The following is a 45,550-nucleotide window of genomic DNA, read 5'->3' as shown; positions in this document are numbered from 1 at the left end:
TGCAGAGCAGCGAGCAGATCATAACGGAGCGGCGCCAGCGGGCTGTCAGCCGCAGCCGTGGAGTCGATATCAACGGCGTTTAACAAAAAAGAGATACCGGCGACCGTTCACCTACCTCGACTGTGCGATGCTCTGTAGGAGGTTCTCCCGGAAATAGCACTGCAGAAACGCGCGAATGCGACTAGCCCTTGAGCGCTCCTGGTGCGGCACTAGGTCGGAGCCTTGCTCTTCAGGAAGGGCAACCTGGTCCGGCCGCCGACAGATCTGTCACCGAGCATAGGAATCTTCAATATGAGCAGAATGGGTCCGCCCAAGATTATAAAGCAGTGAAAGGCCCGAACCCGCCTTCCCAGCCAGAGACGGTGAGTCTCTGCATCCTCAGAGCGGGGCAGGAGACAGGCCCAGCCCTCTCGTTAATTTCGGTCAATGCAGTACAGTTGACGTGATCCCACGCCCACGAGCGCGTCGATAGCGCCACTGCTGAATCCCGGAAATGCAAATGGTCCGCCCAAGAACCATGTCGCCAAACACTAACTGGAGGAGAGCGTCGTGTCCGACCGTACTCGACCGCGCCACCTCTGAGGTGAAACCTCCTTCCCGTCATTTCGATGGAACCCATGCCATACCCGCACCGTTCTCCAGATTAACGGGAGAATATGCATGTCAAAAACCCTTCTCTACGGCGCGACGAAAATCGATGAGACCAACAGCGCCTACGCGCCGGTCGAGAGCTTGGCTGCCTTCCAGTGGAGGAACCGTGTCTTCGTTGTTTTTGCCGACAGGGACAATGCCCGCGCGGCGCGCCAGGAAAACCAGCTGCTTTCTGATCGCGCGGCGCTCGATGAGCGCGATATGGTGATATTGAAGGTCTCGGCCGCTAATGTCCGGCCGCTTTTCGGCGCTGCCGATGGCCTTGACGGCGAAGCGATCCGCCACGATCTCGAGGGGCCGGAGGCGGGAGAATTCGCCGCTTTTCTTCTTGGGAAGGACGGCACGGTGAAGCTCAAGGTTAGCGAGCCGATCACCAATGGCGAGCTCTTCGCCATTATTGACAGCATGCCGATGCGCGCTGCCGAGACGCTGAAGGCGGACAAATAGCCCGACGAACATCGCAAACATGAAGGGAGGCGGTCATGTCCGTGCCCAACGAACCCATTCCCGATCAGCCGCCGATGCCGGCACCCGGCTGGAAGCCGGTGCCGCCGATCACCGAACCGGAGCCGGACCGGCTCCCCGACGAAGCGCCTGTTCCCAATCCGGATGAGAACGATGAGCCGGCCAAACACGTTTCCGGGAGTTAAAGGAAAATCTGCCGTTCGGCGCTGACGAGTTCCTGCAGGAAGTCGACGACACTGCGGACGCGCACGAGGTCGCGCGCCGTTTCATGATAGGTCGTCCAATAGGCGCGGCGGATCGAGATGTCAGGCAGGATGCGTTGAAGTTCCGGATATTGCCGGGCGATATAATCGTGCAGGATGCCGATGCCGGCGCCGGATCGAACCGCCTCCGTTTGGCCGATCGCCGTCGAGATTTCGAAACTGGCGTCCCAGCTGCGCATCACCTCGCCGGAGAAGTTCAGCGAAGCGGTGAAGAGCAGGTCCTCGACATAGCCGATGCGCGGATGCGCCTTCAGCGCCTCGACATCGCCAGGCCTGCCGTGGCGGGCGAGATAATCGCGCGAGGCATAGAGGCCGAGCGTATAGTCGGTGAGCTTGGAGGAAACGAGGCGGCCCTGTTCGGGACGCTCCAGCGTGATCGCGATATCCGCCTCGCGCTGCGACAGCGAGAAGGAGCGCGGCACCGGCACCAGCTGGATTTTTAACGCCGGATGGCGCTCGATCAGCCTGCCCATGCGCGGCGCTAGAAACGATACGCCGAAGCCGTCGGGCGCGCCGACGCGCACCGTGCCGGCGATTGCCGTGTCGGTGTGGCCGAGATTGGCCTGCACTGCCAGCATTTCGGTTTCCATGCGCTCGGCGGCGTGCAGGAAGACCCCGCCTTCGGCCGTCAGCTCGCAGCCATTCGTGCGGCGGACGAAAAGCCGCGTCTTCAACGCCTCTTCGAGCGACGTCAGCCGCCGTGAAAGCGTGGCGTGATTGAGCCCCAATCGCTTCGAAGCGGCAAGGATCTGCCCGGTGCGGGCGACGGCAAGGAAAATGCGGACATCGTCCCAGTTCATGGCTTGACACGCATGACAATCGGATCGACATCGATGAGCGTCAACGATGTCACCATGCCCGCCGTCTCCCGCTTATATTTGAGGAAATGCGGTCTCCGCAGATGGGCCTCATAGGCTTCCTGGTCCGCGTAGACCTCGAGGATACGGATCAGGTTTGGATTGTTCCGGAGGGAAACGGCGCTGAGTGAGAGAACGCCGTCTTCCAGAGCAAGCGACGCCTCGATTTCTTCTGTAAGCAAGGCGCGGTAGGCTTCAAGCTTGGCCGGATCGATATTCAGCTCCGCCATTCTGACGACAGGTTCCCGGCTCATCGGCTCGACCTCTCCTTGGGTTTGACTTGTTCAAATGGGGTGCCAAGTTTGAATATCAGCACCCGATGCAACAATCGAGCTACAATATGCGCACAACGGTTGCTTATATCAGCGCATTGATTTGTGCAAATTGAAGTGCGATTGTAGGCCATCCAAACAGGAGGAACATCCATGCGTGAGATCGGACATTTCATCGGCGGCCAGCAGGTCGCCGGCACCAGCGGCCGCGTCAGCAATGTCTACAATCCGGCAACCGGCGAAGTGCAGGCGACCGTCGCACTCGCAAGCGTCGCGGAATTGCGCGCCGCCGTCGAAAACGCCAAGGCCGCGCAGCCGAAATGGGCTGCCACCAATCCCCAGCGCCGCGCCCGCGTCTTCTTCAAGTTCGTGGAGCTTCTGAACAAGCACATGGATGAACTGGCCGAAATGCTCTCCAAGGAGCATGGCAAGACGATCGAGGACGCCAAGGGCGACGTCATCCGCGGCCTGGAAGTTTGCGAATTCGTCTGCGGCATTCCGCATCTCGCCAAGGGCGAGTTCACCGAAGGTGCGGGTCCGGCGATCGACATGTATTCGATCCGCCAGCCGGTCGGCATCGGCGCCGGCATCACCCCCTTCAACTTCCCCGGCATGATCCCGATGTGGATGTTCGCGCCGGCGATCGCCTGCGGCAACGCCTTCATCCTGAAGCCGTCCGAGCGTGATCCGTCCTTGCCGATCCGTCTTGCCGAACTGATGATCGAGGCCGGACTGCCGGCCGGCATCCTCAATGTCGTCAACGGCGACAAGGGTGCGGTCGACGCGATCCTCACCGATCCCGATATCGGCGCCGTCTCCTTCGTCGGCTCGACGCCGATTGCCCGCTACGTCTACGGCACGGCAGCGATGAACGGCAAGCGCGCCCAGTGCTTCGGCGGTGCCAAGAACCACATGATCATCATGCCGGACGCCGATATGGATCAGGCCGTCAACGCGCTGATGGGTGCCGGCTACGGTTCGGCCGGCGAACGCTGCATGGCGATCTCGGTGGCCGTCCCGGTCGGCGAGGACACCGCCAACCGCCTCGTCGAGAAGCTGACGCCGAAGATCGAATCGCTGCGCATCGGCCCCTATACCGACGACAAGGCCGACATGGGCCCGCTCGTCACCAAGGACGCCTATACCCGCGTTCGCGGCCTGATCGACCGCGGCGTCGAGGAAGGCGCCAAGCTCGTCGTCGATGGCCGCGATTTCAAGCTCCAGGGTTATGAAGACGGCTATTTCGTCGGCGGCTGCCTGTTCGATCATGTGACGCCCGAGATGGACATCTACAAGACCGAGATCTTCGGACCTGTCCTCTCCGTCGTTCGTGCCCAGAACTACGAGGAAGCCCTGTCGCTGCCGATGAAGCACGAATACGGCAACGGCGTCGCCATCTATACGCGTGACGGCGATGCCGCCCGCGATTTCGCCTCGCGTGTCAATATCGGCATGATCGGCATCAACGTTCCGATCCCGGTTCCGCTCGCCTACCACTCCTTCGGCGGCTGGAAGGCCTCGAGCTTTGGCGACCTCAACCAGCACGGCACGGACTCGATCAAGTTCTGGACCAAGACCAAGACCGTCACCGCCCGCTGGCCCTCCGGCATCAAGAGCGGCGCCGAATTCGTCATGCCGACGATGAAGTGATCCGCGCGAACAATCGAACTGCAATTCGGGGGCCTTTCGGCCCCCGTTTTATTTGATGTCTTGGAAACCAAGCTCGGCGATCATTCCCGCACAGTACGCTCTCCACCCATCCGGGCAGCCCGAACGCAAGCAGGCAATTCTGGAATATGACCGGATACTGCGGCACGATTGACGTTGCGGCAAATGGCCTCATAAGCTGAATGCGAATTTCATATTTTGGAATTGTTCAAAACTACCAAACCGCCTATATAGGTCTGAACAGGCACGAGTCAGGAGAATGGCATGCGGTTGACGAAGCAGACCAACTATGCGGTTCGCATGTTGATGTATTGTGCTGCCAACGACGGGCAGCTGAGCCGCATCCCGGAAATCGCCAAGGCTTACGGCGTTTCCGAGCTCTTTCTTTTCAAGATCCTCCAGCCGCTGAACAAGGCGGGACTGGTCGAGACGGTGCGCGGTCGCAATGGCGGCGTGCGGCTCGGCAAGCCGGCGGCCGATATCACCCTCTTCGACGTCGTCAGGGTGACGGAAGACAGTTTCGCCATGGCCGAATGCTTCGAGGATGACGGCATGGTCGAGTGCCCGCTGGTCGACAGCTGCGGCCTGAATTCGGCGCTGCGCAAGGCGCTCAACGCCTTCTTCGCCGTGCTTTCGGAATATACCATCGACGATCTCGTCAAGGCGCGTCCGCAGATCAATTTCCTTCTTGGACTGACCGGCGAGCAGGACTACCGCAAGCCCGCGATCGTCGTCCCGGCCGCCTGAATTCACAGCAGAACAGACTTGTAAAACCGCGGTTGCCCCGGCAGCCGCGGTTTTTGTTTGCGGCGTTTTCGCCGGCGCGGATGCGGGAAATGGTCATAATGCGCAGCTGAGGAGGTGCAATATCCAAAATGCGCCGAAATTCCGCTGATTTTTATCCAAATATTTCCAATTGAGGCTGATTTTTGACCGAAAATTTCTAAAATTGTCCAATTGGAAAAATTTTCTCCGTAGCCCGTTGCTTTCAGTAGATAAATGTCGTTCCATCGACCGTCGATCGGGATGCCTATCTGCGGTCTCCAGACATCAAAAAAGAACAACCGGGAAACAAATATCATGAAAAAGATCTCTGTCATGCTGGCAGCGACGGCCCTGATTTCGGTCATGGCGACGTCGGCCTGGTCCAAGACCCTTGTCTATTGCTCCGAGGGCTCGCCGGAAGGCTTTGACCCGAGCCTCTACACGGCAGGGACGACCTTCGACGCGTCGTCGCGCACCGTCTACAGCCGCCTCGTCGAATTCAAGCACGGCGGCACCGAGATCGAACCCGGTCTGGCCGATAGCTGGAGCGTTTCGGACGATGGCAAGGAATACACCTTCAAGCTTCATCCCGGCGTCAAGTTCCAGGCCACCGACTTCTTCACGCCGACGCGCGATTTCAACGCCGATGACGTCGTGTTCTCCTTCGAGCGCCAGCTGAAGTCCGACAATCCGTGGAACAAGTACGTCGAGGGCGGCTCCTACGAATACGCCGCCGGCATGGGCTTCCCGGAGCTGATCAAGTCGGTCGAGAAGGTCGATGACCTGACCGTCAAGTTCACGCTCAACCACCCGGAAGCGCCGTTCCTGGCCGACCTCGCCATGGACTTCGCTTCGATCGTGTCCAAGGAATATGCCGACAAGCTTGCCGCCGACGGTAAGATGGCGCAGCTGAACCAGCAGCCGCTCGGCACCGGTCCCTTCACCTTCGTTGCCTACCAGCCGGATGCCGTCATCCGCTACAAGGCGAACGAAACCTATTTCAAGGGCAAGGAAAAGATCGACGATCTGGTTTTCGCCATCACCTCTGATGCAGCTGTCCGCGCTCAGAAGCTGAAGGCCGGCGAATGCCACCTGATCCCCTATCCGAATGCCGCCGACGTTCCGGAACTGAAGAAGGATGAAAATCTGGTCGTTCAGGAGCAGGCCGGCCTCAACGTCAGCTATCTCGCCTACAACACCCAGATGGCGCCCTTCGACAAGCCGGAGGTTCGCCGCGCACTCAACATGGCGATCAACAAGCAGGCGATCGTCGATGCCGTCTTCCAGGGTGCGGCCACCGTTGCCAAGAACCCGATCCCGCCGACCATGTGGTCCTATAACGACGCCGTTCAGGACGAAAAATACGATCCTGATGCAGCCAAGAAGGCTCTTGCCGATGCTGGTGTCAAGGATCTCAGCATGAAGGTCTGGGCGATGCCGGTGTCGCGTCCCTACATGCTGAACGCGCGCCGCGCCGCCGAACTGATCCAGGCCGACTTCGCCAAGGTCGGCGTCAAGGTCGAGATCGTCACCCATGAATGGGCCGAATATCTGAAGCTCTCCTCCGACGTGAAGCGCGACGGCGCCGTCATTCTCGGCTGGACCGGCGACAACGGCGATCCTGACAACTTCATGGATACGCTGCTCGGCTGCGATGCCGTCGGCGGCAACAACCGCGCCCAGTGGTGCAACAAGGAATATGACGACCTGATGACCAAGGCCAAGATGACCGCCGATGTCGGCGAGCGCACCAAGGCCTATGAGCAGGCCCAGCTGATCTTCAAGAAGGAAGCCCCGTGGGCGACGCTCGATCACTCGCTCGTCTTCGTTCCGATGAGCAAGAAGGTCTCCGGCTTCCATATGGATCCGCTCGGCATTCACCGCTTCGACGGCGTCGACGTATCCGAATAACAAGAATAATGTAAGAATGCCCGGCAGAGCTGGGCGCAGCCGGCGGTCAGGCACCCCCTGACCGCCGGAAACTATTGGACATCTGCCATGTTGCGTTTTTTCTTCGGCCGCCTCGCGGTGCTGATACCGACATTCCTCGGCGTTTCCCTGATAGCCTTTTCGTTCATCCGCCTGATTCCGGGCGACCCCGTCATGCTGCTGTCGGGTGAACGTGTCATGGCGCCGGAGCGGCACGCCCAGATCATGCACGATCTCGGTTTTGACCGGCCCATGTATGTGCAGTATTTCGATTATCTCGGAAAAGTGCTGCAAGGCGATCTCGGTACCTCGATCGTCAACAAGCGCCCGGTGCTCGGCGAGTTTCTGACCCTGTTTCCGGCAACGCTGGAACTTTCCTTCTGCGCCATCATCCTCGCGGTCTGTCTTGGCGTGCCCGCCGGCGTCTTTGCAGCCGTCAAGCGAGGCACGTGGTTCGATCAAAGCGTGATGGGCATCGCCCTGGTCGGCTATTCCATGCCGATTTTCTGGTGGGGCCTGCTGCTCATCATCTTCTTCTCCGGCTATCTCGGCTGGACGCCGGTGTCCGGGCGCATCTCGCTGATGTATTTCTTCAAGCCGGTGACCGGCTTCATGCTGATCGACAGCCTGTTGTCGGGCCAGAAGGGCGCCTTCGCCTCGGCCGTCAGCTATCTCATCCTGCCGACCATCGTGCTCGCAACCATCCCGCTTGCCGTCATCGCGCGCCAGACGCGCTCGGCGATGCTCGAGGTTCTGGGCGAGGACTACGTCCGCACGGCGCGCTCGAAAGGTTTGAAGCCGTTGCGCGTCGTCGGCGTGCATGCGCTGCGCAACGCGATGATCCCCGTCATCACCACGATCGGCCTGCAGATCGGCGTTCTTCTTGCCGGCGCCATCCTCACCGAGACGATCTTCTCCTGGCCGGGCATCGGCAAATGGATGGTCGATTCGGTGTTTAAGCGCGATTACGCCGTGGTCCAGGGCGGCCTTCTGCTGATCGCCGGCGTCATCATGCTGGTCAATCTGATTGTTGATGTCCTTTACGGCTTCATCAATCCGCGCATTCGTTACTAGGAGCGGTCCATGAGCACGGTCACCGTCAAAACCGGCCAGCCATCCGCCGCTGCGGAGTTCTGGCACTATTTCTCCCGCAACAAGGGCGCCGTCATCGGCCTCGTTGTTTTCGTCATCATTCTCGTCGTTGCGGTTTTCGCTCCGGTCTTCGCGCCGCATGCGCCGAACGAGCAGAACCGTGAGGTGCTGCTCGCCGTGCCTGCCTGGATGGAGGCCGGCCGCGCCTCCTTTCCGCTCGGAACGGATGCTGTCGGCCGTGACATCCTCTCGCGGCTGATCTATGGCGCACGGTTCTCGCTGTTCATCGGCGTCGTGGTCGTGACACTTTCGGTGGTTTGCGGTGTTCTGATCGGCTTGGTCGCCGGCTATTTCCGCGGCAAGATCGATACCGCGATCATGCGCCTGATGGACATCATCCTGGCCTTCCCGTCACTGCTGCTCGCCCTCGTGCTGGTCGCCGTGCTGGGGCCGGGCCTGACCAATGCGATGATCGCGATTTCGCTGGTCAACCAGCCGCATTTCGTGCGGTTGACGCGCGCCTCGGTCATCACGGAGCGTGAGAAGGAATATGTGATCGCCTCGCGTGTTGCGGGCGCGGGCACGCTGCGCCTGATGTTCAAGACGATCCTGCCGAACTGTCTTGGGCCGCTGATCGTCCAGGCGACGCTCGCCTTCTCGGCGGCCATCCTCGATGCCGCCGCCCTCGGCTTCCTCGGCATGGGCGCGCAGCCCCCGACACCCGAATGGGGAACGATGCTCGCCGAATCCCGCGAGTTCATCTCGCGCGCCTGGTGGGTCGTAACATTCCCGGGTCTTGCCATCCTCATCACCGTCCTCGCCATCAACCTGATGGGTGACGGCCTGCGCGATGCGCTTGATCCCAAGCTGAAGAGGTCGTGATGCCACTTCTCGAAATCGAAAATCTGACCGTCGAGTTCCAGACCTCTTCCGGTCTTTTCCGCGCCGTCGACGGCGTATCGCTCACCTGCGACAAGGGTGAGATTCTGTCGGTCGTCGGCGAATCCGGCTCGGGCAAATCCGTCGCCATGCTGGCGCTGATGGGGCTTTTGCCCTGGACGGCGAAGATCACCGCCGATCGCATGCGGTTCGACGGCCAGGATCTGCGCGGCATTTCCGGCCGCCAGCGCAGGCGGATCGTCGGCAAGGACATGGCGATGATCTTCCAGGAGCCGATGTCGAGCCTCAATCCGTGCTTTACCGTCGGCTTCCAGCTCGGCGAGACCTTGCGCGTCCATATGGGCCTTAACCGGAAGGAGCGCCGCGAACGCTCGATCGAGCTCCTGAACCTCGTCGGCATTCCGGCGCCGGAAGATCGGCTGTCGAACTTCCCGCATCAGATGTCGGGCGGCATGAGCCAGCGCGTGATGATCGCCATGGCGCTCGCCTGCAATCCGAAGCTCTTGATCGCCGACGAGCCGACGACCGCGCTCGACGTGACGATCCAGGCGCAGATCCTCGATCTGCTGGTGCGCCTGCAGAAAGAGCAGGGCATGGCGCTGGTGCTGATCACCCACGATATGGGTGTCGTTGCCGAAACCGCCGAGCGCGTGCAGGTGCAATATGCCGGCCAGAAGGTCGAGGAGCAGCCGGTAAAGGCGTTGTTCCGCGATCCGCACCACCCCTATACGGCAGCCCTGCTCGCCGCGCTGCCGGAGCGGGCCAAAGTCGGCCAGCGTCTTCCCTCGATCGCCGGCGTCGTGCCCGGCCAGCATGGCCGCCCGACAGGCTGTCTGTTCGCGCCGCGCTGCGGCTACGCCACGGTCGAATGCGATCGCGGTGTCGTGCGCCAGGGGCCGGAGCTCGGGCTGGCACTGTGCAACTATCCTTTAAAGGACGGCAAGCCGCTCGGGCATCCCGGCGTCATGGCCACTGAAACTGCAGGAGACCTGGTATGACAGGCGCTGTTCTCGAGGGCAGGGATCTCGCCCGCTTCTACACCGTCAACCGCGGTCTCTTCAAAGCCGACGCCACCGTCAAGGCGCTGAACGGCGTCAGCTTCAGCCTCCATTCCGGCAAGACGCTCGCCGTCGTCGGCGAATCCGGCTGCGGCAAGTCGACACTCGCCCGCCTGGTCACGATGATCGAGGATCCGACGGCCGGGGAACTGCTGATCGACGGCAAGCCTGCGCGCATCGGCGACCGCAGCCTGCGCAGCCAGGTGCAGATCGTCTTCCAGAACCCCTACGGCTCGCTCAACCCGCGCCAGAAGGTCGGCTCGATCCTCGAAGAGCCGCTGAAGATCAACACCGATCTCAATGCCGCCGCCCGCCGCCGCAAGGTGGAGGAGATGATGGCTCGTGTCGGCCTGCGTCCGGAACACCATGGCCGCTATCCCCATATGTTCTCCGGCGGCCAGCGCCAGCGCATCGCCATCGCCCGCGCCCTGATGCTGCGGCCGAAGGTACTGGTGCTCGACGAGCCGGTTTCGGCCCTCGACCTCTCGATCCAGGCGCAGGTGTTGAACCTGTTGATGGACCTGCAGAAGGAGATGGGCCTTGCCTATCTCTTCATCTCGCACGGTCTCTCCGTCGTCCACCACATCGCCGACGAGGTGATGGTGATGTATCTCGGCCGCCCCGTCGAAACCGGTCCCGCCGCCGAGGTCTTCGCCCGGCCGCGCCATCCCTATACGGCGGCCTTGCTGTCGGCGACACCGATCGCCGACCCCGAGCGCGCCAAGAACCGCATCCGGCTCCAAGGCGAGCTGCCGTCGCCGCTGAAGCCGCCGTCCGGTTGCCACTTTAATCCGCGCTGCTGGAAGGCGCAGGATTATTGCCGTCAGGTTTCTCCCGAATTAAGTGGAGAAGGTGCGCAAAAATATGCCTGTCACTTCCCGCTCGATTGAGCGGGAAGCCGGAGTCTCGGAGGGATCATGCCGGGTGAGCGGAGGGAAAGACCTCATGCGATTATCGTCATGGGGGTCAGCGGCTGTGGCAAATCCTCGGTCGGCGAAAAGCTCGCGGAAGCCCTGCACCTTGCCTTCGTCGAAGGCGATGCGCTGCATCCGGCCGCCAATGTCGAGAAGATGTCGAAGGGCATTCCGCTGACCGATGAGGACAGGATGCCCTGGCTCGACCGCATCGGCGAAGACATCAAGGCTTCGCTGGAGAAAGGCGAGGGCATCATCGTCTCCTGCTCGGCGCTGAAGCGCATCTATCGCGACAGGCTGCGGGCTGCGGCCGGCGGCAACCTGTTTTTCGTTTACCTCGAAGGCTCCAAGGCGCTGCTGACCAAACGGATGGGCGAGCGCAAGGGCCATTTCATGCCGGTCTCGCTGCTCGAAAGCCAGCTGGCGACGCTCGAGGTGCCGACAGGCGAGCAAGGCGTTGTCACCGTCGATATTGACGACACGGTGGAAGGCATCGCGGCGACGGCCCTGAAAGGGCTTGCCGCTCTCGGCGTCACGGGTTGAAACGCTGCGGCGAATAGGCCGCAATATCGATGAACGGTTTTTCGCCGGTGATGAGCTCGGCCAGCACGCGGCCGGTCACCGGCCCCAGCGTCAGCCCGTGATGGGCATGGCCGAAGGCGAACCACAGGCCCTGATGGCGCGGCGCCTTGCCGATAATAGGCATCATGTCGGGCGTGCACGGTCGCGCGCCCATCCATGGCTCGGGATCGAGCCTGTCACCGAGCGGGAAGATCGTGCGGGCCACGGCTTCGGCCCGGTCGAGCTGGACCGGCGTCTTCGGCGCGTCGAGCGTTGCGAACTCCGCGCCCGTCGTCAGGCGGATGCCGCGGCGCATCGGCGCCAGGAGATAACCGCGTTCGGCATCGAGCACCCAGTTGTTGAGCACGGCATTGCCCTTGACGGCATAATGCATGTGATAACCGCGCTTGACGCCGAGCGGCAAGGAATAGCCGAGCCGGCGTGTTGCGAGCGCCGACCAGGGGCCGAGCGCGATCACCGCATCGTCGGCTTCGAGCGCGCCTTCCCCCGTCATGACCTTCCAGCCCGAGCCGAACGGGCCGAAGGAGGCGGCGTCGCCTGTGACGAAGCGGCCGCCGAGGCTTTCGAAATAACGGCGATAGGCCGATGTCAGCGCATGCGGGTCAAGCACCGACCAGGGATCGCGCCAGCGGATGCCGCCGGCGAAATCGCCTGTCACGTCAGGCTCCATGCGGGCGATATCGGCCGAGGTCAGGCTGTCATAGTCCACCCCGAATTCACTTTGCCAGAGTGCGGCCTCCGCGAAGGCCTGATTGCGTTTGCCCTCAGTCCGGAAGATCTTCATCCAGCCATCCCTGCGGATCAGCGCTTGCGCCTCTGCCGCCTCGATCAGATCCTTGTGCTCGGCGATCGAATGTTCGATCAGCGGCGCGTAGGCACGGGTGATGATCGCGTGGCGCCGGGCATTGGAATTCCACCAGTAACGGGCGAGAAAGGCGAGCTGGCTCGGCAGCGTGCTGAGGTGATAATGCGCATCGATGCGGTTATTCAGCGCATAGCGCAGGAGAAGACCGAGCTGCTGGGGAAAGCCGTAGGGCGCGACACCTTCGCGTTGGATCAGCCCGGCATTGCCGAAGGAGGTTTCGCTGCCCGGATCCTTGCGGTCGATCAGCGTCACCTGCCGGCCGCGCCGCTGAAGATGGATGGCCGCTGACACACCGACGATACCGGCGCCGAGCACAATCGCGTTTTTCGTCATTCCCCTGCATTCCGCTTTGTTGTCGGGGTGAAAATGCTCCCGCCGATATTGCTGCGCAAACGAAAAATCGCATTCATTTCACAATTTCAGTGCGGCATTTTCGGCCTTCATGCGGACAAGGAGGACGCAAGCGTTGAGAAGCGAAAAGCCGATCGCGTAAAGCGCCAGCCCGAAGACGAGAGGAAGGGCGAAGATCTCGCCGACGACGATCGCGTAGTTTGGATGCCGCAGGAAGCGATAGGGACCTGATGTCACGAGCGGCGCGCCGGGCAGGATGATGATGCGCGTCGTCCAGCGGTCTTTCAAGCTCGCCAGTACCCAGAGCCGCAGTGCCTGCAGCCCCATGAACACCGCAAACCAGAAGAGATCGACCGGCTTGCCCGGCGCCAGCAGCCAGAGGCCGATGATCCAGCCGGCATGCAGCGCCACCATGGCGGGATAGTGCTCCGGCGCCACTTCCTTGCCGCCTCTGGCGAGAAGGGCAGCAGTGTTGCGCCGGGCGAGCACGAGTTCGCCAAGCCGCTGCAGCGTCACGAAGGTAAGCAGCGCGATCGACGGCCACATCATGCCGGCCTCCGGAGCGTCACGCAGCTCGCTGAAAAGCCCGGCCCCATGGCGATCATCGCGGCGCGCTCCGGCAATCCGGCGCGGATCGCCCGCTCCAGCACGAAGAGAACGGTCGGCGACGACATATTGCCGTAGTCGGCAAGCACGCCACGCTCGTGATCGAGAGCGCCGGGCGTCAGCGACAGCGCGCTCTCCATCGCGGCCAGCACTTTCGTGCCGCCGGGGTGGCAGATGAAGCGGCCGATATCGTCTGGTGCCAGCCCGTTCCGTGCCAGAATGGCCGTCACCGCCGGGCCGAGCTCCTGCTCGGCAAAGGGCGGCAGGGCTTGCGCCAGCACGATGCCGAAACCGTCGTCGTCGATTTTCCAGCCCATGATATCGAGCGTATCGGGAAAGAGATGCTCGCCGGTCGATTCCACTTCCGCCAGCCCGCCGTCGCCCGATCGCAACACGCAGGCGGCGGCGCCGTCGCCGAAAAGCGCCGTCGCGATGATGTTCGGCCGCGTCAGCTCGTCGAGGCGGAAGGCCAGCGTGCAAAGCTCGATCGAGACGAAGAGCACGACGGCGCCCGGCCGGCTTCGCGCCAGTCGCGCGGCGATCGCAAAACCCGACACGCCGGCCGCACAGCCGAGCCCGAACACCGGCACCCGTTCGATATCGGCCCTGAAACCCATCCGGCGGGCCATCTGCGCATCGAGGCTCGGTGTGGTTAAACCGGTGGAGGAGACTGTCACGACACAGTCGACATCGCCGGCCTTAAGCTTGGCCTGCTGAAGGGCTGAGCTCGCGGTCTCGACGAAGAGCCCGCCTGCCACCTCCGCATAGGCCCGCATCCGGTCCTGCCAGCCATGCGCTTCGTCGAACCAGGCAAGCGGGCGCGCGGCATGGCGCTTTTGAATGCCGGCACTGTCGAAGACGCGGGCAAGATGCCGGAAATCCTCGAAACGGTCGGCAAACAGCCGGGCGGAGGCCTCGAGCGCTTGCTTCTGGAAAATGACATGTTCGGGTGCGGCGACGGCGAGGCTGACGAGTTTTACAGTATCGGTCACGGAGTTCTCCTTGTCGTTCCCGGCGCAACGCTGAGAACACCCGGTCCCGATGATTTATTCGGCTTCGATGGCTTCACGAAGCCGTTATGGAGAAAATAAGAGGCCGGCGAATAAAGTCCGGGGCAGCGGTGTTTTCTCCTCGCAACGTCACTTTCGAGGAGTTTTCCATGACGATCATGACAGTCCGTTTTGCTTCCATCCTTCTCGGCGGCTGCCTTGCCGCTTCTCTCTTCTCCGGCCCTGCCTTTGCGGTCGGCGATGACAACAGCGCGATGCCGACCTGCAAGAAGGGCGAGATCTACGACCAGAAGACCAGGAAATGCGTCAAGCAGCAGAGCGCCAACATCTCGGACGAGAACCGCACCGACTATGCCTATTCGCTGGCCAAGGCCGGTCGTTATGAGGAGGCGCTTGCCATGCTCGACACGATCAAGGACCAGAACAGCGCCGAAGTGCTGAATTATCGCGGTTATGCCACCCGTAGGCTCGGCCGCACCGACGAAGGCATCTCCTATTACCTCCAATCGGTGAAGATGGACCCGCGATATGCCAAGGTGCGCGAATATCTCGGCGAAGCCTATGTCATCAAGGGCCGGCTCGATCTCGCCAAGGAGCAGTTGAGGGCCATCAAGGCGATCTGCGGCACGGCCTGCGAGGAGTATCAGGATCTGAACGCGGCCATCCTCGATCCGTCGAAGATCTGATTGCCGGCATGGGCGGGAAGACGGAACCAGAAAGGCATGTGAGAATGTCGGTCGCGCGCGCCTCATTTCCTGCCTATAGTCGCGCAAGAACGGAATCGCCGGTTCATCCGGCGGTTCCGAAAAATGCAGGATCGTCGGAGGCGGCCATCGCCAGCGCAGCGGATATCAGGAGCGGCCTGACGGAAAATCTGGCAAGGCTCTGGCGTTATGGTCTTGTTCTCTCGCATCAGTGCGATGTCGCCGACGACCTGGTGCAGGCGACCTGCCTTCGCGCGCTGGAGCGCGCCGATCAATTCGTCCCCGGCACCCGGCTCGACCGCTGGCTGTTTTCGATCCTGCATTCGATCTGGCTGAACGAAATCCGCTCGCGCCGGGTGCGCCAGGGCCAGGGCTTCGTCGATGCGGGGGACGCGCTGATCTTCGACGGCGCGCATGATACCGAGACCCATGTGATGGCGGGGCAGGTGCTGAAACGGGTGAGTGCCCTGCCCGAGGCGCAGCGAACGGTGGTTTTCCTCGCCTATGTCGAAGGACTTTCCTATCGCGAGGTTGCAGGCATACTGGATATCCCGATCGGCACCGTGATGAGCCGGCTGGCGGCAGCCCGCGCCAAGCTCTCCGACGACGAGCGGGAAGGGGGACGGCAATGAATACGAAATACACCACTCCCTCCGACGAGGACCTGACCGCCTTCATCGACGGCGAACTGACGGCCGAAGATGCCGCCCAGATCGAGGCCATTGTGAAGGAAGACGAGCGTGTTGCCGAACGGCTGGAGCTCCTGGCGCGCGCCAGCCTGCCGTTCGAGCAGGCTTTCGCCCCGCTGCTCCAGGAAGCGCCGCGCGAAAAACTGGAGAGAATGCTCGAAGCCATCCCTGCGCGGGAGGATGCAAAAGCTGTCTCGGCGCCCGCTGCCAGCCGCCGCCGCTTCCTCGCCGCGCTCGCCGCTTCGCTCGTCGCTGGCATCGCCATCGATCGCGTCGTCCTCGGCCTCGGCAGAGGCTTTTCGGCAAAGGACGAAAGCAGCGAATGGCGCGCCGTGGTCGCCGATTATATCTCGCTCTATACCGCGGAAACGCTGGCCGGTCCGACGCCCGCCAGGGAGTCTCAGGCCGCCCAGCTCGCCCCCTTCGACGATAAACTCGGCCTGTCGCTCCCTCCAGAAGCGGTCTCGCTTCCGGGCGTCGATTTCAAACGCGCCCTGCTGCTGCAATATGACGGCAAGCCGCTCGCCCAGATCGCCTATCTCGATCCTGAAACTGGGCCCATGGCGCTTTGCATCATCCGGTCCGATGCCGGCCCCAATGAGCCGGACCTCGAAAGCCGCAAAGGCATGAACGTCGTCTACTGGTCGAACGGGAGGCACGCCTTCATGCTGATCGGCCATGCGGAGGCTGAGAAGATGAAGGCGATTGCGGCTCAGGTGAGACGGAGCGTAGTTTGAGATCATGCGAAACTTGACCCACTACAGTTCGGAAGCGAGTCAGCGAAAGCTTCGATCCTGTACTTGTCACCATCCCAGCGGTTGCCGAACGTACGACAACTGTGATGGATCTTTTAAGTCTTTAGGTCATCCACGATCGCATCAGTTATTGATGTTGGGATTGCCATTCCTACAAAGAACCAAAAAAGCTGTGCACCAGCAAAATTGGCCGCAAGTGAAATAGAAAGAAGTGCAACCAGCAAGGTAAGATTTTGGTGAGCGAAGGACTGTCTGATCCAGACTAAGCCATGTCGCGTAGCTCGGCTCGTACACGCGATCAAAAATAGCACCCCCAAAAGGATGACGAAACCGGTACGCACCTGGTATATCAAAGTGAATATTGAGAGGCGTTCCTGCGAATAGATATCAATTAGCTGCGGGATAAGATGGCTGGTCAACGGCGCCGATCCTACGATGCTCTCAATCCACTCGAGAAAGGCCATAAGCTCAACTCTATGTTGAGGAGCCAGCGTCACGCCAATATCGATAACTCTGGTCATCACGCTGACAACGAACGTCTGCGGATTGAACATGAATATGGACGTCAAACCAGGAAAAAGTGCAACGTAAGCGATGACAAGGCCCGCAAACATAAATGCGAAGCGTAGGGCGCTGGAGCGCAGGCGCTCGCTCCCTCTGTAGGCGGTCAGCCAAACGATTAGGGCCGCACCGAGATAGACCGCTTTAGCAAGAGTAAGGACGGCAACAGCGGCTAAGGAAACGTCCAACCACAACGGCCGTTCTTCGTCACCCGACAAAGTGAGGGCTAGAGTCACAAGCACAATCAAGCACGCAAATGGATTAGAATGAAATAGCCCTACAGGACGTCCCTGGACGTGCTGTGCCATCAGGTCTTGTGCCGGTACAAGGAATGTTGGAAACGGGGTTAAAGGTATCTCTGAACCACCACTTGTGTTGAGATATTGGGTCCACTCCGCCACTCCGATCACCTGGAGAAACATCAACACGCCGCTGGCTAGCGTCAAGAGCTGAAGCGTGCATGTCGCCCGCTTGAGATCGTATCGAGATACTAAAGACCCTGCCAAAAGAAAAAGGATACAAAGCAGGTCTAAATATAGTTCTCTTGCGTTTAATAGTGTTCCAGCAGCAAACGAGAAGATGAGAGCTGCTATAAATGCCAAGCTGCCTCGGGAGGCCGCCAAGGCAAGACTAACCGCGAAGCCAATGGACGCCAGGTGGCATGCTCTCCCACCCAACACCAGCCATTCTCTTGTTTGTGCTGTCAAAACATTGGCCGCAATAGCGGTGATGATAAGGACCGGAACGAACAACCTCGCGAGGTCGAATCCGGTGCGCGCTCGCCATTCCAGGTAAGTCACTATCTCGCCTCCCTGTTAGTTGCCTCTGTGCTTTATTTTCATCAATAGCTTCTGGTCGGCAGCCCTCGGCGGTCGACATATCCGCCTATAAATGCAAAGACAAGGAGCTCGGTAGCATTATGCAGCTTCAATCTGATCGTCAGATTGCCGGAGGTTGCCTTGCTCGGGTGGAAAGACCGTCTTTTTCCATTATTCTGATTGAGGTAGGCCGGCTGCAGTCGAAGAGACCGCTTCCCGAGGCGGAGGCGCCAGAAATTGTCGGGCAGGTCTCTCGATAAATTTCCAACTAAAATAGGCGATCGAAACGGCTATAACGGGGAATATCGCAGTAACACCTGACTTTTTGGCCACCTCAAACGCAATCCAGTGCGTAAGGTAAAGCGAGTAGCTGATGTTTCCGAGAAACATTGCAAGAGGCAGGAGCAGAGATGGCAGCTTTGCAGACCAAGCGAAATAAACGGCGCCCCCGGCGAGTCCCGTTAGCGCTAGATATGTGGAGCCGCCGGCGAATACACTTTGCCTGAACATGAGAGAAAAGCCAAATAGGAGGGATAAGCATAGCATCGACAGGCCGAGATTAAGGTACGAACTGGATCGGGTCGATCGATATATTAAAAATCCGGCTCCGAAAAATGGAGCAAAGGTCAACGGCATAGTATATTGGCCCCAGAATTCGGGCGCCGATGGTTCTGGAAGAGATTTCAGCAACGCATACTGCGCGAATAGAAGAAACGCAACACATAACGCAATAGCTCTTGTTGACATGCCTGAGCAGATCAGCGCCAAAACAGGAAACAGCAAGTAGAATAAAATCTCTATCCCAAGCGACCAAGCTCCCGTTGTTGTCGATAATATCCCCGGCATATGCAATGCGAACAGTCCAGAAGCAGTCAAGAAGCTCTTTTTCCACATATAGTCGAAGGTGGCGCCTTGTTGGAAATGGACAAAAGCCATGCCGAGCAACGTGGTAGCCGCGAGTAAGGGAACTACCCTGGCGAATCTCAACACGTAGAATTTCAGCAAGCAGGATCGTGAGATAGAGCCACGGAACTCTTCGGCATGCGTATGGAGTAACACCACTGCTGAGAGAACAAAAAAAGTATAGACACCAAATGTGCCCATACTACTAATTATGAACTCGTGCTCCCACGCTAAGTAGTGATACGTGGCCACAGAGACCGCGCAGATGCCGCGTACGAGATGGAGCGATGGAATAAAAATTTGAGAACTATTAGCCATGGCAAAGGTCACCGACACCAGCCGCATACCAAATAGCCGCGGCCGTATCCTTGCGTGTTCGCGTCATGAACGACGGGTTGCTTATCGCGGTGCTGGATCTGTTGTACCGTGCTTTTGTAATGTACGGCTTGCGATTGCTAGCGTTGAAATTGTGTTCTCTCACGTCCGCGTCAATTGCCAAGGTCGAGACATATCGAAAATCTACGACTCTACAGTTGGCGAAATTTCCTTGAGTCCCAGCAGGACTTGCATCACCCGATGGAGATGGAGAAGACCTTCCAGCCGGCCGTCGGCATCAACGACAGGCAGATCCCAAACTTTTTTATCCTCCATCACTTGGACGGCATCGATAAGGCTCGCATCCGCACTCACGGTCACGGGTTGACGAGTAGCATGATCCAGTGCTTCATCGCCGAAGAGGGCTGAAAAGGGACGTTGATCCGACAGTAGTCGGCGGCGGATATCGCCATCGGTCACAATCCCTAGAAGCATCAAATTATCGTCTGTTATGCAAACGATGCCGAGTTTGGTGCGGCCCATTTCTTCTAGAGCTGCCTTAAATATCGTTTGCTTTGACACTACTGGAAAATCTCCGATCGGCATTGCCAATTCCGATACGAGGAGATTCTCAATTGGAAGAGTGGACATTGTCTTCTCCATGTCGATCCAAGATAGAGAGCCTTGCTTCATGCATGGTCATGGCCTGTGACAACACCAATTCCAAGTACTTTAAATCCAAAACAGTATTCGGGTCAGATAACGCCCGATCGGGATCGTCGTGAGTTTCCATAAAAAGCGCATCAATGCCGCCGCCTACAGCGGCGCGTACCAGAAAAGGGATAAATTCGCGCTGACCACCGGACAGATTTCCCATTGACGTCGGCATCTGTACTGAGTGGGTGGCATCAAAGCAGACTGGATAGCCGGTTTTGGCCATTATCGGAAAACAGGTCATGTCATTGACCAGCATGTTATAGCCCAGAAAAGTTCCGCGATCGGTCAGCAGTATTTGATCGCAGCCGAAGGATTCGAGCTTGCGCACCGAGTTTCGCATGTTCCAAGGGCTCATGAATTGACCCTTTTTGAGATGAACGGGACGCTTTGCCTCGGCTGCTGCCCGCAGGATGGAAGTTTGCCGGCACAAATATGCCGGAACCTGCACGAAGTCACATACTTCACCCGTTGCGGCCGCCCAGGATGGATCCGAAAAATCCGACACTACCGGAACCCCGAACTCGTTGCGGATATCAGAAAGAATTCTCATGCCTTCTTCAAGTCCGACGCCGTGAAAACTAGTTGCCGACGAACGCGAATCCTTGTCGTAGCAGGACTTGTATATCCAGGGCATTTTCAATCGATCGCACACAGTCGCAATAGCTTTCGCCATTTTAAAGGCGTGATCCTTGCTTTCGATTGCGCAGGGGCCGCCAATATAGACTAGTGGCAGGCCTCGACCAATTTTTACACGGCGAACATCGCCATATCCGATTTCGATAATGCGCCGCTCATTCATTCTGACCACTCCCATCGACGGAGGCATGTACCACCGCATTTTTTTGAATCCAAGCGTTAAGTTCGCCGGCAGTCTTCAATATCTCGATGCCATGCGCGGCACGATCGTTGGCTTCCACAAGCCCTGTGGGGTCGTAATAGCATGATGGCTTGTTCATCGTGCGAGCGACAATGGCCGTCGAAGTAAACGGCATGCTCACCACACAATCCGAAACCGCGATGACGTGCTGGGCCGCCAGAGAAGGTTCGATCGACACGATGCGGTCTTCGTTTGTCAATCGGTTGAGAACTTGCACATAAAGCGGGTGGACATTGCGGCCTATGTTTCGTTTTCGCTTCCAAAGAACGTGAGCCCTGCTGGCCTGCACAGCAGCCACGACATCCTCAGCAAATCGGATTGCCGTATCGGGCGTGTAGTATTCCATACTTAAGGCAAAACTCTGATAGATCGAGTCGCGCATCGGCTGGACATCGAACACCGCGACCTTCGCCCCGGTCAACTGCGGAATTCGCGCATCCGCATCGGAGAACCAGATGGGACCCACAATATAAATGTCGCCATCCAAACCTAGACGCCGAATGAAGTCCTTCTGATATTCGTCCCATACGAGGTAGGATGACCAACTACAAAGCTCCCAGTGGTTGCTTTGACGAGGGTATCCATGAGTTTTTTTGAAGACCTCGCAGTTTGTCGAATAGAAGTAAAACAGGACGCGGCTACCAGCGGCCTCGGCGAAATAAGTCCAGATTGGTCGGTACAGCCACCCGGAGTTGTTGATAAGATAATCCTTTGGCAGGCGATCAGGTGATACGGCTTGTATTTCCGCCGCCCTTACGGCTTCGCGAAGCAAAAGCGCATGCCACCATCGACCCCTTAGTGCGCTGGCGGTCGCGAGATAGATGAGGCCGCAGCAACGCCACGCCAGCCTGCTCCATTCATAGAACCCCACGGGCGGCGGCTGCGGCTGTCTGACAAAACGTAAAGGCAGACCGCCCGCCTGCGCCTGCGCTGGCGAGCCGATACTGTGTGTCAGCGCTTGCAAGGCTGGAGCACGAGAGGCCCAAGACGCATACCATGAGAATACATCCCAGCTTGGTTCCTGGCGCCTTGGCAGTTGGCCGGCTGAGATGCCTGCAAAGTAAGCAGAATCACCCATCGGGGCCTCGTCCCGGCGCGCAAGGGCAGTCATCAGCGTCCGGGATATAGCGACAAGCCCATAACAGTACATTGCAACCAGGAAAGCCATCCATAGCAACTGGCAGCGAAGATTCGACACCGGAAACCCGTGCGCAGCGAGCGTTCGTCGCCAAACTTCGGGAAGCGGATGGACTATCGAATATCTCGCGTGAGCGCAGGCAGCAAGAAGCTTTCTGTTCAGCGATTTCTCCGCGATCGTAATCAGCAGATATTGACGGATAACTTTGTCGGCAAATGGTAGCGAGGCGCCAAAAAACGTGACGGAAGCTTTTCCGGCCACACAGATCTCGGTATGTGCCAATGCGTCCTTGATATCTTCAACCCTCGCCAGATCTCCGGTGCCCCTGAGCTGACGATAACCCCGCATATACTGGCGAATAGCCTTGTGCTTATGACGGACAAGCACGTTCTTGATGACGCGTGGCAACCTCATATAATGAGTATCATACTTCTTGTAGATGCAGAGGAAGAAATTTCCCCGCATTCCTTAAATGAGAAACCAATCTTTTGATACGCCCTTATAGCCGCAACATTATCGGTTTCGACCCCGAGAACGATCTTGCGAATGCCACGGTGATCCTTGAGCCACGAGTTGGCTGCTTGGATCGCTTCACCGGCGATTCCCCTGCCACGTGCTGAAGACTCGCCGATGAATACGCCCATGGTCGCCACGAGTTCCTTTTCAGAAATAGGCTCGTATTTCAGATTCCCGATATGTTCACCGGACGACCGCTCAAATATTCCGAGAAACAAAACGTCCTTGCGCGCTTGCCTTTCTGCGATGTAACGGCGCAGATCGTCGGTTTCTTTCATTAAGTCGCTTGAACGGATCCTTTCAGACGCGGGGCCGCTAAACCAATCGAGATACCGCTGCGTTGCGTCTTCCTGCCGCAAAGGCCTTAGGAACAGCCGCTGTGTCGCTATCATTTGCTATCCCTAACCTATTAGTTCCCACGACATCGGCGTGCCTGCAGGCAGGTCGCGATTTGCCCTTCGTCCCAATACGGCCGGGAAGTCACGCGGAGGCAATCCTCGCCCAGGTCGAACGATGCGGATATTTTCCGTCGTGAAGATATCACCAGCATGAATCTCACGCGCAACATAAATCGACCGCCGGAACACAAGCGACCTCCGCTCCGCCTCGGTTGGCCCATAGGTAATGGCGCCAAGTGCCTGCCAAGCACGCTCAGTCTCAATCACCAGGCTACTCATTTCCCCCGGCTCAAGGGAGAAGGCACTATCGACGCCACCATCAGCTCGTCGCAGGGTTAAATGCTTTTCCACCACAGTTGCGCCGTGAGCCACAGCCGCCACTGCCACGCCCGTGCCCATAGTGTGATCGGAGAGGCCGACCTGGCAACCGAAAAGCGCTGACATATGCGGTATCGTCAGTACGTTGCTGTTCTGCGGTGTAGCCGGATAGGTGCTCGTGCACTTTAGGAGAATGAGATCTTTGCAGCCCGCTGCGCGCGCGGTTCGAACAGCTTCGTCCAATTCCGTAACCGTCGCCATCCCCGTAGAGATGATCAGAGGTTTTCCGGTGGCTGCTGCTTTTTTTATCAGTGGAAGGTGATTATTCTCGAACGACGCGATCTTGAATGCCGGTACGTCCAGGCCGACCAGAAAGTCCACTGCCGTCTCGTCGAAAGGTGAACTAAAGCACTGAATCCCGCGTTCGTTAGCGCGCGCCATAATAGGTGCATGCCATTCCCAAGGCGTATAAGCCTGCGCATAAAGATCATGCAGGTTCTTGCCTACCCAGAGGCTGTCAGAATCAGAGATCTCGAAGTCGCCGCCATGCACATTCAGCGTAATAGTATCGGCGGTATAGGTTTGCAGCTTGAGCGCATGCGCACCGGCGTCCGCGGCGGCATCCACGATCGCCAGCGCCCTATCCAGCGACTGATTATGATTTCCGGACATTTCAGCAATGATGAACGGGGCGTGTTCGGGTCCGACGAACCGATCGCCGATTTTTATCGTCATCGAATTCTCCATTGAGCCTGCTGGGCTAGCGTTTTCGCCGTCCCCGCGAAGTCGGTATAAGAACAGGTGCATTAGTCAAATCATGCATGCTTGTAAAGCAAACAGGGGCTTGGTGCACCAACAGCTCCGATAACTCAAAGCGCCAACCTCAAGTGCAAAAACGGCAATTCTTCACCGACAGTATCAAATTGCAGTCCACGGAAAACCCCCAATGATCCGATGTTGTCCTGGTGGATATCCGCATAAAGAGTCTTTATCCCCTGTCTCTCTGCGAAACTTAATGCCTTCCGAAGCGCGCGCGGCCCCAGACCAATTCCACGGTGGCCAAGATCGATACAGATGCTGACGTCTGCCGCTTGCCCATCTTCACTTCGATCTAGCCGAATATGCCCTACCGGCACAGAATCGAGCTCAAAGATCAGAAGATGACGTTTGGGATCGTTCAATGCCGCTGTGAACCACGCTATGTGCGCTTTGATATCTGCACTTTGGGGGGATCTGTAATATCGATCCGCTCCTCCACCCCGTCTCCAATGCCAAACGGCCCGGGCATCGTCCAGGGTTGCATCACGTAGAGATATCCTCTGAGAAACGATTACCTGTGCTACCCGTTCGGCCCCCAACCCCTCACAGATGGCGGACGCACGCTCACTATAAAGGTTGAGGACATCCGGGTCGTTCAGCTTTCTAAGAGCATCATGAAGGTTGGTCTGCCAATCCATGGCCTGAGCATCCCCAAGCGCAATACCTGCCTGGGCGTCGTCCAGCGCAATCATCCCGGCTCGCTGGTTTTCGGCGAATGTAAGAAGTAGCGAAGGAACACCGAGCACGCATCTTTCCCACACGCTTGTTCCCGCAGCACCGATTGCTGCATCGCAGTCGATGAGCAATTCAGCCATATTGGTGACTCCCGAAAGTACGTCTACCGGAATTGGCGCAGTTCTCGCGCGCTCCAATATATCAGCAAAATGGGGCGCCTGTGCCCCACAAACAACCGTGATTTTCTGAACGGAGGAGGGACCTTGTTCAAGAAGGTAATTAAGAACCTCGCCGCTGCAGTTATTGGGATCGGTTTGCCCAAACATAATGAGCAAATGCCGGAGGCCTTGCCCTCGCCGCCTGGACAAAGAACGCGATCTAGCTTGAGCAAACTCAGGCCGGAGGAGAGCAAACTGAGGGCCAATCAGCCGCTTGCTTCCTTTTGGCACGAGCTGATCATACTCTTCAGCTTGCCGGCCGAAGTTTTGGTTGAGAACGATATCGCACCGCAGCGGCCTATCTGCGATATCGTCTACAACGAATACGTCGCAACTCCTCGGAATCGCCTCGTTCGCCCATCCTGCTCCGAGTGCATAGCTATCGACAACCACCATTTCAGGCTGGATCGCTTTGATGATCTGATGACATTGGAAAGCGTCCGCCTGTTCGAACGCTACCTCTTCGGTATCATCCAAACCAATGGTGAACTGCGGTGTCGGCTGAAGACGATGAACCTCAAATCCCTTTTCTGCCACAACTGAGATGAGATTTCCCTCAAGTTCCCGACAGATAAAGTGCGAACAGTATCCGAGTTTGCGAAGCGTTTCGGCTAAGGTGATGCAACGCATCACATGACCACCACCAATCGATATTGAACTATCACAGCGGAAAACTACCACTTCGGTATGCCGAGGCATTCAAAGTACTCCTGCGGAACAACGACCCAAGTCCATCATCAGTTGAGGCGCTTGAAACCGCTATCGGCGATCGGTCCGTCCAAAAGATCCATGATGTTACGTCCGTCCTCGCATTCCTTGATAAGTCTAAAGACCGGCGCCAGCTTTTCGAAGAAGGTTTCGATAACGTCAGGCGTGTGAACAATCGAGCTATATATACTGTTTCCTGCAAGATAGCCCTTTGCGAGCATTTCTTGAGTGATCAGCGTCTTATAGGAGAGTGCATTCTCGCTTCTGACAGTAAATCCACACAGCGAAGGAAGACCCCAATGATCGATCACAAGGCCATAATCATCCGCCAGTTGCTGCCAACGGCGTTGAACGTCAAGCCCGGTTGCAGTAATGATCTCCCATGAACGCTCCCGTTCCATGACTTCTAAGGTCTTGAGGGCCGCAGCTGAACCAATGCGTTCGGTCCAGAAGGTGGAGGAGATAAAGGTGGATTGTGCTGCTTCCATGATCGCCCGACGGCCAATTACAGCCGTCACGGCGTAGCCATTGCCTATCGTTTTGCCAAATGTAGCCATATCAGGCTCAACGCCGTAAACCTTGTGCAGCCCTCCGAAACTCTGTCGGAAGCCCGAAGTGCATTCGTCGAAGATCAGGACTAGATTTTTCTGCGAGGCGACATAGCGGATATGCTCCAAAAAGCCTTCCTGCGGGCCTGAATTTCTGGAGACTTCCATGAAAATAACTCCAACTTCCGGATCGGAGACTGCCTCGTCGAATTCGGCAATCGAGTTATACGAGAACGGCCGGATCGATCCGCGCAACTCTTGCGGAACACCGCGAGGCTCCAGTCCAGGTAAGAGATGGCCGGCCAGCGCACGATCATTGCCGAGATTTGCAGCCAGGTACCAGTCGTGCCAGCCATGATAACCGCAGAACGCAACCTTATCCCGCCCGCTTGCCGCTCTTGCAATCCGGATCGCGACCGCGTTCACTTCTCCGCCGGAACGGCAGAAGCGAGCCATGTCTGCCCACGGATGCAGATCGATCAGGCGCTCCGCCAGATAGACTTCCTCGGGCGCATTCAGGGTTGACATGTTGCCGTCTGCTACCACAGCCATGACAGCAGCGTCCACTTCCGGATGACCATATCCTAGAGTATTCGTTCCCACACCGAACAGGCACGTATCGATGTACATATTTCCGTCTAGGTCCCAGACCGTATGCCCTTTCGCCTTGCTGAAATAGGCCGGCCATCGGCCCGGCAGAAACATTTCAGCCCGTTTCGACAGGAGCATATTTCCGCCTGGGATCACCTCCTTTGCGCGCTTCCAAAGTTTCTGTCCGCTGCTCATGATCAAACCCTCATTTCGCTCTATGCCGCTGTTGGATTGAAAAAGCTCCGGTCGACCTGTCTTGAGCTGGAGGATGTCTCGCCAAGTAAAATCGATATCGGGACCCAATTGAGCCAGAATTGCATCTGCAACCTGAAGGTCGCCTACTTCATCCACTGTCCAGCGTTCCGCCGAATGATCGCACTCATTGCTGACGTTGACCGTCTTAAACAACCCCGTTTTTCGTAGATAGGGGGTGACGTGTTCTCGTTGCGTCAGCTCTGTCGCTTCGAGGTGTGCGCGTTGGAGGGAGGAGAATCCGAAAACCTCGACATCAAGGCCGTCGGGAAACGTCGGCGGAGCGACGTTGGAGGCGTAGTCTGCCCCGCACGAAACAAACCTGTCGATGACCGTATCGACCACCGCAGGATCGATGAATGGGCAGTCACCCGTTACCCTGACCACTACGTCGGCCTCATATCTCTTTGCGGCTTCAAAATATCGATTAAGCACATCGTGTTCCGAGCCACGAAAGACCTTATATCCGTTAACATCCAAAAAACGGGAAAGGACATCATCAGCAGGCCCATCCGGAATTGCCACGACAACCTCGTGCAATCTTCGTGATCGCGCCAATCGTTTCATGAGCACTGAAATCAAGGGTTGGCCTGAAATCTCGCGAAGGACCTTGCCTGGAAGACGTGACGATCCCATTCTTGCTTGGACAATTGCTACAACTTTCATCTTAGTCCACCACCGCTGTGCTCAGAGCGAAGAAACCTAATTATTCCAGAGACTTGGATTTACCAGGGACTGATCGTCACTCGCTAAGATTTCAGGAGGGCTTTCCTTCAATGGATTTACCGCAAGTAATTCTTCCATCTGGGTCGTATTCACAAGACCTACAATCACGCGATCCACTAAAGGATTCGCAAGTGCGAAACCAAGGCAGGCTTCAACAGGCGACACGCCAACCCGTCTGAGCCAGTTTTCATAATGCTGCCACAACGGCTGCCAGCGTGCGAACCGCGTCGGACGCGCAGACGACGGCATGATCAGCAGGCCCTGTAGAAACACTGAACGGACATGAATTTCAACTTCCATATCCTTTAATTTCTGCAGCCAGCCACTTCGCTCCATCCGGCGGTCGAGAATGTTATGGGGCAGTTGAACGATATCAGGCCGAAAAAATGGAATTACCGCGTCAAGCTCGGAAGGATCGTAGACCGACATCCCAATCTTCTTCACCACGCCTGCCGTCCGCAATTGCACCATAGCATCTCTGAGATCGGCGCCCTGGCTAGCAAGTAGTTCGAAAGGGCGATGCAACAACAGCCCATAGAGGCTTGCGATTCGCAAGCTTGAAAGCGATGATCTCACCTCATCTGTAAGATGGGGCCCTTCAACACCACCAATCTTGGTGACGATGTCGAATCCTTCGATCCCAATCTCGCCCAATCTTTTCTCCGCATCGCCATAGGCTCTGGCTGTATCTATAGTGCGGATACCGTGTTGCCGCGCCCGCGCGATGATGAGGGCTGTCTCGGCTTCCGAGGGCTGTCCGGTCGTATTAGACACACCGTAGGCTAACCCAAACTGCGCAGTTCCCAGGCTGAGCTTCATCCAACAAGTTCTCGAAGCGCTTCGATAACCATTGCCTGCTCATCGTCGGACAAATCAAAATACAGCGGAATGCTGAGGGCCTGGCTATAGAAGTCCGCAGCGTTTGGATAGTCTGAGGTCTTGAAACCTAAATTGCGATAATAGGGCTGGCTGGTAACCGGAATATAGTGGACCTGCGATCCAATATTGCGGGCTCTCAGCGCCCGCATAAGCTCTCCGCGCCCCATGCCGATAGCGTCGAAATCGATCCGCACCACATAGATATGAAGCCCACTCCGGTCCCGCCCTTTCCTCGGTTGAGCAGGGCGAAGGTTTTTAAAGTCGCTGAAAGCGTCATCATAGACCATCGCAAGCCGCCGCCGCCTTGAAATAAATTGGTCGAGCTTCCGGAACTGCGAAAGTCCGAGGGCACACTGGATATCGGTGATGCGGTAGTTGTAACCTACCTCCAGCATCTCGTAGTACCAGGGATTAGCTTCACCGCCCGCAAACGCATCCTCGTCGTAGATGAACGGGTCGTCCAGTTTGTTGATGCCGTGACTGCGGAGTCTTAGAAGACGCCTGTAGGAATCTTCGCTGTTGGTCGTGATCATACCACCTTCGCCGGCAGCGATAGCCTTGACGGGATGGAACGAAAACACCGTCATATCGGAAAAACTGTTATTACCAATTCTTCCGCCGTCCTGATAGTTCCCGCCGAGCGCATGCGCGGCGTCTTCGATCACAAAAACGCCGAACCGGTCGGCAACTTCTCGAATCGCGGCCATGTCACAGGCGAGCCCGCCATAATGAACCGGCACGACGGCCTTGACGTCGCTGTTCATCGCTAGGACCTTCTCCAGTTTAGCCGGATCTAGGTTGACGGTGGCCGCGTCGATATCGGCGAACAGAGGAGCAGCTCCATTGTACAGCGCCGCGTTGGCGCTGGCCACGAAGGTTATTGGGGAGGTCACCAGAGTCGTGCCAGGCTGGACGCCGGCGACCGCGGCGGCAAGGTGAAGTCCCGAGGTAGCGCTTGAAACGGCCACAGCGAATTTTGACCCGGTGTAGGCGGCCACGGCATTTTCGAACGCGGTCACCATCGGGCCTTGTGTAAGAAATCCATCGCGCAACAGGTCAGCCACGGCCTTGATGTCGCTTTCGTCGATATGATGACGGCCGTAGGGGATCATGCTTTCTGTCCTTATTGCCTATAGTTGCGTCTCTCGTCGCCGATGGCTATTTCGGCCTCTTTTTGTTCCGCAGCCCTTTCAGGCCGCTGGATCAGGTTCGCGAGTCACTTTCTGCTACTTCATTAAGCAATGTTGTGAGACGGTCAAGGAGCTCCTCCCGTCCAAAGTTCTTTCGGAAGTACTGCTGTCCTCGCTCGCCCATCTCCCCGCGCTCTTGTTTCGAAAGCGACGCCATTCTTAATACCGCGCTAGCAAGGCTCTCAGCATCTCCCGCTGCGACGGCAAACCCCGCTCCGCTCTCAGATACAATTTCGGCGACCTCACCATCGATCGCGGTGATTATTGGTTTGCCGCTGGAGAGATAGGATTGGATTTTGGTCGGAATGGTCATGCTGAAAATCTCGACCCCGCGCAAGGTCGCCAACAGAACGTCTGCGTTGTCGTAAAATCCCGGCATCGCACCGAATGGGTAACGTCCGACCAGATGAAAGTTCGCTAGCAGACCGGCTTCAACGACACGCTCCCGCACCCATGGAAGCGCATCGCCTTCTCCCACGATAATCCAATGGATATCCGATCTTACAGACAAAAGCCGGGCTGCCTCGACGATCGTGCCGAAATCCTGTGAAAATCCCACATTACCAGTAAATACGATCCGAAACCCCTCAGGAAAAGGCGGAAGACTCGTGGGTTGACATTCCGTAGGTGGAACGGGAGGCTCCCATTGCGGCATATAGCTCACCCGTTCGTGTGAAAGCCGCCCGACTTTCCTTATATGACCCGTAAACCGCCGGGATTGTCCCAGGATGATATCGCAGTGTCTATATATCCATCCAGTAAAGTTGCCGGCCAATTTTATCAGATGTCGGTTCGACACTCGCCCGGACGCAAAAAGGCTATCCGGCCAGAGATCCATCACCCAGAGCACAAGCGGGACGTTCAGAAGCTTTTTGGCAACAACAGCGGGTAGCACTTGCGTTATCGGGGACACCATCCAACAAAAGACAATATCTGCCTTTCTGCGGCGAAGCAGCATGATCACGGAACAGAGCAGTGCGAAGCTCATATAATTCAAAGCCAGCTTGATGCCGTTGGACTGGCCTCGCGGCAACAACGGGCTTCGAATAATTTCTATCCCGTTCCACTCCTCTCTATAGGGTCCTCGAAATAATGAATAGGTCGGGAAAAGCTTACCGCCCGGATAATTCGGCAAGCCTGTGACGACAACAACTTCGTGGCCACGTTCCTTCAGCCCCAAAACGATATCGTTCGCGCGGAAATCCTCCGGCCAAAAATATTGGGAAACGAATAGAATGCGCATGACCCGTTAACATCCTTAATGAACAGCCGGTCTTAGTCGCCACGGGACAGGTCCACGTTATTTCCAGATTCCGTCGACTGAATTGAGTCTGCCGCTGATGACGAGGGCGAGACCCTTAAGGTTCCCGAGAAAGCGCCGAAAGCCGCTGCTTTCTCTCTGCTGAACGGATTGTGCTATATTGAAAAAACATTGCCCGAGAAGCGCCCATGAAAGCGCTGGGATGGAAAAGGTGCCCATCTTTCTAGTAAAATAAATACGATTCACGACTTGCTGCACGCCGAGCGTAAATTGTTTCGACGCCATCACCGGACGAGGCCAATGCCATACCCGGGCAGAGGCGACAACCCAGAGCTTGTGATTTCGTGACACACGGTAGCTATAGTCCACGTCCTCTAGAAAGCCGTGACCGATATACCACTCATCGTAACGATGCTGCTCGATTACCTTCCGTCGCCAAAGCGTAGCACCACCATATAGCCAATCGGTTTCAATATCTTCAAAGGGAACCGCAATAGACGTAGCGAAGCCTGATCGTAGCAACCGACCCTGCTGCTTCGCGTTCAACAGAAAGAAGTCGGCAGCGACCCCCAAGGCAGAATGTCTCAAAGGCTGGTTGACAATACTGAAGGCTGCGCCGCCAACACCCGGCCCTGCGGCCCCCCAGAACTCTCTCATTTTGCCGGTAGCATCTGGTTCGAGTTCGAGATCGTCGTCCAGATAACCGGCAATTGTAATCCCCTCATTTAACGCTGCCATTCCAGCGTTGCGCTGCCTGGCGAGTGAGGGGGGGTATTCGCGGACATATGTGATCGGAAGATCTGCGTATTCGTCGCATATTGCCCTTATCGGTGGTTCACTTGCATCGACGATAATTACCTGATCGGGTGCATCGCCTTGCCTCCGAAGGCTGTCAAAGAGCTTCCGCAGATCGTCAGGGCGATCCTTGGTGGGGACCACATATGCTATTTTTTCTCTCACAACCATCTTCCCTGCGTGGGCATCCGCCCGGTGGTAGACCTTCTTAGGTCACTTCGCCCAAACTGTCCGGTCAATGTACCCGCTATAACTTAGGATTATCCGGACCACTTTGCGCGCCACATCGTCGACCATATAGTCGCGTGGCGCGATCAACGGCGTGGCGCGACCGTCAGCGATATCCGCCGCCTGAGATGTGACGACTGAGACACTGTCGTACAGCCGCTCTGGATCGAAGCCGCTCATGATGAGGGTACCAACATCCACCCCTTCCGGCCTCTCGTGCGCTTCTCGAATCATAACTGCGGGAAAGCCAAGAATAGAGGCCTCCTCGGTCAGTGTCCCGCTGTCTGAAACTACGCAGAACGCCTCCCGCTGCAATTTTACATAATCAAGGAAGCCAAGCGGTTTCATAAAACGAACGCGAGGCGATCTCTTAAGCTCGGCACCGCTCAATCGTTTGCGGGTGCGCGGGTGAGTGGAAACGATCACTTCCTTTTCAAACCGCTCGGCAAGCATATCGAGCCCCTCGAGAAGCATAAGCAGTTTCTCAGGTGAATCCACGTTCTCCTCGCGATGGGCCGACACAACGAAATATCCGCCTCGAGTGAGCGAGAGTTGTTCCAATACGGTTGATGCCGCAATCGCCTGCTGATGATGCGTCAGAACTTCCGGCATCGAAGAGCCGATCACGAATGTCAGCTCTGGTTTAATTCCCTCTGACAGGAGGTGACGCCGCGCATGCTCTGTCAGCGTCATGTTGACATCACTCAAATGATCGACAATCCGGCGATTGATTTCCTCGGGCACTCTTTGGTCGAAGCAACGGTTGCCCGCCTCCATGTGAAAGACCGGAATTTTTAACCGCTTGGCTGCGATGACAGACAGGCAACTGTTGGTATCGCCATAGAGAAGAATCGCATCCGGCCTGATTTCACGTAATAAGGCATCGCTCTTAGAGATGATCGATCCAATCGTATCTGCAGCGGTCGGCCCTGCAGCGTCCAAAAAATGATTTGGTTTGCGAATACCCAAGTCTTCGAAGAAGACTTCGTTCAGCTCGTAATCGTAGTTTTGGCCGGTGTGCACGAGCACATGATCAACATAGCGATCTAACTCATCGATGACACGACTCAATTTGATAATTTCGGGCCGCGTCCCGACAATAGTCGCAACCTTTAGACGCGCCCGCCGTACTTCCCGCGATTTGGACATGGCCGATCTCAGCGCAGTAGCTCAGAAGTGTCGGCAAAATCGCGCTGTTCGACGAGCAGCTTGTGCCGCTCAAGCAGGCTCCTAGTCTCAGCCAACGTCATAACCGTGTCGGCAGAGCTGAACTCCTTGCCAAGAATCACTGACTTATCCAGCGTCTCTCGCTGCAGTTCCGGCAGCATGGGAAGAATTGCCATGAAATTCCCGCGGATGATGGTATGGTCGCACTCTTCCTCTGAAACCATAAGCTCGTGCATCTTTTCGCCAGGGCGAATTCCGACGATTTTGGTGGCTATGTCGCGTTCGCCAATCAAGGCCTTGGCAATGTCCAGAACAGTGGCAGCCGGTGCACGAGGAACGACGATTTCTCCCGGGAGCGCTCGTTCAATCGCTTCGAAGACAGTATCGACAGCTTGGTCGAGCGTCAACAAAAACCGCGTCATTTCTGGAACCGTCAGCGTCACCGGCCCGCCGTTCTTGATTTGCTCATGGAACACGGGAATGACGGAACCCCGCGACGCAAGCACGTTGCCATAACGAACACCAACGAAGCGGGTGTTCTCCGCCAAGACATTGCCCGCGATAAAAATACGCTCATGAATAGCTTTTGTCATACCCATCACATTAACGGGCTTGCAAGCCTTATCCGTGGACACGCCGATCACGACCTCAGGTGTCGACATACGCTCGCGGACGGAACGCACGATATTGACCGGGCCCTCACAATTCGTCATGACGGCCTGTTCCGGAAAATACTCACAGGTCGGAACCTGCTTCAAAGCCGCCGCATTGATGACGATATCGACGTCGCGCATTGCTGCGCATACATCCGCGTATGAACGAACGTCGCCAATGCGAAATTCGAGCATATTCAAGAAGTTGCGATAAATAACTTCATCGGTACTTGCGCCCTTGCTGAGATAGGAAAGGCGCATTTCATGTTGCTTTCCTTCATCTCGGCTCATCACGATCACTTTTTTCGGACTGCCACGCTCCCCGGAGATAATCCGGCGAACAAGGCTTTTGCCAAGGGAGCCAGTTCCACCAGTGATGAGGATTCGCTTATCTTCTAATATATTGTTCATGCGATCTCTTTCTAGCAATCTCAAACCGAGTTTGCGTTCAACGTTTGTCTTTTTTTGACCAGCAGGGCTAATTCTTCAAGCATCACATCCCAGCATGGTGGGCTGTAGCCAGTCTTTTCCGCCAGGCGGTCATTTAAAAGACTTCGGTCGCAATGAAAACTGCTGTCGGGCACAATTCTTACGTCCGTCCGGCCCATTTTCTCGGATAAGGATAGAAGCAGGTCGTATTTGCTGATAGGCTTTGAGGCTGCGTTGTAAACGCCACTGAGTTTCCCGAGACGCGATGTCAAGAAATCGACAAGGCGGGCGGCCTCTATAGTCGTAATACCCGTGAAGATTGCGCGCTTATAACCTTTTATCTCGCCGGTCTGCCTCAGAAACCATTCGATAAGGCTCGTCTTTCTGTGCAACTCCAAACCAATGATGGAAGTTCGCAAAGTGATGCAGTGTTCATATGTTACCTCCCCCAATAGCTTCGTTCGGCCATAGAGGTCAACAGCATCGGGAATATCTGTTTCGCAATACCCGCCCTTGTCGCCCTTGAACACGCAATCCGTGCTGAAATGTATGAAGTAAGCACTGACAGAGCGGCAATAATTGGCGATCCTATGAGGGAGAACGGAATTCATCTCGAGACTGAGCAAGGCTTCTGATGCTGCATCTCTTTGCTTGACGATGCCGGCTGCGTTAACGACCAAATCCGGAGAGAACTCCGACATCACTTCAAGAACGCGCGACGCATCGCGCAAATCCACCTGATCGAATGTATTTGATCGATCAAATATTCCATAGATCTCGTAATCGGCTAGCGCACGTCTGACGGTCACCTTGACAGTATGACAATCACGAAGCGACAACAGTAGCCGGTGGCCTAACATCCCGTCGCCGCCCAATATCAGTATCCGCATGAGTTGTTCACCGCCCGGTTTTCCCACATTTCGCGACTTCCATCACACAAACGCATGGCCAATGAACCGTGCAGGTTGTTCCCCTACAGGAGAAATCAAAGCCCCGCAAATAATAAGCCGATCGGGTTTCTGTGTCCTTTGTTTGATCCAACGTCTCGCAATCCAAGTAATGAATTTAGTTGCCCGAATTTTTCGCGGTGATGATCGCCTCGCAAAGCTCTCTGACGGCCCCGTGACCGGCAGCCGTTTTTGTTTCGTAGCGGCAAACGTCCTTCACCTTAGCCGCGCCGCCAGGGACAGTTACCGGAAAGCCCACTTTTTCGAGTAGACTTAGATCGTTTACATCATCTGCTATGTGACAAATATCTTGGAAGCCAATGTTAAGCTGAGTGGCCAGATCGGCGATCGGTCCCAGTTTATCATCTACGCCGAGGAAACAATGCGGCACACCAAGGGTGGATGCCCGTTGGGCAATGATAGCGTTGTTGCTTTGCGAGATGAAGCAGACTGCGACACCCTCCGACAGTAGCATTTTGAGGCCAGTTCCGTCCTGAACATGGAAACGGAGAAGGTTGAGCCCGTCCGGACCGAAATACATCCCCCCATCCGTCAGCACGCCATCAACGTCACATGTCAACAATCTTACACTGGCTAAAGCGGGATCCGATGTCAAAACCCTTGGCAAGACAATCACCTTCGTTTGGCCTCACGATTCACTTTTGAACCCACGCATAAGATCGACAAGAACGTTTTCGCGAAGCGGCACGTAAAATTTACTACAAAAGTCGATTGCCGTAGATAACTCGGCTTCCGTGCTAACGTGTTCAGTCGACAGGATTCGCACTAACTGCTCCGGACCATCAACGCTTTCACGATATCCTTCGAGCGCGAATAAGGGATCGATATCCGCCAGTTCACCGGGAACCCGGTAATGCAACGGTTTTGTGCCCAGGAGCGGCGCGCTGATAATCGCTGTGCTTCCTCTGTAAAGCGCCCAATTCGCTTCTGCCAAATCGAAGTTCAACGTGCGTTCCTGAGACCATTCAAATGTCGGGGGCAAATTAGCAAATTCCGGCTGCTGTTTTAAGAAAAGACTCTTCGACATGGCGGGGTGCAGCCGAATTCGAAACCGCACATCTGGACATTTTGCGCTCGCTTCCAGGCTTAGCCGGATCAATGCAGAAACCTCGTCGTTTAGGCCCTCGGGAAGAAGAAGGCAAATCTTTGAAATTGGCTCCTTACTGAATTCTTCGCTCTTGGCAAAACTCCGGACGCTGCCAAGAACTCGTATATCCTTCCCGAGCATGGTCGGATTGTTTTTTAGCACTGACAGTGACACGTCACCTGGCACCACAATGACATCGGGATCATATCCATTGCCGAGTTCGGCAGTTAGAGCGTGGTGCATAGGAAATAACGGCGCGTGCGCATAGCCGACGCAGATTGTTGTGGAATTTGCTTCATGTGCGGCATGAAATGCAAGCCGCTCCCAGCTGTGTCCCTCCAAAGTCGTCATGACGATCTTCGGCTTCAACCGCTTGACCAGATCTCCAATTTGGCGTGCAATTCGCATCGCGTCCCGTGCGGTGGGAGACAAAGCGTCTAGAGCAGCAAACCGAGCCAGCTCCGTGTTTCCCGAAATGCTTTTTTTCACTAGGCTGAAAGCGGCACGGCTAAGCCGCGCTGAAATCTGCAGCTCAGTATGAATATCGAGCTGCCGGGCAAGCACTACTCTCGGTGTTGAAGACCGGCACCAATTTTCCGAAATATCTGACGAGGAACTCTGGGTATGATCAATCAGGGCATTTATCGATGAAATGCCGTGGCCTTGCAGCTTCTCGGCAAGATCGCCGATATAGATGTCGTTGGATTGCTGCATCCGCCGCACATCGAGAAGATGCGAAACAAAAAGAATGTCCGTCTGCTCAGGCAACTGATCACCAGCCCGAAACCTACTCCCCTTGCGACCGACGAACGGTCGAAGAAGATTGTGATAGATAATTGGCAAAGTGGCGCGGGCGAGGCTGCTGGCAAAGCGCGACCTCAACACATCGGCATATAATTTGAGCGAGTTCGGATGAGCGTTTCGAAAATGGAGCATCGGCGCAGCGACGACCGCCGAATTATCACTGCTCCGCAACAGATCGGTTCCGGATGAGGCGATTGCTTTCAGCCGTGAATTTGCCTGTTGCGCTGTCATAACCTGACTTAAGTCCATAATTGCGTTACCATGCTAAAACCCGACGCAGCAAGTTCGCTTGCTCTTCCGAGTGCTGGACATAATCCAGCACTTGCTGCGCTTCGGCAGGTTCGTTCACAGAAGGAAGACTCTCGTCAACGGGAACCGATGTCAGGAAACCACCGGTTTCAACGATCCGCATCTGTTCTATCGATTCCAATTTCTCGAAAGTTGTCGCGGGCTCGGCGGCGATTGTTATCAGGTAGTCGCGGCGAAAGCCTATCATACCCAGGATCTTGCGGATCGCCGTCTGCTGTGCTTCGAAAGAAGCGATCGACGGCGAGCGCCGGAAGCAGAAATTGATCCGGCCGTGGATCCCCAACGCGCACTTGACAAAGGAATGACGGTCGAGTTCGCTGGCTTCGTTTATCGGGGCAGTTGCATTCCAGGCATCACCTTCAGGATTAGCCCGCATGGCCGCAATCATAGCCGAGATGTGTCGCGGCAGCAGCAACGGTTCGTCGCCCTGCAACAACAGTATATGTGTGCAACTGAGCGCTTCAGCTGCTTCCGCGCATCGGTTCGTACCATTCTGATGGGTCTTAGCGGTCATGATAACATTTCCGCCCGACGACGCTACTGTCGTCGCGATTTCTTCATCGCAGGTGGCGACATATACCTCATCAAGCCCCTCTGCCATTAATGCCCTGCGACGCACATGTTCGATCATCGGGACGTCGTGAAACGGAAAAAGAATCTTCCGCGGAAAGCGGACAGACGCTAGATGCGCAGGAATGAGACCGATCACCTTCATGTATAGCAACCTTATTGGGGAAACACGCCGCAATCCACGTTGATACACTGGCCGGTGATCGCCGCCGCGCCATCCGAGGCTAGGAAAACGGCCATTGCAGCAACATCATCGCCGCGGGGCAACCAGCCCAAAGCTGAATTCCCTGCGGTGAAGGTCTTCAGAAACTCATCTGGCTGGCCTTTCGCTGGTGACCATTCCGTTTCGAGCGCTTCGACCAACCCCGGGGTACGAACGAGAACCGGGCAAATCGCATTTACGCGAATGGACTTGGGGCCAAGTTCCTTCGCGAGCGACTGAGTCAGCCCATTCACGCCAAATTTGGAAGCGACATACATGGCATTGTTGGCGCTACCGCGTTTGCCGGCAAGGCTGGAAATATTAATCAGCGAACCGCCTTCCCGCATGGCAGCGGCGGCTGCCTTGCATCCCCAGAAGGTGCCTTTCAGATTGACGCCGATCATCGTATCGAAGAACAGTTCATCGATCGCCTCAAGGGGGCGCCATTCCGAAAAGCCTGCATTGTTGATATAGACGTCAAGCTTGCCTCCCCAGGCCAACGCTGTATCGACGAGATGGCAGTGCCCATCCTCATCCGAAACGTCTATGGCTTCAAAACGAACATGGGCTTCCGATATTTCGCTGATTCCACTTTCATTGCGGGCTCCAACTACCACCTTGTAGCCAGCATTGACAAAGCCTTCGACGAGTGAGCGCCCAATACCGCGGCTGCCACCGGTGATAACTGCAACTTTTATGGTCATATCTCAGATCGTCATCGCAGAGAAACCACCGTCCACAGCGATTTCTGCGCCGGTCACAAATCCGGCCGCGTCGGACGCGAGCCAAATCATCGCGCCAATCAACTCACTTACCTCGCCGTAACGGCCCATTGGCGTGTGCCCAAGAATGGAAGTCTCGCGTTCTGCAGTTATGAAATTCTTCCGATTCCAATCGGTTGGGAAAAACCCAGGACGGATCGCGTTTACGCGCACTCCAAGCTTGGCCCATTCGCGGCCGAGATTCTGCGTCAGGTTCTTAATGCCTGCCTTGGCGACCGAGTAGGGAAACGCCCTGGATAACGGGGGGCCGGCAGAGGCCGATGAAATGTTGATGATCGAGCCGGAGCGCTTCGCGACCATCTGGCGACCGAAAACTTGGCAGCCGAGAAAAGTGCTGGTGATCTGAGAATCCATCACCGAATGCCATTCCTTCAGTTCCATCTCGAAAAAGGGTGTAGAACTGTTGGTGCCGGCGCCATTGACTGCGATATCGAGCGCCCCGAATTCCCGATTGATCGCTTCTAGAGCCGACTCGAAACTGCTTTTGCTGGTGGCATCTAGTGCAAGACCGACGGCGGAACCGCCCCTTTCTCTAATCTGTGCGGCGACCGTTTCCGATTTTTCCGGACGGATATCAAGAACGGCTACCTTGCACCCAGCCTCGCCGAAGGCCCGCGCCATTTCACCGCATAAGTGGCCACCGCCGCCGGTAATCGCCACAACACGGTCTTCGAGGTCGAAAAGCTTCTCAATGAATTTTGACATTGTTTTACGCACCCTTGAATTGACTGACGGCCAACCGTGTCTGCTCGGCCCATTTCCACAGTACGAATAGATCGGAACCGAGAATAACGAAGGTATATCCCTGGTCAAAAACGTCCTGAATCGCCTCGGGCGTCACATGCGCGACCTGGGTGCAACACCCTTTGCCATGACGTTTACAGGCCCCGACGACCTTGGCTGCAGCCTCGCGGACGCGCGGGTGATTAATTTGTCCGGGCAATCCAAGTGAACCGGAAATGTCATATGGTCCAACCATAACAGCGTCGACCTCGTCGAAACTCAGCAGTTCGTCGATGTTTTCTACACCGGCGATCGATTCGATCTGCAGCATCACGGTCGATGCATCGTTCCAGCTGGTGATATAACGATCAAAGTCGAATCCATATCCGTGGGCCCTGTTAACGCCGTAGCTCCGACGCCCTATCGGCGGAAACTTGGCATGATCGATCAAAGCCCGGACCTGTTCCTTCGTCTCGACCATCTGGACGATCAGTCCATCGGCACCTGCTTCGAGTAGGGGTTTGAAGATGTCATTGGTGTGCGACACAGGACGTGGGAGACATGTCGTCCCCTCAGCCTGACAGGAGGTGATGATGTGGCGGGCCTGCTCAAGCGAAATGGTTGTGTGTTCCATATCAATGGCGATGAAATCAAAGCCCGCCCGGGCAAACGTCTCGACGATGGACGGGTCAGGATAGGAAACCCAGCCGCCGAAAGCCCGCTCCCGGTTGCGCAGTTTTTGTTTCAGCTCCTGTCGACGTGTAAGTCTGGCTTCAAATGACATAGGACACCGCACAGATTTCTAAACTGTGTCGCTGTTATCACTGGGCACGGTGCAAGACAAGCCAGGAGCTCACATCGCCGCAACACACGCGGCGTCGTCAGAATCGCTCACGTTTCAGTTCGCATCCCATATCAAATAGTGCACGAGAAGCCTGGACACTCTTGTCATCTGCCAGCAATGACTGCGCATAAGCCCTTGCAGCAGTCCTCATCTTTAGATGTTCATTCTCATCCATATCGATGATTTGCTGAAGAGCAGCGGACATAGCTTCGGGTGACTCCAAAGGCACGTCCATGCCGACGCCTCTTCCGGCCAACCCCCTCCATGGCGTCCTGTTGCTTATAATCACCGGACACCCAGCGCCAAGGGATTCGAAGACGACATGGCCATAGTTTTCTCCCAGGGATGGCAAAAAGAACGCATCAAAACGGGACAGCGATGCAAGTACGGTTTCTGGGCTTTGTGGGCCGAGAACATCAACTCGGATGTTTTCCGGAAGCTTCGCCAATTCGCGCTGGCAAATGGCCCAGTAGTTCTGGTCTTCTACCGGACCGATAATAGAGAAAACGATATTTCCGGAAAGTGAGCGCAGAACATTGATGGCACCCGCCAGATTCTTCATGGGCGAGATACGCCCCACAAATACAATCTGGGCCTTGCCGGCAGCCTTCTTTTGCCGGGGAGGCGGTTCCAATGGAATGGACGGCAGATCAGGTGCAACGACCACTGTCGCGGCCTTTCCCATAACTGAACGTATATCCATCTCCTCGAACTGGCTGGAAGCCTGCCAAACGACATGCCGCCATAGACCGGTGGCGCGTAGAGTCGTGAGATAAATCTTCTTCCGCGTCCTTTTCAATGCGAGTGCACCAGGCGACAATTCTCCCCGAGGAGCGATGACCACCCGCATCTGGCGCCTCTCAAGTCTTGCTGCAAACAACGGAAGCAGAGAAAATTTTCGGGAAAAAAGACTGTTGATGTAGACGACATCAGGCTTCTTCTGGCGCAATATTAGGCGCACATTCGAAACTGTTAAACTCTTGGGCGTAGCGTATCGAACGGAAGCGCCGAAAAACGGGTGCCAAACATCGAGCGGAACGTCGGAGTACGCAATCGTTTCACCGAGATCATTGGAACGGGTGAAAATCGAGAAATCGATCTCATTGCCCAAACGCGTCACGATGTTACGGATGGTAGTGACGGGACCGCCGCCTTTGTATCCGGGCAAATAATAGTCGCAGAAGACCATAACCTTACATTTGGAGACGTCCATATCGGTCTGCTTGCTCACTACGTGATCATGATTTTAGGCGATATTTTTATTGGAAAGCGCATCCAAACTCGCCGACAAATTCGGCAGTGGATGACCTAGCGCTTCTGCTAGCTTCCGCGTAGAAAGCGACATGTCCAAAGGGCGGAGAGCCTTCAAGCCTGCATCGACCAGATAGCGCGGAACAACGAGTTTTTCGTCAAGACCGAGCCGACCTGCCAAGCGGATCGCAAATTCGAATTTTGAAACCCGCTCCGAACCAGCACAATGATAGATGCCGGACAAATTGCTCGACACACAACGGACTATATAATCCGAGAGAAGCGGCATCGCGATTGGCGTAAAATGGGCGTCGGCAAATGCGCCCAGCGGCTCTCCCGCTCGCAAGCAATCCGTCATCCAATCGGAAAGCGATTTGCGCCAAGGCAAGCCTCGTCCAAAGAAATTAGTTCGCAAGACGAGTGTTTCCGGATTCGCCTGCAGTGTCGCCCGTTCTCCTGCAACCTTGGTTCTAGCATAAGCGTTCAAAGGATGAACGGGATCATCCTCCACGACGTTGGACGTCGTGCCATCCCAGAGGTGGTCGCTCGATATATAGAGAAATCGGCATCTTCCTTGACTAGCCGACGCAAATTCGCGCGCCGCCCCGGCATGGAGGCGCGTAGCAAGTAACTCGTTCGATTCACATTTGTCTACATTGGTCAGACCTGCCGCATAGACGAGCACGTCAGGCTTGACCTGATCAAGGAGAGTACCGGCATCGAAATCGCGGGCAAGGTCCAATGGTATAGTGGAAACCTGAGATTCTGCCATCGAATGATTACCCGTAGTTGCCCAAACCCGCATGCCTTGGGCAATCAACGACGCACTCAACGCATGCCCGAGCATGCCGCTTCCACCCACGATCAACCAACACGTGCTCATTGCATTTCCTCAGCCGAGTAATCTTGTTGCTCGCCATCCACAGCCTCGCTCGTCCGACCGCCCCATGATCGGAGCGTACCATCTTTCAAAAGGAGAATCCGGTCACAGGGCTTCAATGTGCTTAGCCTGTGGGCAATGACTACGATTGTTTTATCGGTTTTTAACGATTCCAAGGTCTCGACGACAGCGCTTTCGGTTTCGTTGTCGAGTGCTGAGGTTGCCTCGTCCATGAAGATGACATCCGGATCATGATATAGCGCACGCGCTATACCAATTCGCTGCCGCTGGCCTCCGGAAATTGCTGCCCCCTGTTCACCAACAAGAGTGTCGACGCCTCGCGGGAGCTGATTAACGAAGTCGGTCAATTGCGCAAGGTCAATCGCTTTAAAAACGCGGGCGTTATCGATCGCCGCGTCCGCAACACCAAACGCTATATTCTGTCGAAGACTTTCGTCTGACAGGTAAACGAACTGTGGAACATAGCCTATCCGCGCCAGCCAAGCATCCCGCTGGTACGCGATGTCACTTCCGTCGCAACGTATGGTGCCTGCAGTGGGCGGGAGCAAGCCGATCATTATGTCAAAGAGAGTGCTTTTGCCGCTTCCTGATTTGCCGACGATGCCTAGGCATTCCCCCCATTCGATTCTAAGATCCACGTTTCTCAGAATTTTGTCGCCTCGGTCATAGGCAAAATCTATGCTATCCAGAACCAATCCAGTCTCGCCGGGCTTTTCGAACGAGCGATCTGGTACTTTCGGGGCTGGCGGGGCAAGCAGTTTGTCACGGAACTCGGCACTGACTGCGAGCACGGCAGGTGCGCCGATGCGCATCTGCTGCGCAGCGCCCAGAATTGCACTCATCGCATCCATAAGTCGCAGGGACGCAAAACCAAAAACTGCCAGCACCGGTGCAATTTCTACTACCGGCCGGACCAAGGCCATAATCGATATGATTGACAGCACAACAAATACGAGAACGACTTCGAGATAGTACCGCGGCAACTGCGTCAGAACGTTCCGCAATGCTTGCACGCTGGCATACTTCTCTCGGGAAAAACGCAATCTTCTGACAAACTCATTTTGTCTACCCAGAACTCGAATTTCACGTCCGGCGCCTATTCCTTGCTTCAATTCGTTCAGAAGTTCGAAATTTGCATCCTGGAAGCGGACGCCGATGCGATGAAGACGGGTCTTCACGACCCAGAAGTATCCACCTCCGAAAATGGCAACCAATGTAGCTGCACCGACAGCAGTTGGTGTATCGACAACAAGAAGGACAACGAAAATCACACAGAACAGCAAAAAATTAACGATGATCGTAAAGAGAGGAATTATGAAAGTCAGGAAAATTTGGCTACAGGACACGGACGCATTACGAATGAGTTCCGAGGAATTTCTGTTCGCGATGGAAGGCCAGGGTCTTTGAAGATAGCTGGCGTAAAGCCTGCTGCCAAGGTCGGCTTCGGCGGCGAAAAGAACCTTATACTGCCAAGAAAGCAAGGTCACCGCAAGTACGTTCTTGAACACGAATACGCACGCAATCAGACAAGCCAGCAGAAAAATGACGAAACGCGGTTCAGCCAGCTCTGTCGAAGTGAAAAGACGTTCCAGCATCGGAAGCTTGGCGGAGCTCGTCGGGTCGACAAGTGCGAGGACAAGCGGAAAAAACAGCGCAACACCGATAGCATCCAAGGTTGCCGCAACTGCAAAGCTGAGCGCCATGAGCGGCAGCTTCCGACGCGTCTTCGGGTCGAGAAGTGTCAGACTTTCCTTGATAGGTAATTTCATAACTCATCTTCAATAGGTAGGGACCGCTAGCCATTCGAGTTGCACTCTTTCGCACAATTCGACTGTCAACAAAAGGGAGCTCATCGCTGACGAATTTCTCCGTCGCTTTGACCTTGTTCCACGGATGCTCGGCTTTGAATCGTTCTCCCGCCGTTTAGCGACCTCTGCTGTCCAATTGTGCGCGACGTGCCGGGACGGTATCCAAACACCGCTCTCCGAGCTTATGCTGCTGTTCGGAAAGAGGATTATGCCAAGGATAATCTTTGTCAACTTTAGTTGCGGGGCCAGGTCGTATGGCCATCGTAAAATCCGCTGCCTTGACAGGAATTCGAGCCGCAACCTCTAAGTGGTTCGTCGAATTTTGGCGGCGCCTCCGATGGATGGAGAAGGGCGTTGTCGTTCAAAAGCAAATGTGAGAGGCAGAATCGTAATGCTCTGAAAACAACGTTGTCTCGCGCTCTGGATCCCGAAGCCATCTCACAATTGGATGATTGATGCACCCTTTGAGCGGCAACGCACAGACGGGCGACGTTCAAGTCGGATGGGATTTCTCTTGTTGGCGCTTTGGGAAAAATCTCTGGCGCATAGGCTCTTGCCTTCATCCACTTGCTTTTGGCGATTCGGAGTTGGTGAATAGGTGGAGGCGATATGAGGACGGGTCAACTCTTCAGCTATGTCGATTCGGAGATCCTGTTCGTCATGATCATCTACTGCGGGCAATCCGGCAGATCGTCAACGACGGCCTTGTTACTTGAACAGGATTTTGCAGCGCTCTATCCCCGATCGGGCGGCCGTTGATTGAGACTGAGAAACTTTACGCATCATGCTTTTGGAAGCCTGTATTCGAGCCATTCTGAGCGACTCCTGAAGGAGTGCCTCGAATGCGACCTTCTGTTTCGCCGGCTCGTTGGCATTGGCATTGACGATCCAGCTTGGACCATGCAGTGTTTCGAGCAACCGCAACTCGTTGGTGGAAGGCGATATCGTTGGGAAAGTCTTGGGTGCGATCCTTTCGCCTCTGGCCGGCATCGATCATTGTTTTGAAACAGCTATCCTTGCTGACCGCGAGCTCAGGACGCACGTCGACACGCGGGAATTCGCCGCTTGATGACAAACCCCACGGCAAGGCCGCACCTCAAACGTCTTTCGTCATCGCATCAGCTTTGCCGTTGCAGGGCGTTGCGGCGCATCGACGATAGAGCAAGACGCATCCGGGTTTGCTGTTGCCGGAATACAATAGTGAG

The 45,550-nt window shown here is 56.3% G+C and carries 45 protein-coding genes; 14 read left to right on the top strand and 31 right to left on the bottom strand.

Annotation, left to right across the window (positions count from 1 at the left end):
• Window positions 1-660 precede the first annotated feature (660 nt).
• Window positions 661-1,098, top strand: coding sequence for a DUF4174 domain-containing protein (locus CO655_RS28675; RefSeq protein ID WP_097667590.1), 438 nt, complete (start codon window positions 661-663; stop codon window positions 1,096-1,098).
• 35 nt (window positions 1,099-1,133) lie between these two features.
• Window positions 1,134-1,301, top strand: a complete 168-nt coding sequence (locus CO655_RS34035) for a hypothetical protein (protein WP_097667589.1) — start codon at window positions 1,134-1,136, stop codon at window positions 1,299-1,301.
• Here the strand turns inward: CO655_RS34035 and CO655_RS28665 are convergent.
• Window positions 1,298-2,179, bottom strand: coding sequence for a LysR family transcriptional regulator (locus CO655_RS28665; protein WP_097667588.1), 882 nt, complete (start codon window positions 2,177-2,179; stop codon window positions 1,298-1,300). The genes CO655_RS34035 and CO655_RS28665 overlap by 4 nt on opposite strands.
• Entirely contained in the window at window positions 2,176-2,490 is a 315-nt protein-coding gene (locus CO655_RS28660) for a putative quinol monooxygenase (protein ID WP_097667587.1), read from the bottom strand. The genes CO655_RS28665 and CO655_RS28660 overlap by 4 nt, the downstream gene beginning before the upstream one ends.
• 171 nt (window positions 2,491-2,661) lie before the next feature.
• On the opposite strand from CO655_RS28660, the gene CO655_RS28655 reads away from it, so the two are divergent.
• Window positions 2,662-4,158 carry a CoA-acylating methylmalonate-semialdehyde dehydrogenase gene (locus CO655_RS28655; protein WP_097667586.1) on the top strand — a complete coding sequence of 499 codons (1,497 nt, stop codon included), beginning with the start codon at window positions 2,662-2,664 and terminating at the stop codon, window positions 4,156-4,158.
• Window positions 4,159-4,440: 282 nt separating this feature from the next.
• Window positions 4,441-4,923 (top strand): iron-responsive transcriptional regulator RirA, encoded by a 483-nt coding sequence (rirA, locus tag CO655_RS28650; RefSeq protein WP_097667585.1) that lies wholly within the window; start codon window positions 4,441-4,443, stop codon window positions 4,921-4,923.
• Window positions 4,924-4,925: 2 nt separating this feature from the next.
• Here rirA and CO655_RS33630 read toward each other — a convergent pair whose 3' ends face one another.
• Window positions 4,926-5,258, bottom strand: a complete 333-nt coding sequence (locus tag CO655_RS33630) for a hypothetical protein (protein WP_141514373.1) — start codon at window positions 5,256-5,258, stop codon at window positions 4,926-4,928.
• Between CO655_RS33630 and CO655_RS28645 the strand changes: the two genes are divergently transcribed.
• From CO655_RS28645 to CO655_RS28620, 6 genes are all read left to right on the top strand, one after another.
• Window positions 5,257-6,852, top strand: a complete 1,596-nt coding sequence (locus CO655_RS28645) for an ABC transporter substrate-binding protein (RefSeq protein WP_097667591.1) — start codon at window positions 5,257-5,259, stop codon at window positions 6,850-6,852. The genes CO655_RS33630 and CO655_RS28645 overlap by 2 nt on opposite strands.
• Before the next feature lie 87 nt (window positions 6,853-6,939).
• Window positions 6,940-7,944, top strand: coding sequence for an ABC transporter permease subunit (locus CO655_RS28640; RefSeq protein WP_097667584.1), 1,005 nt, complete (start codon window positions 6,940-6,942; stop codon window positions 7,942-7,944).
• 9 nt (window positions 7,945-7,953) lie between these two features.
• Entirely contained in the window at window positions 7,954-8,844 is an 891-nt protein-coding gene (locus tag CO655_RS28635; protein ID WP_097667583.1) for an ABC transporter permease subunit, read from the top strand.
• Window positions 8,844-9,860 carry an ABC transporter ATP-binding protein gene (locus CO655_RS28630; protein ID WP_097667582.1) on the top strand — a complete coding sequence of 339 codons (1,017 nt, stop codon included), beginning with the start codon at window positions 8,844-8,846 and terminating at the stop codon, window positions 9,858-9,860. The genes CO655_RS28635 and CO655_RS28630 overlap by 1 nt, the downstream gene beginning before the upstream one ends.
• Window positions 9,857-10,810 (top strand): peptide ABC transporter ATP-binding protein, encoded by a 954-nt coding sequence (locus tag CO655_RS28625; RefSeq protein ID WP_085741836.1) that lies wholly within the window; start codon window positions 9,857-9,859, stop codon window positions 10,808-10,810. The genes CO655_RS28630 and CO655_RS28625 overlap by 4 nt, the downstream gene beginning before the upstream one ends.
• 27 nt (window positions 10,811-10,837) lie before the next feature.
• Window positions 10,838-11,377: a gluconokinase gene (locus tag CO655_RS28620; RefSeq protein ID WP_097667581.1), complete on the top strand. Its 540-nt coding sequence runs from the start codon at window positions 10,838-10,840 to the stop codon at window positions 11,375-11,377.
• Here the strand turns inward: CO655_RS28620 and CO655_RS28615 are convergent.
• The 3 genes from CO655_RS28615 to CO655_RS28605 form a co-directional block, all read right to left on the bottom strand.
• The gene (locus CO655_RS28615; protein ID WP_097667580.1) at window positions 11,367-12,614 is read right to left on the bottom strand and encodes an FAD-binding oxidoreductase; all 1,248 of its coding nucleotides are present in this window, start codon (window positions 12,612-12,614) and stop codon (window positions 11,367-11,369) included. The two genes, CO655_RS28620 and CO655_RS28615, sit on opposite strands and share 11 nt — an antisense overlap.
• 78 nt (window positions 12,615-12,692) lie before the next feature.
• Complete coding sequence (locus CO655_RS28610; RefSeq protein ID WP_097667579.1) at window positions 12,693-13,181, bottom strand: isoprenylcysteine carboxylmethyltransferase family protein; 489 nt, start codon at window positions 13,179-13,181, stop codon at window positions 12,693-12,695.
• Window positions 13,178-14,230, bottom strand: coding sequence for a type III polyketide synthase (locus tag CO655_RS28605; RefSeq protein ID WP_097667578.1), 1,053 nt, complete (start codon window positions 14,228-14,230; stop codon window positions 13,178-13,180). Before CO655_RS28605 ends, CO655_RS28610 begins: the two co-directional genes overlap by 4 nt.
• A gap of 167 nt (window positions 14,231-14,397) precedes the next feature.
• Between CO655_RS28605 and CO655_RS28600 the strand changes: the two genes are divergently transcribed.
• Genes CO655_RS28600 through CO655_RS28590 form a run of 3 tightly spaced genes read left to right on the top strand, consistent with a single transcriptional unit; the run spans window position 14,398 to window position 16,378 of the window.
• Window positions 14,398-14,934, top strand: a complete 537-nt coding sequence (locus tag CO655_RS28600; RefSeq protein WP_097667577.1) for a tetratricopeptide repeat protein — start codon at window positions 14,398-14,400, stop codon at window positions 14,932-14,934.
• A gap of 44 nt (window positions 14,935-14,978) precedes the next feature.
• Complete coding sequence (locus CO655_RS28595) at window positions 14,979-15,584, top strand: RNA polymerase sigma factor (protein ID WP_097667576.1); 606 nt, start codon at window positions 14,979-14,981, stop codon at window positions 15,582-15,584.
• On the top strand, window positions 15,581-16,378 hold the full coding sequence (locus CO655_RS28590) for a Fis family transcriptional regulator (protein ID WP_097667575.1): 798 nt from the start codon (window positions 15,581-15,583) through the stop codon (window positions 16,376-16,378). The genes CO655_RS28595 and CO655_RS28590 overlap by 4 nt, the downstream gene beginning before the upstream one ends.
• A gap of 113 nt (window positions 16,379-16,491) precedes the next feature.
• On the opposite strand, the gene CO655_RS28585 is transcribed toward CO655_RS28590, so the two are convergent.
• From CO655_RS28585 to CO655_RS28460, 25 genes are all read right to left on the bottom strand, one after another.
• Window positions 16,492-17,757: a hypothetical protein gene (locus CO655_RS28585; RefSeq protein ID WP_097667574.1), complete on the bottom strand. Its 1,266-nt coding sequence runs from the start codon at window positions 17,755-17,757 to the stop codon at window positions 16,492-16,494.
• Window positions 17,758-17,946: 189 nt separating this feature from the next.
• Complete coding sequence (locus tag CO655_RS28580; RefSeq protein ID WP_097667573.1) at window positions 17,947-19,023, bottom strand: acyltransferase; 1,077 nt, start codon at window positions 19,021-19,023, stop codon at window positions 17,947-17,949.
• A gap of 174 nt (window positions 19,024-19,197) precedes the next feature.
• Window positions 19,198-19,644, bottom strand: coding sequence for a CBS domain-containing protein (locus tag CO655_RS28575; RefSeq protein WP_097667572.1), 447 nt, complete (start codon window positions 19,642-19,644; stop codon window positions 19,198-19,200).
• Window positions 19,625-20,509 (bottom strand): 3-deoxy-8-phosphooctulonate synthase, encoded by an 885-nt coding sequence (kdsA, locus tag CO655_RS28570; protein WP_097667571.1) that lies wholly within the window; start codon window positions 20,507-20,509, stop codon window positions 19,625-19,627. Before kdsA ends, CO655_RS28575 begins: the two co-directional genes overlap by 20 nt.
• Window positions 20,502-22,139 carry a polysaccharide biosynthesis PFTS motif protein gene (locus CO655_RS28565; protein WP_176539323.1) on the bottom strand — a complete coding sequence of 546 codons (1,638 nt, stop codon included), beginning with the start codon at window positions 22,137-22,139 and terminating at the stop codon, window positions 20,502-20,504. The genes kdsA and CO655_RS28565 overlap by 8 nt, the downstream gene beginning before the upstream one ends.
• Window positions 22,136-22,633 (bottom strand): GNAT family protein, encoded by a 498-nt coding sequence (locus CO655_RS28560; RefSeq protein WP_097667569.1) that lies wholly within the window; start codon window positions 22,631-22,633, stop codon window positions 22,136-22,138. The genes CO655_RS28565 and CO655_RS28560 overlap by 4 nt, the downstream gene beginning before the upstream one ends.
• A gap of 9 nt (window positions 22,634-22,642) precedes the next feature.
• Window positions 22,643-23,692 (bottom strand): pseudaminic acid synthase, encoded by a 1,050-nt coding sequence (gene pseI, locus CO655_RS28555; protein WP_097667568.1) that lies wholly within the window; start codon window positions 23,690-23,692, stop codon window positions 22,643-22,645.
• 134 nt (window positions 23,693-23,826) lie between these two features.
• Window positions 23,827-25,368, bottom strand: a complete 1,542-nt coding sequence (gene pseG / locus CO655_RS28550; RefSeq protein ID WP_097667567.1) for a UDP-2,4-diacetamido-2,4,6-trideoxy-beta-L-altropyranose hydrolase — start codon at window positions 25,366-25,368, stop codon at window positions 23,827-23,829.
• A gap of 38 nt (window positions 25,369-25,406) precedes the next feature.
• Window positions 25,407-27,434, bottom strand: coding sequence for an aminotransferase class III-fold pyridoxal phosphate-dependent enzyme (locus CO655_RS28545; RefSeq protein ID WP_097667566.1), 2,028 nt, complete (start codon window positions 27,432-27,434; stop codon window positions 25,407-25,409).
• 36 nt (window positions 27,435-27,470) lie between these two features.
• The gene (locus CO655_RS28540; protein ID WP_097667565.1) at window positions 27,471-28,313 is read right to left on the bottom strand and encodes an aldo/keto reductase; all 843 of its coding nucleotides are present in this window, start codon (window positions 28,311-28,313) and stop codon (window positions 27,471-27,473) included.
• Window positions 28,310-29,485: a UDP-4-amino-4,6-dideoxy-N-acetyl-beta-L-altrosamine transaminase gene (gene pseC, locus CO655_RS28535; protein ID WP_097667564.1), complete on the bottom strand. Its 1,176-nt coding sequence runs from the start codon at window positions 29,483-29,485 to the stop codon at window positions 28,310-28,312. Before pseC ends, CO655_RS28540 begins: the two co-directional genes overlap by 4 nt.
• Before the next feature lie 91 nt (window positions 29,486-29,576).
• The gene (locus CO655_RS28530) at window positions 29,577-30,806 is read right to left on the bottom strand and encodes a glycosyltransferase family 4 protein (protein WP_097667563.1); all 1,230 of its coding nucleotides are present in this window, start codon (window positions 30,804-30,806) and stop codon (window positions 29,577-29,579) included.
• A 57-nt stretch (window positions 30,807-30,863) separates the two neighbouring features.
• A complete protein-coding gene (locus CO655_RS28525; RefSeq protein ID WP_097667562.1) occupies window positions 30,864-31,790 on the bottom strand; it encodes a glycosyltransferase in 927 nt (308 codons plus the stop codon).
• A 42-nt stretch (window positions 31,791-31,832) separates the two neighbouring features.
• Window positions 31,833-32,996 carry a UDP-N-acetylglucosamine 2-epimerase (non-hydrolyzing) gene (gene wecB / locus CO655_RS28520; protein ID WP_097667561.1) on the bottom strand — a complete coding sequence of 388 codons (1,164 nt, stop codon included), beginning with the start codon at window positions 32,994-32,996 and terminating at the stop codon, window positions 31,833-31,835.
• An 8-nt stretch (window positions 32,997-33,004) separates the two neighbouring features.
• Window positions 33,005-34,078, bottom strand: coding sequence for a polysaccharide biosynthesis protein (locus tag CO655_RS28515; protein WP_097667560.1), 1,074 nt, complete (start codon window positions 34,076-34,078; stop codon window positions 33,005-33,007).
• Between the two features lie 20 nt (window positions 34,079-34,098).
• A complete protein-coding gene (locus CO655_RS28510) occupies window positions 34,099-35,013 on the bottom strand; it encodes an SDR family oxidoreductase (protein WP_210201032.1) in 915 nt (304 codons plus the stop codon).
• Window positions 35,014-35,161: 148 nt separating this feature from the next.
• Window positions 35,162-35,680 carry an HAD hydrolase family protein gene (locus tag CO655_RS28505; protein WP_097667558.1) on the bottom strand — a complete coding sequence of 173 codons (519 nt, stop codon included), beginning with the start codon at window positions 35,678-35,680 and terminating at the stop codon, window positions 35,162-35,164.
• A gap of 12 nt (window positions 35,681-35,692) precedes the next feature.
• Window positions 35,693-37,186 (bottom strand): hypothetical protein, encoded by a 1,494-nt coding sequence (locus CO655_RS28500; RefSeq protein WP_141514372.1) that lies wholly within the window; start codon window positions 37,184-37,186, stop codon window positions 35,693-35,695.
• 25 nt (window positions 37,187-37,211) lie between these two features.
• Entirely contained in the window at window positions 37,212-37,979 is a 768-nt protein-coding gene (locus CO655_RS28490; RefSeq protein WP_097667555.1) for an NTP transferase domain-containing protein, read from the bottom strand.
• Between the two features lie 11 nt (window positions 37,980-37,990).
• On the bottom strand, window positions 37,991-38,740 hold the full coding sequence (locus CO655_RS28485; protein ID WP_097667554.1) for an SDR family oxidoreductase: 750 nt from the start codon (window positions 38,738-38,740) through the stop codon (window positions 37,991-37,993).
• Between the two features lie 3 nt (window positions 38,741-38,743).
• Complete coding sequence (locus CO655_RS28480; protein ID WP_210201031.1) at window positions 38,744-39,523, bottom strand: SDR family oxidoreductase; 780 nt, start codon at window positions 39,521-39,523, stop codon at window positions 38,744-38,746.
• A gap of 4 nt (window positions 39,524-39,527) precedes the next feature.
• Window positions 39,528-40,325 (bottom strand): aldolase/citrate lyase family protein, encoded by a 798-nt coding sequence (locus CO655_RS28475; RefSeq protein WP_097667552.1) that lies wholly within the window; start codon window positions 40,323-40,325, stop codon window positions 39,528-39,530.
• A gap of 97 nt (window positions 40,326-40,422) precedes the next feature.
• Window positions 40,423-41,616, bottom strand: coding sequence for a glycosyltransferase family 4 protein (locus CO655_RS28470; protein ID WP_141514371.1), 1,194 nt, complete (start codon window positions 41,614-41,616; stop codon window positions 40,423-40,425).
• A 15-nt stretch (window positions 41,617-41,631) separates the two neighbouring features.
• Complete coding sequence (locus tag CO655_RS28465; protein WP_097667550.1) at window positions 41,632-42,519, bottom strand: SDR family oxidoreductase; 888 nt, start codon at window positions 42,517-42,519, stop codon at window positions 41,632-41,634.
• Complete coding sequence (locus CO655_RS28460; RefSeq protein WP_097667549.1) at window positions 42,516-44,306, bottom strand: ABC transporter ATP-binding protein; 1,791 nt, start codon at window positions 44,304-44,306, stop codon at window positions 42,516-42,518. Before CO655_RS28460 ends, CO655_RS28465 begins: the two co-directional genes overlap by 4 nt.
• 648 nt (window positions 44,307-44,954) lie before the next feature.
• Here CO655_RS28460 and CO655_RS34030 point away from each other — a divergent pair.
• A complete protein-coding gene (locus tag CO655_RS34030; protein WP_176539321.1) occupies window positions 44,955-45,104 on the top strand; it encodes a hypothetical protein in 150 nt (49 codons plus the stop codon).
• The last annotated feature ends 446 nt before the right edge of the window (window positions 45,105-45,550 follow it).

The organism is Rhizobium sp. M1 (assembly GCF_002531805.1).
In the GTDB taxonomy this organism is placed as follows: domain Bacteria; phylum Pseudomonadota; class Alphaproteobacteria; order Rhizobiales; family Rhizobiaceae; genus Rhizobium; species Rhizobium etli_C.
Note: the sequence above shows the minus strand (reverse complement) of the source record. Positions and strands in the feature narration are given on the sequence as shown.

Bases quoted from the DNA above. Each gene is read 5' to 3' on its own strand.
- CO655_RS28675 (WP_097667590.1), top strand. From the start codon at position 661: ATGTCAAAAACCCTTCTCTACGGCGCGACGAAAATCGATGAGACCAAC.
- CO655_RS34035 (WP_097667589.1), top strand. From the start codon at position 1,134: ATGTCCGTGCCCAACGAACCCATTCCCGATCAGCCGCCGATGCCGGCA.
- CO655_RS28665 (WP_097667588.1), bottom strand. From the start codon at position 2,179: ATGAACTGGGACGATGTCCGCATTTTCCTTGCCGTCGCCCGCACCGGG.
- CO655_RS28660 (WP_097667587.1), bottom strand. From the start codon at position 2,490: ATGAGCCGGGAACCTGTCGTCAGAATGGCGGAGCTGAATATCGATCCG.
- CO655_RS28655 (WP_097667586.1), top strand. From the start codon at position 2,662: ATGCGTGAGATCGGACATTTCATCGGCGGCCAGCAGGTCGCCGGCACC.
- rirA (WP_097667585.1), top strand. From the start codon at position 4,441: ATGCGGTTGACGAAGCAGACCAACTATGCGGTTCGCATGTTGATGTAT.
- CO655_RS28645 (WP_097667591.1), top strand. From the start codon at position 5,257: ATGAAAAAGATCTCTGTCATGCTGGCAGCGACGGCCCTGATTTCGGTC.
- CO655_RS33630 (WP_141514373.1), bottom strand. From the start codon at position 5,258: ATGATATTTGTTTCCCGGTTGTTCTTTTTTGATGTCTGGAGACCGCAG.
- CO655_RS28640 (WP_097667584.1), top strand. From the start codon at position 6,940: ATGTTGCGTTTTTTCTTCGGCCGCCTCGCGGTGCTGATACCGACATTC.
- CO655_RS28635 (WP_097667583.1), top strand. From the start codon at position 7,954: ATGAGCACGGTCACCGTCAAAACCGGCCAGCCATCCGCCGCTGCGGAG.
- CO655_RS28630 (WP_097667582.1), top strand. From the start codon at position 8,844: ATGCCACTTCTCGAAATCGAAAATCTGACCGTCGAGTTCCAGACCTCT.
- CO655_RS28625 (WP_085741836.1), top strand. From the start codon at position 9,857: ATGACAGGCGCTGTTCTCGAGGGCAGGGATCTCGCCCGCTTCTACACC.
- CO655_RS28620 (WP_097667581.1), top strand. From the start codon at position 10,838: ATGCCGGGTGAGCGGAGGGAAAGACCTCATGCGATTATCGTCATGGGG.
- CO655_RS28615 (WP_097667580.1), bottom strand. From the start codon at position 12,614: ATGACGAAAAACGCGATTGTGCTCGGCGCCGGTATCGTCGGTGTGTCA.
- CO655_RS28610 (WP_097667579.1), bottom strand. From the start codon at position 13,181: ATGATGTGGCCGTCGATCGCGCTGCTTACCTTCGTGACGCTGCAGCGG.
- CO655_RS28600 (WP_097667577.1), top strand. From the start codon at position 14,398: ATGACGATCATGACAGTCCGTTTTGCTTCCATCCTTCTCGGCGGCTGC.
- CO655_RS28595 (WP_097667576.1), top strand. From the start codon at position 14,979: ATGTCGGTCGCGCGCGCCTCATTTCCTGCCTATAGTCGCGCAAGAACG.
- CO655_RS28590 (WP_097667575.1), top strand. From the start codon at position 15,581: ATGAATACGAAATACACCACTCCCTCCGACGAGGACCTGACCGCCTTC.
- CO655_RS28580 (WP_097667573.1), bottom strand. From the start codon at position 19,023: ATGCGGCTGGTGTCGGTGACCTTTGCCATGGCTAATAGTTCTCAAATT.
- CO655_RS28575 (WP_097667572.1), bottom strand. From the start codon at position 19,644: ATGTCCACTCTTCCAATTGAGAATCTCCTCGTATCGGAATTGGCAATG.
- kdsA (WP_097667571.1), bottom strand. From the start codon at position 20,509: ATGAATGAGCGGCGCATTATCGAAATCGGATATGGCGATGTTCGCCGT.
- CO655_RS28565 (WP_176539323.1), bottom strand. From the start codon at position 22,139: ATGAGGTTGCCACGCGTCATCAAGAACGTGCTTGTCCGTCATAAGCAC.
- CO655_RS28560 (WP_097667569.1), bottom strand. From the start codon at position 22,633: ATGATAGCGACACAGCGGCTGTTCCTAAGGCCTTTGCGGCAGGAAGAC.
- pseI (WP_097667568.1), bottom strand. From the start codon at position 23,692: ATGACGATAAAAATCGGCGATCGGTTCGTCGGACCCGAACACGCCCCG.
- pseG (WP_097667567.1), bottom strand. From the start codon at position 25,368: ATGCCTCGGCATACCGAAGTGGTAGTTTTCCGCTGTGATAGTTCAATA.
- CO655_RS28545 (WP_097667566.1), bottom strand. From the start codon at position 27,434: ATGAAAGTTGTAGCAATTGTCCAAGCAAGAATGGGATCGTCACGTCTT.
- CO655_RS28540 (WP_097667565.1), bottom strand. From the start codon at position 28,313: ATGAAGCTCAGCCTGGGAACTGCGCAGTTTGGGTTAGCCTACGGTGTG.
- pseC (WP_097667564.1), bottom strand. From the start codon at position 29,485: ATGATCCCCTACGGCCGTCATCATATCGACGAAAGCGACATCAAGGCC.
- CO655_RS28530 (WP_097667563.1), bottom strand. From the start codon at position 30,806: ATGCGCATTCTATTCGTTTCCCAATATTTTTGGCCGGAGGATTTCCGC.
- CO655_RS28525 (WP_097667562.1), bottom strand. From the start codon at position 31,790: ATGGTTGTGAGAGAAAAAATAGCATATGTGGTCCCCACCAAGGATCGC.
- wecB (WP_097667561.1), bottom strand. From the start codon at position 32,996: ATGTCCAAATCGCGGGAAGTACGGCGGGCGCGTCTAAAGGTTGCGACT.
- CO655_RS28515 (WP_097667560.1), bottom strand. From the start codon at position 34,078: ATGAACAATATATTAGAAGATAAGCGAATCCTCATCACTGGTGGAACT.
- CO655_RS28500 (WP_141514372.1), bottom strand. From the start codon at position 37,186: ATGACAGCGCAACAGGCAAATTCACGGCTGAAAGCAATCGCCTCATCC.
- CO655_RS28490 (WP_097667555.1), bottom strand. From the start codon at position 37,979: ATGAAGGTGATCGGTCTCATTCCTGCGCATCTAGCGTCTGTCCGCTTT.
- CO655_RS28485 (WP_097667554.1), bottom strand. From the start codon at position 38,740: ATGACCATAAAAGTTGCAGTTATCACCGGTGGCAGCCGCGGTATTGGG.
- CO655_RS28480 (WP_210201031.1), bottom strand. From the start codon at position 39,523: ATGTCAAAATTCATTGAGAAGCTTTTCGACCTCGAAGACCGTGTTGTG.
- CO655_RS28475 (WP_097667552.1), bottom strand. From the start codon at position 40,325: ATGTCATTTGAAGCCAGACTTACACGTCGACAGGAGCTGAAACAAAAA.
- CO655_RS28465 (WP_097667550.1), bottom strand. From the start codon at position 42,519: ATGAGCACGTGTTGGTTGATCGTGGGTGGAAGCGGCATGCTCGGGCAT.
- CO655_RS28460 (WP_097667549.1), bottom strand. From the start codon at position 44,306: ATGAAATTACCTATCAAGGAAAGTCTGACACTTCTCGACCCGAAGACG.
- CO655_RS34030 (WP_176539321.1), top strand. From the start codon at position 44,955: ATGAGGACGGGTCAACTCTTCAGCTATGTCGATTCGGAGATCCTGTTC.